The sequence below is a fragment of the Shinella pollutisoli genome (assembly GCF_024609765.1).
Lineage (GTDB): Bacteria > Pseudomonadota > Alphaproteobacteria > Rhizobiales > Rhizobiaceae > Shinella > Shinella pollutisoli.
This window is the reverse complement of record NZ_JANFDG010000004.1, coordinates 223,957-271,725: the sequence shown is the minus strand read 5'-3', so window position 1 is coordinate 271,725 and position 47,769 is coordinate 223,957. Positions and strand designations below refer to the sequence as shown.

Annotated in this window: 43 protein-coding genes (1 of these 43 only partly in view); 26 read left to right on the top strand and 17 right to left on the bottom strand. The window is 69.4% G+C overall.

Annotation, left to right across the window (positions count from 1 at the left end; translation table 11 throughout):
- The first annotated feature begins 153 nt into the window (after positions 1-153).
- Both NNZ72_RS05370 and NNZ72_RS05365 read left to right on the top strand, forming a co-directional pair.
- Positions 154-1,962 carry a TRAP transporter large permease subunit gene (locus tag NNZ72_RS05370; protein WP_257313710.1) on the top strand — a complete coding sequence of 603 codons (1,809 nt, stop codon included), beginning with the start codon at positions 154-156 and terminating at the stop codon, positions 1,960-1,962.
- A 16-nt stretch (positions 1,963-1,978) separates the two neighbouring features.
- Positions 1,979-2,953 carry a TRAP transporter substrate-binding protein gene (locus tag NNZ72_RS05365; RefSeq protein ID WP_257313707.1) on the top strand — a complete coding sequence of 325 codons (975 nt, stop codon included), beginning with the start codon at positions 1,979-1,981 and terminating at the stop codon, positions 2,951-2,953.
- 6 nt (positions 2,954-2,959) lie between these two features.
- On the opposite strand, the gene aguB is transcribed toward NNZ72_RS05365, so the two are convergent.
- Entirely contained in the window at positions 2,960-3,829 is an 870-nt protein-coding gene (gene aguB / locus NNZ72_RS05360; RefSeq protein WP_257313704.1) for an N-carbamoylputrescine amidase, read from the bottom strand.
- Positions 3,830-3,916: 87 nt separating this feature from the next.
- Between aguB and alr the strand changes: the two genes are divergently transcribed.
- Positions 3,917-5,038: an alanine racemase gene (gene alr / locus NNZ72_RS05355; RefSeq protein ID WP_257313700.1), complete on the top strand. Its 1,122-nt coding sequence runs from the start codon at positions 3,917-3,919 to the stop codon at positions 5,036-5,038.
- Positions 5,039-5,059: 21 nt separating this feature from the next.
- On the opposite strand, the gene NNZ72_RS05350 is transcribed toward alr, so the two are convergent.
- Positions 5,060-5,446, bottom strand: a complete 387-nt coding sequence (locus NNZ72_RS05350; protein WP_257313698.1) for a hypothetical protein — start codon at positions 5,444-5,446, stop codon at positions 5,060-5,062.
- Between the two features lie 158 nt (positions 5,447-5,604).
- Here NNZ72_RS05350 and NNZ72_RS05345 point away from each other — a divergent pair, with 158 nt between their 5' ends.
- Complete coding sequence (locus NNZ72_RS05345; protein ID WP_257313695.1) at positions 5,605-6,420, top strand: hypothetical protein; 816 nt, start codon at positions 5,605-5,607, stop codon at positions 6,418-6,420.
- A gap of 91 nt (positions 6,421-6,511) precedes the next feature.
- Complete coding sequence (locus tag NNZ72_RS05340; RefSeq protein ID WP_371747719.1) at positions 6,512-7,972, top strand: NAD-dependent succinate-semialdehyde dehydrogenase; 1,461 nt, start codon at positions 6,512-6,514, stop codon at positions 7,970-7,972.
- Between the two features lie 189 nt (positions 7,973-8,161).
- Here the strand turns inward: NNZ72_RS05340 and NNZ72_RS05335 are convergent, their stop codons facing one another.
- The 12 genes from NNZ72_RS05335 to NNZ72_RS05280 form a co-directional block, all read right to left on the bottom strand.
- The gene (locus tag NNZ72_RS05335; protein WP_257313692.1) at positions 8,162-8,998 is read right to left on the bottom strand and encodes a bifunctional allantoicase/(S)-ureidoglycine aminohydrolase; all 837 of its coding nucleotides are present in this window, start codon (positions 8,996-8,998) and stop codon (positions 8,162-8,164) included.
- A gap of 105 nt (positions 8,999-9,103) precedes the next feature.
- On the bottom strand, positions 9,104-9,403 hold the full coding sequence (locus NNZ72_RS05330; RefSeq protein ID WP_257313689.1) for a HigA family addiction module antitoxin: 300 nt from the start codon (positions 9,401-9,403) through the stop codon (positions 9,104-9,106).
- An 11-nt stretch (positions 9,404-9,414) separates the two neighbouring features.
- Entirely contained in the window at positions 9,415-9,696 is a 282-nt protein-coding gene (locus NNZ72_RS05325) for a type II toxin-antitoxin system RelE/ParE family toxin (protein WP_257313686.1), read from the bottom strand.
- An 85-nt stretch (positions 9,697-9,781) separates the two neighbouring features.
- Positions 9,782-9,892 (bottom strand): DUF2474 domain-containing protein, encoded by a 111-nt coding sequence (locus NNZ72_RS05320; protein ID WP_257313683.1) that lies wholly within the window; start codon positions 9,890-9,892, stop codon positions 9,782-9,784.
- Complete coding sequence (gene cydB / locus NNZ72_RS05315; protein WP_257313681.1) at positions 9,892-10,896, bottom strand: cytochrome d ubiquinol oxidase subunit II; 1,005 nt, start codon at positions 10,894-10,896, stop codon at positions 9,892-9,894. Before cydB ends, NNZ72_RS05320 begins: the two co-directional genes overlap by 1 nt.
- A 4-nt stretch (positions 10,897-10,900) precedes the next feature.
- Positions 10,901-12,310: a cytochrome ubiquinol oxidase subunit I gene (locus NNZ72_RS05310; RefSeq protein WP_306766190.1), complete on the bottom strand. Its 1,410-nt coding sequence runs from the start codon at positions 12,308-12,310 to the stop codon at positions 10,901-10,903.
- A 267-nt stretch (positions 12,311-12,577) separates the two neighbouring features.
- Entirely contained in the window at positions 12,578-14,443 is a 1,866-nt protein-coding gene (locus tag NNZ72_RS05305) for a diguanylate cyclase (RefSeq protein ID WP_257313740.1), read from the bottom strand.
- 82 nt (positions 14,444-14,525) lie between these two features.
- Positions 14,526-15,320: an ABC transporter permease gene (locus NNZ72_RS05300; RefSeq protein WP_257313675.1), complete on the bottom strand. Its 795-nt coding sequence runs from the start codon at positions 15,318-15,320 to the stop codon at positions 14,526-14,528.
- 3 nt (positions 15,321-15,323) lie between these two features.
- Positions 15,324-16,502 carry an ABC transporter permease gene (locus tag NNZ72_RS05295; protein WP_257313673.1) on the bottom strand — a complete coding sequence of 393 codons (1,179 nt, stop codon included), beginning with the start codon at positions 16,500-16,502 and terminating at the stop codon, positions 15,324-15,326.
- The gene (locus NNZ72_RS05290; RefSeq protein WP_371747722.1) at positions 16,499-17,644 is read right to left on the bottom strand and encodes an ABC transporter ATP-binding protein; all 1,146 of its coding nucleotides are present in this window, start codon (positions 17,642-17,644) and stop codon (positions 16,499-16,501) included. Before NNZ72_RS05290 ends, NNZ72_RS05295 begins: the two co-directional genes overlap by 4 nt.
- 142 nt (positions 17,645-17,786) lie before the next feature.
- Complete coding sequence (locus NNZ72_RS05285) at positions 17,787-18,827, bottom strand: ABC transporter substrate-binding protein (RefSeq protein WP_371747721.1); 1,041 nt, start codon at positions 18,825-18,827, stop codon at positions 17,787-17,789.
- A gap of 214 nt (positions 18,828-19,041) precedes the next feature.
- The gene (locus tag NNZ72_RS05280; protein WP_257313661.1) at positions 19,042-19,782 is read right to left on the bottom strand and encodes an SDR family NAD(P)-dependent oxidoreductase; all 741 of its coding nucleotides are present in this window, start codon (positions 19,780-19,782) and stop codon (positions 19,042-19,044) included.
- Positions 19,783-19,928: 146 nt separating this feature from the next.
- Between NNZ72_RS05280 and NNZ72_RS05275 the strand changes: the two genes are divergently transcribed.
- Positions 19,929-20,978, top strand: coding sequence for a CatB-related O-acetyltransferase (locus tag NNZ72_RS05275; RefSeq protein ID WP_257313658.1), 1,050 nt, complete (start codon positions 19,929-19,931; stop codon positions 20,976-20,978).
- Between the two features lie 42 nt (positions 20,979-21,020).
- On the opposite strand, the gene NNZ72_RS05270 is transcribed toward NNZ72_RS05275, so the two are convergent.
- Complete coding sequence (locus NNZ72_RS05270) at positions 21,021-21,710, bottom strand: GntR family transcriptional regulator (protein WP_257313655.1); 690 nt, start codon at positions 21,708-21,710, stop codon at positions 21,021-21,023.
- A gap of 260 nt (positions 21,711-21,970) precedes the next feature.
- On the opposite strand from NNZ72_RS05270, the gene NNZ72_RS05265 reads away from it, so the two are divergent.
- The 5 genes from NNZ72_RS05265 (at position 21,971) to NNZ72_RS05245 (ending at position 27,082) form a co-directional block, all read left to right on the top strand.
- Positions 21,971-23,014: a phosphotransferase gene (locus tag NNZ72_RS05265; RefSeq protein ID WP_257313652.1), complete on the top strand. Its 1,044-nt coding sequence runs from the start codon at positions 21,971-21,973 to the stop codon at positions 23,012-23,014.
- A gap of 4 nt (positions 23,015-23,018) precedes the next feature.
- Positions 23,019-24,335 (top strand): aspartate aminotransferase family protein, encoded by a 1,317-nt coding sequence (locus NNZ72_RS05260; RefSeq protein ID WP_257313651.1) that lies wholly within the window; start codon positions 23,019-23,021, stop codon positions 24,333-24,335.
- Positions 24,336-24,571: 236 nt separating this feature from the next.
- Complete coding sequence (locus tag NNZ72_RS05255) at positions 24,572-25,420, top strand: TIGR02587 family membrane protein (protein ID WP_257313648.1); 849 nt, start codon at positions 24,572-24,574, stop codon at positions 25,418-25,420.
- A gap of 11 nt (positions 25,421-25,431) precedes the next feature.
- Positions 25,432-25,830: a TIGR02588 family protein gene (locus NNZ72_RS05250; RefSeq protein ID WP_257313646.1), complete on the top strand. Its 399-nt coding sequence runs from the start codon at positions 25,432-25,434 to the stop codon at positions 25,828-25,830.
- Between the two features lie 25 nt (positions 25,831-25,855).
- Positions 25,856-27,082, top strand: coding sequence for an NAD(P)/FAD-dependent oxidoreductase (locus NNZ72_RS05245; RefSeq protein ID WP_257313644.1), 1,227 nt, complete (start codon positions 25,856-25,858; stop codon positions 27,080-27,082).
- Between the two features lie 215 nt (positions 27,083-27,297).
- Here the strand turns inward: NNZ72_RS05245 and NNZ72_RS05240 are convergent, their stop codons facing one another.
- Positions 27,298-27,966: a GntR family transcriptional regulator gene (locus NNZ72_RS05240; RefSeq protein ID WP_257313639.1), complete on the bottom strand. Its 669-nt coding sequence runs from the start codon at positions 27,964-27,966 to the stop codon at positions 27,298-27,300.
- A gap of 300 nt (positions 27,967-28,266) precedes the next feature.
- Between NNZ72_RS05240 and NNZ72_RS05235 the strand changes: the two genes are divergently transcribed.
- The 10 genes from NNZ72_RS05235 to NNZ72_RS05190 all read left to right on the top strand — a co-directional run bounded on the left by NNZ72_RS05235 (position 28,267) and on the right by NNZ72_RS05190 (position 41,430).
- Positions 28,267-29,031 (top strand): LamB/YcsF family protein, encoded by a 765-nt coding sequence (locus tag NNZ72_RS05235; protein ID WP_257313636.1) that lies wholly within the window; start codon positions 28,267-28,269, stop codon positions 29,029-29,031.
- On the top strand, positions 29,024-30,667 hold the full coding sequence (locus NNZ72_RS05230) for a 5-oxoprolinase subunit B/C family protein (protein WP_257313633.1): 1,644 nt from the start codon (positions 29,024-29,026) through the stop codon (positions 30,665-30,667). Before NNZ72_RS05235 ends, NNZ72_RS05230 begins: the two co-directional genes overlap by 8 nt.
- Positions 30,664-32,367, top strand: a complete 1,704-nt coding sequence (locus tag NNZ72_RS05225; protein ID WP_257313629.1) for an acetyl/propionyl/methylcrotonyl-CoA carboxylase subunit alpha — start codon at positions 30,664-30,666, stop codon at positions 32,365-32,367. Before NNZ72_RS05230 ends, NNZ72_RS05225 begins: the two co-directional genes overlap by 4 nt.
- A 249-nt stretch (positions 32,368-32,616) precedes the next feature.
- Positions 32,617-33,477: an urea carboxylase-associated family protein gene (locus NNZ72_RS05220; protein ID WP_257313626.1), complete on the top strand. Its 861-nt coding sequence runs from the start codon at positions 32,617-32,619 to the stop codon at positions 33,475-33,477.
- A 254-nt stretch (positions 33,478-33,731) separates the two neighbouring features.
- Positions 33,732-34,829, top strand: coding sequence for a PLP-dependent cysteine synthase family protein (locus NNZ72_RS05215; RefSeq protein ID WP_257313624.1), 1,098 nt, complete (start codon positions 33,732-33,734; stop codon positions 34,827-34,829).
- A gap of 116 nt (positions 34,830-34,945) precedes the next feature.
- Positions 34,946-36,121 (top strand): nucleotide sugar dehydrogenase, encoded by a 1,176-nt coding sequence (locus tag NNZ72_RS05210; protein WP_257313620.1) that lies wholly within the window; start codon positions 34,946-34,948, stop codon positions 36,119-36,121.
- A 120-nt stretch (positions 36,122-36,241) separates the two neighbouring features.
- Entirely contained in the window at positions 36,242-38,032 is a 1,791-nt protein-coding gene (locus tag NNZ72_RS05205; RefSeq protein WP_257313617.1) for an ABC transporter ATP-binding protein, read from the top strand.
- Positions 38,033-38,040: 8 nt separating this feature from the next.
- The gene (locus tag NNZ72_RS05200) at positions 38,041-39,213 is read left to right on the top strand and encodes a hypothetical protein (RefSeq protein WP_257313615.1); all 1,173 of its coding nucleotides are present in this window, start codon (positions 38,041-38,043) and stop codon (positions 39,211-39,213) included.
- 37 nt (positions 39,214-39,250) lie between these two features.
- Positions 39,251-40,369, top strand: a complete 1,119-nt coding sequence (locus tag NNZ72_RS05195) for a glycosyltransferase (protein WP_257313612.1) — start codon at positions 39,251-39,253, stop codon at positions 40,367-40,369.
- Between the two features lie 20 nt (positions 40,370-40,389).
- Positions 40,390-41,430, top strand: a complete 1,041-nt coding sequence (locus NNZ72_RS05190; protein ID WP_257313609.1) for a glycosyltransferase family 2 protein — start codon at positions 40,390-40,392, stop codon at positions 41,428-41,430.
- Positions 41,431-41,459: 29 nt separating this feature from the next.
- On the opposite strand, the gene NNZ72_RS05185 is transcribed toward NNZ72_RS05190, so the two are convergent.
- Positions 41,460-42,551 carry a DUF2793 domain-containing protein gene (locus tag NNZ72_RS05185; protein ID WP_257313606.1) on the bottom strand — a complete coding sequence of 364 codons (1,092 nt, stop codon included), beginning with the start codon at positions 42,549-42,551 and terminating at the stop codon, positions 41,460-41,462.
- Positions 42,552-42,637: 86 nt separating this feature from the next.
- Here NNZ72_RS05185 and NNZ72_RS05180 point away from each other — a divergent pair, with 86 nt between their 5' ends.
- The 5 genes in view from NNZ72_RS05180 to wecB are tightly spaced (at most 14 nt apart) and all read left to right on the top strand, a layout consistent with a single transcriptional unit that may run on beyond the window.
- The gene (locus tag NNZ72_RS05180; RefSeq protein WP_257313603.1) at positions 42,638-44,074 is read left to right on the top strand and encodes an O-antigen ligase family protein; all 1,437 of its coding nucleotides are present in this window, start codon (positions 42,638-42,640) and stop codon (positions 44,072-44,074) included.
- A gap of 14 nt (positions 44,075-44,088) precedes the next feature.
- Positions 44,089-45,279 carry a glycosyltransferase family 4 protein gene (locus NNZ72_RS05175; protein WP_257313600.1) on the top strand — a complete coding sequence of 397 codons (1,191 nt, stop codon included), beginning with the start codon at positions 44,089-44,091 and terminating at the stop codon, positions 45,277-45,279.
- A gap of 10 nt (positions 45,280-45,289) precedes the next feature.
- Positions 45,290-46,321 (top strand): SDR family NAD(P)-dependent oxidoreductase, encoded by a 1,032-nt coding sequence (locus NNZ72_RS05170; RefSeq protein ID WP_257313598.1) that lies wholly within the window; start codon positions 45,290-45,292, stop codon positions 46,319-46,321.
- Positions 46,318-47,442 (top strand): polysaccharide biosynthesis C-terminal domain-containing protein, encoded by a 1,125-nt coding sequence (locus tag NNZ72_RS05165; RefSeq protein ID WP_257313593.1) that lies wholly within the window; start codon positions 46,318-46,320, stop codon positions 47,440-47,442. Before NNZ72_RS05170 ends, NNZ72_RS05165 begins: the two co-directional genes overlap by 4 nt.
- Position 47,443: 1 nt before the next feature.
- Positions 47,444-47,769, top strand: the 5' end (the start) of a protein-coding gene (wecB, locus tag NNZ72_RS05160) for a non-hydrolyzing UDP-N-acetylglucosamine 2-epimerase (RefSeq protein WP_257313591.1). Its footprint extends 829 nt past the window's final position; 326 of the gene's 1,155 nt are visible here — the first part of the coding sequence; it begins with the start codon at positions 47,444-47,446; the stop codon falls past the right edge of the window.

The window sequence follows — 47,769 nt, the reverse complement described above, 5'->3', positions numbered from 1 at the left end:
GCCGGACACTTTCTCCTCGGTTACGGGGAGAAGGGGATATGCCGCGCCTTTTTCCCGAACCATCGTCGTCTCGCGGCGCAGGTCCCGTCTCCCCGCTTGCGCGGAGAGCGTGAGGGGCAAGGCCGCATATGCGGCCATCCTCCGGAGGCGGCGATGAGCGCCGTCTTCGCCGCATCGCCCGGCCGCGCCCTGCGGCTGGCGGCAACCATCGAGGCGGCGCTCGGCACCGTCTGCGGCGGGCTGCTGGCGGCGCTGCTCGCCCTCGTGCTCGCTACCGTCCTGCTGCGCTACGGCTTTTCGGCGGGCTTTGCCGGGGCGGAGGAGCTGGGGATCTGGCTGCATGTGGCGCTGGTCTTCCTCGGCGCGCCGCTGTCGCTTGCCGGCGCGCTTGCCATGCGCTTCGACGGGATCGTCCAGCGGCTGCCGCGGGGCGGGGAGCGGGCGGCGGCGGTCGTCGCCGATGCCCTGACGGTGGCGGCGGCGCTGGTGCTGGCGCTCGGCGGCGGGCGCGTCGTCGGCATGCTCGGCGGCGTCTCGCCGGCGCTCGGCCTGCCGGAAGGCCTGCGCTTCGTCGCGCCGGCGCTGGGCGGCGGGCTGATGCTCGCGGTGCTGGCGCTCCGGCGGATCGGCGAGGGCAGGGGGGCGGGGCTTTCGCTGTCGCTCGCCGCTGGCCTCCTCCTGTACGCGGCCTCGAATGCGCTGGCCTTGCCGGCGGGCCTGCCGCCGAGCGCCGCACTCGGGCTGTTCGCCCTCCTCGGGCTTGCGGCCGGGGCGCCGCTACCGCATGCCTTCCTCGCGGCGGCGCAGCTCGCCGTCCCCTTCGGCAGCCCGCTGCCGGGCGAGGCAATCGTCTCGGCGACGGTCGGCGGCCTGTCGAAGTTCCTGCTCACCGCCATTCCCTTCTTCCTGCTCGCCGGCGGGCTGCTCACGGTCTCGGGCGCGGCGGCGCGGATCGTCTGCCTCGCCGCCAGCCTGGTCGGCCACCGCCGGGCGGGGCTGGCGCAGACGGCGCTGCTCACCAGCGTGCTGTTCTCCGGCGCCTCCGGCTCCTCCGTCGCCAACGCCGCCTTCGGGGCCGCGACCTTCCAGCCGGAGCTGGTCAGGAACGGCTACCCGCCCGCCAGGGCCGGCGCCGTCGTCGCGGCGGCTTCCGTGCTCGACAACGTCATCCCGCCGTCGATCGCCTTCCTCATCCTCGCGGTCGCGACCGAGCTGCCGGTCGGCCCGCTGCTCGCCTGGGGCTTTGCCGCGGGCGGCGTCATGGCGCTCTGCCTTGCCGCCGCCATCCACCTGACGGCCGGCGACGAGACCGCGCTGCCGCGCGCGGAAGCCGCCGAACGCCGGCGCGCGGCGGGCCGGGCGCTTCCCGCCCTCGGCCTCGGCGCGGTCGTCGTCCTCGGCATCCGCCTCGGCATCGTCACCACCACGGAGGCGGCGGCCCTCGCCGCGCTCTACACGCTTCTTCTCTGCCTAGCCGCCAAAAGCGGCGGCATGCCCGTCGCCGCCGCCTTCCGGCAGGCGGGGGCGGAGGCGGCGGCGATCGGCCTCCTGATCGGCTCGGCCGCGCCCTTCGCCTTCCTGCTTGCCGTCGACGGCGTGGCGGGCCTCGTCTCGTCGTTCGCGGGCGGGCTCGGGCTCGGGGCGGCGGGCGTGCTGCTTGCCGTCAACCTGATGCTGCTCGCCGTCGGGCTGGTGCTCGACATCGGCGCGGCGATCCTGCTCTTCGCGCCGATCGTTCTGCCGCTTGCGGTGGCCGCCGGCATCGACCCGGTGCATTTCGGCGTCGTCCTCGTCGTCAACCTGATGATCGGCGGGCTGACGCCGCCCGTCGGCATCCTCGTCCTCGTCGTCTCCGGCGTCACCCGCGTGCCGGCCGCCGCCCTCTTTGCGGCGGTCCTGCCTTTTCTCGCCGCCCTCCTCGTCGCGCTGGCGCTCCTCAGCGCCGGCGCGCTCCTCCTCTAGCCAAGGGATCTTCGCCATGCTCACCCGCCGCCGCTTCGCCGCAACGCTTCTCTTCACCCCCGCCCTCGTCGGCCGCGTGAATGCGGCGACGCGCCTCACCGTCGCCTCGCTGCTCGGCGAGGACAAGCCGGAGACACTGGTCTGGCACCATATCCGCGACCAGGTCGAGGCGGCGCTGCCCGGCCGCTTCGCCTTCGCGATCGTCGCCAATGCCGCGCTCGGCGGCGAAAAGGAGGTGGCGGAAGCCATGCGGCTCGGCGCCGTGCAGGCGAGCCTCTTCACCGTCTCGGCGCTCGCCGGCTGGGCGCCGGAGGTGCAGCTCCTCGACCTGCCCTTCCTGTTCCGCGACGCCGACCATGTCCGTGCCGTCGTCTCCGGGCCGGAGGGCGGGCGGCTGAAGGACCTGCTCGTCGCGCAGGGCTTCGTCGCCCCCGACTTCATCGACTACGGCGCGCGCCATCTGCTGACGAAGACGCCGGTCACGCGCCCGGAAGAGATCGCCGGAAAACGCATCCGCGTGCTGCAGAGCCCGCTGCACACGCGGCTGTGGAGCGCCTTCGGCGCCACGCCGGTCGGCATCCCGATCCCCGAGACCTACAATGCGTTGCAGACCGGCGTCGCCGACGCCATGGACCTCACCAAGTCGGCCTATGCCGGCTTCCGCCTCTACGAGGTCGTGCCCTTCCTGACGGAGACCGGCCATATCCGCGCCTCCGGCGTCGTCGCCTTCTCCGCCGCCTTCTGGAACGGGCTGTCGGAGGAGGAGCGGGCCGTCTTCCGCGCCGCGAGCCGCGCGGGCGCCGCCCGTTTCAACGCGCTGATGGTCGCCGACGAGGAGCGCTCGATTGCGCTTGCGCAAGAGAACGGCGCCACGGTGCTGCAGCCCGAGGACCGCGCCGCTTGGGAGGCGGGCGCGCGCGGCGTCTGGCAGGATTTCGCCGAGACGGTCGGCGGCCTCGAGCGGATCGAGGCGGTGCGCAGCCTCGGTTGACCGCTGTCAACGGCCGTCGAGGGTCGCAAGCGCCCCGTAGAGCTCCGGCCGGCGGTCGCGGAACACTCCCCAGGAGCGGCGCTGGTGGTCGATCGCGTCGAGGTCGAAGGTGGCGGTCAGCACCGTCTCGCCCGTCCGGTCGGCCTCCGCCACGATGGCGCCGGTCGGGCCGGCGATGAAGGAGGCGCCGTAGAAGGTGATCTCGGTGCCGTTGCGCCCCTTCTCCGTGCCGATCCGGTTCGAGGCGACGAGCGGCATCAGGTTCGCCCCGGCATGGCCCTGCATGACGCGCTGCCAGTGGCCGGCCGAATCGAGCGTCGGGTCGTGCGGCTCCGTGCCGATGGCGGTCGGGTAGAGCAGGATCTCCGCGCCCTTGAGCGCCATGGCGCGGGCGGCCTCCGGGAACCACTGGTCCCAGCAGATGCCGACGCCGATGCGGCCGGCGCGGGTGTCCCACACCCTGAAGCCGGTATCGCCGGGCGAGAAGTAGAATTTCTCCGTATAGCCCGGCCCGTCCGGCAGGTGGCTCTTGCGGTAGTTGCCGAGCACCGTGCCGTCGGCGTCGATGACGGCGACGGAATTGAAATGCGCCTGTCCCGCCCGCTCGAAATAGCTGATGGGCAGCACCACGCCGAGCTCGGCGGCAAGCGCCGCGAACCGGGCGATCAGCGGATTGCCCTCGAAGGGACGCGCCAGCGCGAAGAAGTCGTGCACCTGGTCCTGGCAGAAATAGGGGGCGGCGAAGAGCTCCTGGATCAGCACCAGGTCGGCGCCCTTCTCCCTCGCCTCGCGCACGAGCCGCTCGGCCCGCGCGATATTGGCCTCCTCGTCCCAGATGCAGGCCATCTGCGTGGCGGCGACGGTGACGTTGCGCATGTCTCTTGCTCCTTGGCTCCCGCTGGCGCATTGATGGGCAAATCGCCGGCCGTTTCAATAGGCTTGCGAAGACAGGAGCCCCGCATCATGAACGACATGCCGCACCCGATCCCGTCCGAGACCCGCGAAGGGGAGGGCGCCTCGGGCATCCTCACCATCGACCTCGGCGCGCTCGGGCGCAACTACGACGCGCTCGCCGCGCGCCTCGCCCCCGCCCGCGCCGCCGCCGTCGTCAAGGCCGACGCCTACGGGCTCGGCGCGGCGAAGGTGGCGGAGACGCTGCAGGCGCGCGGCTGCCGCGACTTCTTCGTCGCGCTCTTCGTGGAGGCGGTGCGGCTGAAGCCGGCGCTCGCCGCCGATGCACGGCTCTTCGTGCTGAACGGCCTGCTGCCGGGCAACGAGGCGCAAGCGGCCGATCTCGGCCTCATCCCCGTCCTCAACTCGCTGGAGCAGGTGAAGCGCTGGTCGCAGACGGCCTCGGCGCGCGGAAGGCGGCTGCCGGCCGTCCTGCAGTTCGACACCGGCATGTCGCGGCTCGGCCTGCCGCCGGAGGAACGCGCCGCCGCCCGCGCCGCGGCGGAGAACCTCGACGTCCTCTTCGTCATGAGCCACCTCGCCGCCGCCGACGAGCCGGACAGCGTGCAGAACGCCGGCCAGCTCGCCGAGATGCGCCGCGTCGTCGAGGAGTTCCCGGGAATCGAGCTGTGCTTCGCCAATTCGGGCGGCATCTTCCTCGGCCGCGACTACCATGGCGTGCTCGCCCGGCCGGGCATCGCGCTCTACGGCGGCGCGCCGACGGGGGGCGTCGCCAACCCGATGGAGCCGGTCGTCCGGCTCGACGTCGCAGTGGTGCAGACGCGCACCGTGCCGGCCGGCGCGCGCGTCGGCTACAGCGGCACGCATGTGACCGGGGCCGAGACGCGGCTCGCCACCATCGCCGCCGGCTATGCCGACGGGCTGCTCCGCAGCCTCTCGGGCCGCGGCGCCGTCTATTGCGACGGCGTGCGGCTGCCGATCGCCGGGCGCGTGTCGATGGACAGCATCACCGTCGACGTCACCGCCCTGCCGGAGGGGCGTCTGACGCTCGGCAGCCTCGTCGAGGTGATCGGCCCCAACCAGACGCTCGACGACCTCGCCGCCGCCGCCGGCACGATCTCCTACGAGATCCTCACCAGCCTCGGCGGCCGCTACCTGCGGCGCTACCGCTGAGCCGCCCGGCGGCGAGGCGCCCTATCGCACCGTGATCGTGACGCAGCCGGAGAGCGTCTGGCCCTTCACCTTCGACGATTTGTTGCGGGTGCAGAACGCGTCCTTGCCCTTGTAGCCCGGGTTGGGCGTGTAGAGGATGCCCTTGCCCGCCACCACGGCGACCTTGCCGTTCTTCGGCCGCTTCGTGACGGTGACGTCCGTGGCGGGGATGCGGGTCTTGGCGGCGTCGTTGATGAAGCCCGGGAAGCTGATCCTGCAGACCTTGTCGGCGGCGGTCATCTGGAAGGCCCCGTTCCCCTTGCCGCTGCCCCAGCCCCGGCCATTGCTTCCGGTGCAGGCGGCATAGGCCATGGATGCCGTGGAGAGCCCGGCGACGGTCGCGACGACCAGCGTGATCAGAGTGCGCATATTTCTACCTTTCGTGGAATTGAAACGAGGCGCCTCATTCGGCACCGATGCGGTTGCCGGGACAATCGAAAAAGGGACCTATTGACGAAAAAGCGGAAACTCTGCAGGATTATGCATTATTACCAATGTGTTAGTTTGAATTTACGATGGGGCGCAAGATGGGGGACGGCAGCCGGGAAAATCGGCCGGAGCTCGACAGGTGGCATCTCCTGTTCGACGCACTCTGCAACCGCTCGGGCGACTACGACAATGCGCGGCTCGGCAGTGACTACTGCAGCCGGCTCGGCAGGCGCGGCGAGGCGCATTTCGAGACGGCGGTGCGCAACCTGCGCAACTGGCGGTCGGGCCGGCACATCCCGCGCCGGAGGAACTTCATGATCCTCACCGAGCTTCTGGACGTCGCCCGCGACCCCGAGCTGCTGGCGCGGTGGAACGCGCTCTACGCCCGCGCCCGCGAGATGGAGGAGGGCGGCAGCGGCGACGACCAGGACGGCGACCCGGCCGACGCCGTCTTCGTGCCGGCGGTGCTTCCGGCGGCCGCCGTTCCCACGCCCGTCCTGCGGAGATTCGACGGCAGAAGCGTCCTTGCCGGCCTCGCCCTGTTCTGCTGCGGCGTCGTGGCCGCCGAGCTCTACCGGGCGGCGCCATGGCACTGGTTCTACGCCGTGCAGAAGCCGCCGCTCATCGTCTGGCGTCCCCACGTCTCGCTGATGGTCGGCGAAAGCCTCGTCATCCACGGCGAGCGCGGCGACTGCGGCAAGCCGCCGCCGGACTGGGAATACGTGCTGACGCGGCTTCCCATCAGCCGGATCGGCACCTTCTCCGACGGCGGCATCGTCCGGCGCAACAGCAATTTCTGCAGGGGCGAGACGCCCGCGCGCGCCGTCACCTTCACGGCCGGCAAGCCGGGCGTCGAGGAGCTGCTGGTGCTCGGCGACGTCATGCGGGTGACGGTCGCCGAACCCGCCTCCTGAACCCCGCGGAGGTGCCGGGACGGGACCCGCGCAGGCCGCTGGTCCTTGCGCGGGAGACGCGATATACCCGGCGCAGCAGGAGGATACCGACGTGACCCTATCGCCCACGCTCACCCGGCGGCTGAAGGCCCCGAAGCTTTTCGAGACCATCGCGGCGGGGGCGGGCGGCGGGGGCACCTTTCCGGTCGTCAATCCCGCCACGGGCGAGGTGCTGGCGGCGCTTCCCGACATGGGCGCCGCCGAGGCCGCCGTGGCGATCGAGCGGGCGCAGGCCGCGCAGGCCGGCTGGGCGGGGCTGACCGCCCGCGCGCGCAGCGACCTCCTCTGGCGCTGGCACCGGCTGATCCTTGCGCATGCCGACGACCTTGCCGCGATCCTGACGGCGGAGATGGGCAAGCCGCTGGCGGAAGCCGCGTCCGAGGTCGCCCATGCCGCCGCCTATGTGCAATGGTATGCGGAGGAGGCGAACCGGGTCTACGGCGAGACGATCGCGCCGCCTTCCACCGACCGGCGCATGCTGGTGATCAAGCAGCCGGTCGGCGTCGTCGGCACGATCACGCCCTGGAACTTCCCCGCCTCGATGGTGGCGCGAAAGATCTCGCCGGCGCTCGCCGCCGGCTGCGCGGTGGTGCTGAAGCCCGCCGAGCAGACGCCGCTGGTCGCCGGCGCCATGGTGGCGCTCGCGGCAGAAGCCGGCTTTCCCGAAGGTGTCGTCAACATCGTCTACGCGGCGGAGGGCGATGCGGTCGGCCGCGAGCTCTGCTCCAATCCGCACGTGCGGAAAATCTCCTTCACCGGCTCGACGGAGGTGGGGCGGCTGCTGATGCGGCAATGCGCCGACCAGATCAAGAAGGTGAGCCTCGAGCTCGGCGGCAACGCGCCCTTCATCGTCTTCGACGACGCCGACGTGGACGCCGCCGTCGACGGGGCGATCCAGGCGAAGTTCCGCAACGCCGGCCAGACCTGCGTCTCCGCCAACCGGCTCTACGTGCAGGCGGGCGTGCATGCCGAGTTCACGGAGAAGTTCGCCGCGCGGGTGAAGACGCTTCCCGTCGGCGACGGCTTCACGCCGGGCGTCGCCATCGGTCCGCTGATCGACGTCCGGGCGCTGGAGAAGATCGAGGCGCATGTCGCCGACGCGGTCGCGAAGGGCGGCACGGTTCTGACCGGCGGCCGGCGCATCAGCGGGACGGGCACCTTCTACGAGCCGACCGTGCTCACCGGCATTTCCGGCGCCATGCGGGTGGCGCGCGAGGAGACCTTCGGCCCGCTCGCGCCGATCCTGCGCTTCGAGGACCCGGCCGAGGTGGTGCGCGAGGCGAACGACACGATCTACGGCCTTGCCGCCTATTTCTACGCCTCCAACCTCAGCCGCGTCTGGCGCGTCGCGGAGGCGCTCGAATACGGCATGGTCGGCATCAACACCGGCCGGATGTCGTCGGAGGCCGCGCCCTTCGGCGGCGTCAAGCAGTCCGGCATCGGCCGCGAGGGCTCGCGCCACGGGCTGGAGGAATACCTGGAGATGAAATATCTCTGCATGGGGGGGATTTGAGGGGGGCGATATCCCTCTGCTCGGCCGCTTTCCCCTTCTCCCCCGCGGGGAGAAGGTGGCCCGAAGGGCCGGATGAGGGGGCGGAGCCGATGGAATTCCCCGGTTCTGCGCCTTCGGCATCCCCCTCATCCCGCTGCCGCGACCTTCTCCCCGCTGGGGAGAAGGAGGTAAGAGGCAAGGTGATGCCTCTTACCGCCCCCCGAACGGCCTGAGCTTCATGTGCCGGTTCACGTCCTTGTAGAGCAGGTAGCGGAACGGGCCGGGGCCGCCGGCATAGCAGGCCTGCGGGCAGAAGGCGCGCAGCCACATGAAGTCGCCGGCCTCCACCTCCACCCAGTCCTGGTTGAGCCGGTAGACCGCCTTGCCCTCCAGCACGTAGAGCCCGTGCTCCATCACGTGGGTCTCGGCAAACGGGATCACCGCGCCCGGCTGGAGCGTGACGATGGTCACGTGCATGTCGTGGCGCACGTCGTCGGGATCGACGAAGCGGGTGGTCGCCCAGCGGCCCTCCGTGCCCGGCATCGGCGAGGGGGCGACGTCCGCGTCGCTGAGCACCAGCGGCTCGGGCGGGTCGATGCCCTCCACCGCCTCGTAGGCCTTGCGGATCCAGTGGAAGCGGACGTCGGCATCCGACGCGTTGCGCACCGACCAGGCGGCCCCCGGCGGGATGAAGGCGTAGCCGCCCGGCACCAGCCGGTGCCTGTTGCCGGCGAGCGACAGGTCGAGCGCGCCGTCGACGACGAAGAGCACGCCCTCGGCCTCAGGATCGAGCTCCGGCCGGTCGCTGCCGCCGCCCGGCGCCACTTCCATGATGTATTGCGAGAAGGTCTCGGAAAAGCCGGAGAGCGGGCGGGCGATCACCCAGGCGCGCGTCTTCTCCCAGAAGGGCAGCACGCTGGTGACGATGTCCTTCATCACCCCCCTGGGAATGACCGCATAGGCCTCCGTGAAGACCGCGCGGCCGGTGAGAAGATCGGATTGCGGGGGATGCCCGCCGAGGGCGGAATAGTAGCTTCTCTTCGACATGTCCTTGCCTTTGTCGTTGGTGCAGTGCCGGCCCGCGGGGGAGGCGCGCTTCGACAGAAGACACCTACCACCCCGCCCGCGCCGGCGTAAAGCGCACGGACGATGTCAGGCGGCGTCGGCGAGCGGCTCGATCGAGGCGAGCTCCTTCTCCAGCGCGGCCGCGCCCGTCTTGAGGTCGTGGCTCGCCTGGAGGCTCATCCAGAACTGCGGCGTCGTGCCGAAGAACCGGGCGAGCCGCAGCGCCGTGTCGGTGGTGACGGCCGTCTGCTCCGCCGCCAGCCGCTCGATGCGGGTGCGCGGCACATGCAGCCGGCGCGCCAGCGCGCCGGCGCTCATGCCGAGCGGCGCGAGATACTCCTCGCGCAGGATCTCGCCGGGATGGACGGGCGGAAGAATACCGGACATGGAGGTTCCCTTCAGTGATAGTCGACGATCTCGACTTCCTCGACGCCACCGTCTTCCCAGACGAAGCAGATGCGCCACTGGTCGTTGATGCGGATCGAATACCGCCCCTGCCGGTCGCCCTTCAGCGCCTCCAGCCGATTTCCCGGTGGGCTGCGCAGATCGTCCAGCACAGCGGCGCTGTCGATCATCGCCAGCTTGCGTACCGCCGGCCTCAGGAGCTCGGCCGGAAAGCCCTTCGGCGCCTTGCCGTGCGCCACGGCCTCAGTCCAGGCATCTCGATAGGAACGGATCACGGGTCGGCCTCGATCAAGCTTGTATCATGATACGATACGACGAGAGAGTCAAGCACGATGTATCACGCAACGATACATCGTGCCTTCACCCCACCAGCCAGAACCGCAGGACGGCCGCGACGACGCCGAGCGTCGCGACGCTCGCCGCCCAGATGGCGGCGAGCCAGAGCAGGCGTTGCCAGAGGGGAGCCTGCATCAGTGGTAGCCGTGGGTGCCGACCTTGCCGCGGAAGACCCAGTAGGACCAGGCGGTATAGGCGAGGATCAGGGGGATGATGACGAGCGCGCCGACGAGCATGAAGATCTGGCTCTCGTAGGGGGCGGCCGCGTCCCAGATGGTGACGGCCTGCGGCACGACATAGGGGTACATGCTGATGCCGAGGCCGACGAAGCCGAGCAGGAACAGGCCGAGCGCCATCAGGAAGGGCAGCCGTTCGCGGCCGCGTCTCAGGCTCCAGAAGAAGGTGGCCGCCGCGAGCACGACGAGCAGCGGCACCTGCGCGGTCAGGATCACGCCCGGCATCTCGAACCAGCGCCGCCAGTAGTCGTAGTCGAGGAAGGGCGTGGCGGCGCTGACGGCGGCGAGCGCTGCGAGCGTCGCGATGCCGAGCGGCAGCGCCAGGCGCCGGGCGTGGCGCTGGCCCGCACCCTCCGTCTTCCAGACCAGCCAGCAGGCGCCGAGCAGCGCATAGCCGATGGCGACGGCGACGCCCGTCAGCAGGCTGAACGGGCTCAGCCAGTCGAGCCAGCCGCCGGCATAGGCGTCGTTCTCGACGCGGACACCCTGCAGGATCGCCCCGAGCGTGATGCCCTGGGCGAGCGCCGCCACCACCGAGCCCGCCGCGAAGGAGACGTCCCACACCGCGCGGTGGCGCGGGTCGCGCCAGCGGAACTCGAAGGCGACGCCGCGGAAGACGAGGCCGAGCAGCATGGCGATCATCAGCGGATAGGTGGCGGGCAGGAGGATCGCATAGGCGAGCGGGAAGGCGGCGAGCAGCCCGCCGCCGCCCATCACCAGCCAGGTCTCGTTGCCGTCCCAGACGGGCGCGATGGCGTTCATCGCCTGGTCGCGCTCCTCGCCCACCTTGAAGGTCGGGAAGAGGATGCCGATGCCGAGGTCGAAGCCGTCCATCACCACATAGGCCATCACCGAGAAGCCGATGATCGCCGCCCAGACGACGGTGAGGTCGAGGCTTTCCATCGCGTCACTCCTTTCCGGCCGGCGCGCCCACGCCGGCGGCGGGCGTGATGCCGGCCGCCCGCTGCGGCACCTGCGGCGGCAGGCTCTCGCCGGGCTCGGGCGGCCTGCCCATCAGTTTCAGGATATACCAGGTGCCCGCCCCGAAGACGGCGAAATAGACGATGACGAAGGCGGTGAGCGAGGCGGCGATGGCGGGGGCGGCGATCGGCGAATGGGATTCGGCGGTGCGCAGGAGGCCGTAGACCGTCCAGGGCTGGCGGCCCACCTCCGTCGTCACCCAGCCGGCGATCACCGCGACGAAGCCGGACGGGCCCATCGCGATCGCCGCGCGGTGCAGCAGCGGCCAGTCGTAGAGGCGCCGGCGGTAGCGGGCGAGAAGGCTCCAGAGCCCGAGGCCGAGCATGGCGAAGCCGATCGCCACCATGATGCGGAAGGACCAGAAGACGACGGCGACCGGCGGCCAGTCCTCGCGCGGGTAATCGGTGAGGCCGGGAAGCGGCGCGTCCGGGTCGTGCTTGAGGATCAGCGAGCCGAGCTTGGGGATCGAGACCTCGTAGCGCACCTCCGCCGCCGCGTCGTCCGGCAGGCCGAACAGGATGAGCGGCGCGCCGTCCGGGCTCGGCGCGTAGTCGCCCTCCATGGCGAGCACCTTGACCGGCTGGTGCTCCAGCGTGTTGAGCCCGTGCGCATCGCCGGCGGCGATCTGGACCGGCGCGACGAGGGCCGCCATCCACATCGCCATCGAGAACATCTTTCGCGCACCGGGGTCGGCGCGGTCCTTCAGCAGGTGCCAGGCGCCCACCGCGCCGACGACGAAGGCGGTCGTCAGATACGCGGCGATCACGGTGTGGACGAGGCGGTAGGGGAAGGACGGGTTGAAGACGATCGGCCACCAGGAGCCCGCCGGCACGAACTGGCCCTTGTCGTTGACGGCGAAACCCACCGGCGTCTGCATCCAGCTGTTGACGGAGATGATCCACGTCGCCGAGATCAGCGTGCCGAGCGCCACCATGACGGTCGCGAAGAAGTGCAGGCCCTTGCCGACCTTGTTCATGCCGAACAGCATGACGCCGAGGAAGCCCGCCTCCAGGAAGAAGGCGGTCAGCACCTCGTAGGCCATCAGCGGGCCGATGACCGGCCCGGCCTTCTGCGAGAAGACCGACCAGTTGGTGCCGATCTGGTAGGACATGACGATGCCCGAGACCACGCCCATGCCGAAGGTGACGGCGAAGATCTTCAGCCAGTAGCGGAAGAGCCGGTGATAGACCTCCTCGCCGGTCTTCAGCCACAGGCCCTCCAGCACCATCAGGTAGCTCGCGAGCCCGATCGAGAAGGCCGGGAAGATGAAGTGGAAGGAGATGGTGAAGGCGAACTGGATGCGCGCCAGCATCACCGCATCGAGCTGTTCGAGCAACGGTCTTCCTCCGTGCGTCCTGTCGGCCTGCGAACGTTCGCCCATGGAATGCGGCGTCTCCGCTCCCCTTCTCCCCCACGGGGAGAAGGTGGTCCGAAGGGTCGGATGAAGGGGCGAACTTCGCCTCCGGCGCCCCCCTCATCCCGCTGCCGCGACCTTCTCCCCGCCGGGGAGAAGGGGCAGGAAGCACCCTGGTCATTCCATATGCGACGGCCCCATGTCGGCCTCCGCGGAAAGATAGGGCGGGAATCTTCCCCGTCGAGGGGTTCAGGCGACGGCGGGGAGGCTCGAGAGCACCGCCCGGTCGCGGCCGCCCGCCTTGGCGCGGTAGAGCGCGCGGTCGGCCTCCAGGACGAGGGCCGCCGGCGTCGTCGCGCCCGCCTCGGTGGCCGTGGCGACGCCGACGCTCGTCGTCACCGTGCCGAACTCGCTCGGCGCGTGGGGTATGGCGAGCGAGCGCACCGCCCGGCACAGCCGGCCGGCGATCGCCAGCGCCGTCTCGGCGTCGGTCTCCGGCAGGATCACCGCGAATTCCTCGCCGCCGTAGCGCGCGGCGAGGTCGCGCGGGCGGCGCGCGGCCTCCTTCAGGCAGGCGCCGACGCGCCGCAGGCATTCGTCGCCGGCGAGGTGCCCGTAGGTGTCGTTGAAGGCCTTGAAGCAATCGACGTCCATCAGCAGCAGCGAGAGCGGGCGGCCGCTCGCCGCGCTGCGGCCGAGCTCGGCGGCGAGCCGCTCGTCGAAGGAGCGGCGGTTGGCGACGCCGGTCAGCGCGTCGGTCTCGGCAAGCCCCTTCATCTTCTCGGCGAGCCGGCGCAGGCCGAGCTCGGATTCCTTGGCCGCCGTGATGTCGGTGACGACGACCAGCGCCGAGCCGCCGTCGCCGACGCGGGTGCGCAGATTGAGCCAGCGCCCGTCGAAGAGCGGGATGGTCTCGTCCTTGTTGCGGTGGAGCGTGCCGGCGGCGGCGCGGATGCGCTCCTCCGGCACGTCCGGGGGCACGTCCTTGCGCTCGCCGTTGCGCGTCACCGCGCGCACGATGTCGACGATATGCGCGCCCTCGACGCGGGCATAGGCCGAGAGCGGGAAAAGATCGCGGTACTGCTGGTTGCAGAAGAGGAGGTAGCCCTCGCGGTCGAACAGGGCAAGCCCGTCCGTCATCTCGGCCATCGCCTGGGCGACGACATCGCGGCTGGTCTTGAGCTCCTGCTCCAGCCGCTTGCGCTCGGTGATGTCGACCGAGACGCCGGCGATCCCGATCAGCGCGCCGTGCGGGTCGCGCAGCGGGAACTTCGAGGTCGAGTACCAGCGCGCCTCGCCGTCCTCGCCGCGGATCCTCTCCTCCTGGCGGATCAGCGGCTCGCCGGTCTCGATCACCCGCCGCTCGGCGGCGAGCGCCGCCTCCGCCCGCTCGCCCGGCTCCAGGTCGCGTTCGCTGAGGCCGGTCATGTCGGAGACGCGGCCGCGGCCGTAGCGGCGGGCGAGGTTCTGGTTGGTGACGACGAAGCGCTGGTCGAGGGTCTTGACGTAGTGGAAGTCGGGCGCCTGGGCGAGGGCGGCGCGCAGCACGTCGCGCTCCAGCGTGAAGCGCCTGAAATAGATCATCACCAGCGCGGCGAGCGCGGCGGCGGCGACGTTGAGCAGCGCGATCGGCAGGCCGAAGCCGGCGAGCACGGGGCGGAAGGCCTCCGGCGGCAGCGTGGCGAGGACGACGAGCGACAGGGCGCCGACGAGCGCGGCGAAGACGGGCACCGCGGCAAGGCCGATCGTCCGGCCGCGCCCGAGCCATCCCCGGACCGCAAGGCCCGCCGCCGCGGCGACGAGGATGCCGGCAAGGCCCGAAAGCAGGTCCGCGCCGCCGAGCACGACGCCGAAGGCCGCCGCGAGGCCCGCCGTGACGAGGAGCGAGAGCGGCCCGCCGAACAGCGCGGCGACCTCGATCAGCGCGACGCGCAGGTCGAAATGCACGCCCGGCCCGAGCTCCACGGCGAGCGACATGGAGGTCGCCGCAGCCGCGCCGAGCACGGCGCCGAAGCAGGCCTGCTGCTGGCGCGGCGTCAGCCGGCACCAGCGGTAGCTCGCGTGCATCCAGGCGGAGACGATGAGCGCCACGCAGGCGAAATTGCCCACCAGCATTTGCCAAGCATGATTCATACGGGATCGCGCGCCTTGCCGAGGATTTGCGCGATCCTAGCGCCGAGTGCTTAATCGATGATTTCTAATGCACCGGCGCGCGCCGCTTCGCCAGCACCGAGCGGGAGAGGACGACGATCAGGCCGATGGCGATCGTCGCGGCGATGAACAGGAAGGCGGCCGCCGCGATCGCCGGGCTGATGTTCTCGCGGATCGAGGAGAACATCTGCCGCGCCAGCGTGCGCTGGTTCGGCCCGGCGACGAAGAGCGTCAGCACCACCTCGTCGAGCGAGGTGGCGAAGGCGAGCACGGCGCCGGAGAGCACGCCCGGAAGCGCGAGCGGCAGCGTCACGCGGCGGAAGACGGTCGCCGGCGGCGCGCCGAGGCTCTCGGCGGCGAGCTCCACCCGCTCGTCGATGCCGGCGAGCGCCCCGGTGACGCTGACCACGACGAAGGGCACGGCGACGACGGTATGGGCGATGATCACCCCGGCATAGCTGTTGGTCAGCCCGAAGCGGGCGAGCAGCACCTGCATGCCGACGCCGAGCACGACCGCCGGCACCACCATCGGCAGCAGGAACAGCGTGCGGAAGGTGCCGCGGAAGAAGACGAGCCGGTTGCGAAGCCCGAGCGAGGCGGCCGTGCCGAGCACGGTGGCAAGCAGCGTCGTGCCCGTGCCGATGATCAGGCTGTTGACGATGGCCCGGCGCCAGGCATCCGCCGTGAACAGCTCCGTGAACCAGCGCATCGACCAGGAGGGGATCGGATAGGTGAGGATGACGCTGGACGTGAAGGCGAGCGGCAGGATGGCGATCAGCGGCGCGACCAGGAAGAGGATCGCGAGCACCGAGAAGGCGAGCTTGGAGAACCGGAGCGCCATGGCCTATCTCCTTCCCGGTTCGTCGGCCGACAGCCGCGCATAGACGGAGTAGAGGACGAGGGTGGCGGCGAGCAGCACGACGCCGAGCGCGCCGGCCATGCCCCAGTTGGCCGAGCCGATGGCGTAGAAGGCGATGATCGAGGAGATCATCTGGTCGCCCGGCCCGCCGATCAGCGCCGGCGTGATGTAGTAGCCGATCGCCGAGATGAAGACGAGCAGGCTGCCGGCGGCGACGCCGCGCAGCGACAGCGGCAGCAGCACGCGCAGGAAGGCGCGCAGCGGATGCGCGCCGAGCGAGGCGGCGGCCGGCATCAGGTTCTTCGGGATGGTGATCAGCACGGAATAGATCGGCAGGACCATGAAGGGCAGGAGCACGTGGGTCATGGCGATGACGACGCCGGTGCGGTTGAAGATGAGCTGCACCGGCCCGCTGGTCAGCCCCAGCATCTGCAGCACGTCGTTGATGAGCCCCTGTTCCTGCAGCAGGATGAACCAGGCGGCGGTGCGCACGAGGAGCGAGGTCCACAGCGGCAGCAGCACGGCGGCGAGCATCACGTCGCGCTTCCAGCCGGAAAGCGAGGCGGCGATGATGGCATAGGGATAGCCGATCGCGATGCAGGCGAAGGTGACGAGGGCGGAGATCCAGAAGGTGCGCACCAGGATCACGCGGTTGACGGACTGGTCGGCCGGCAGGTGCTCGATCTCGCCGTCGGCGTTGCGGCCGAGGTCGACGGCGGCGAGCAGGTTGCGGTCGGTGAGCGGCGAGAGCGCGTCGGCGATGGCGAGCCAGAATTCCGGCCTCTCCCAGCGCTTGTCGATCGAGACGAGGTCGGCGGGCGGGTCCGCCTCGTCGGAAAGCGCCGACGTCGTCTTCGACATCAGCGTGCGGAAGCCGGAGCGGGCGCTGTTCAGGCGCCGCACCATGTCGCCGAGCGCCTGCGTGTCCTCGACCGCCTTGAGGTCGGCGATCAGCGCCGTCTGCATCTCGGGCGTCGGCGGCGACTTGCGGTCCCAGCCGGCGAGCACCTCGGCGCTCTGCGGCAGGAGGCGGAGCACCGCGGTGTCGGAGACCGCCTGCGACATCATGGAGAAGAGCGGCCAGACGAAGAAGCCGGCGAGGAAGAGGAGGAGCGGCGCGAGGAGGAAAAGCGAGCGCCCGGTGCGGGAGGCGCGCGCGCTCATGACGCGGCCGCCTGCCGTTGTCCGTCCGGCGGCGCGATGACCCGGCAGTCGCCGGCCGAGAAGGCGGCGAAGACCTTCGTGCCCGGCTCGAACTCGCGCGAGCGGCGGCCGAGCTTGGCGATCAGCGGGTGGCTGCCGGCGGCGAGCTCCACGCGCAGGTGGTCGCCCTGGTAGACGGAATCGGTGACCTCCGTCTCCAGGCAGTTGTGCGCCGCGTTCCTCGCCTCGGCGAGCTCGATGCGCTCGGGGCGGACGGAGAGGTAGACGGTCGCGCCCTCGGCCACGCCGCCGGAGACGGCCGAGACGATCTCGGCGCCGGAGGCGAGCCGCACGGCCGCCTCGCCGCCCGAGATGCGCGCGACCACGCCCTCGATCAGGTTGGTCTCGCCGATGAACTCGGCGACGAAGCGGGTGGCCGGCTCGTCGTAGACCTGGCGCGGCGTGCCGATCTGCTCGATCTTCCCCTTGTTGAAGACGGCGACGCGGTCCGACATCGTCAGCGCCTCCGACTGGTCGTGGGTGACGAAGACGATGGTGAGGCCGAGGCGGCGGTGCAGGTCGCGGATGTCGAGCTGCATCTGCTCGCGCAGCTGCTTGTCGAGCGCGCCGAGCGGCTCGTCCATCAGCACCACGCGCGGCTCGAAGACGAGCGCGCGGGCGAGCGCCACGCGCTGCTGCTGGCCGCCGGACAGCTGCGCCGGGCGGCGCTCGCGCATGGCGGAAAGCTGCACCATGTCCAGCGCCCGCGTCACGCGGTCGGCGATCTCCGCCTTGCCGAGCCCGCGCATTTCCAGCGGGAAGGCGATGTTCTCGCCGACCGTCATGTGCGGGAAGAGCGCGTAGCTCTGGAAGACGACGCCCATGTCGCGCTTGTGGGTGGGCACGTCGTTGACGGCCTGGCCGTCGACGAGGATCGTGCCCGAGGTCGGCTGCTCGAAGCCCGCGAGCATCATGAGCAGCGTCGTCTTGCCGGAACCCGAGGGTCCGAGCAGGCTGACGAACTCGCCCTTTCCGATGCCGAGGTCGAGGTTCTCGACCACGCAGAGCGGGCCGTAGAATTTGGTGATGCGGTCAAACCGGATGAATTCGGCCAAGAGAGGCTCCCTCGCTCTTGCGGTCGGGCAGAGGGCAGGCCCCCTCATCCGGCCTTCGGCCACCTTCTCCCCGCCGGGGAGAAGGAAGGACCGTCGGCGCCGCATCGCCCTTCTCCCCCTCGGGAGAAGGTGCCGGCAGGCGGATGAGGGGGCGCTTCCCGCCACGCCCCGCTCGCTCGTTACGCTCTCGTTACTGCGCGAGCCAGGCGTTGAAGCGCTGCGTCAGCGTTTCCGAATTGTCGATCCAGAAGTCCGTGTTGAGCGAGATCGCCTCCGGCATGTTGGCGGGCTCGGTCGGCAGGTCCTTGGCGAGATCGGCCGGGACCTTGGCGGCGGCTTCCTTCACCGGCAGGCCGTAGGCGACGTATTCCGGCAGCTTCGCCTGGTTCTCCGGCTGGCTGGCGAAGGCGATGAAGTCCTGCGCGGCGTCCTTGTTCTCGGCGTCCTTCAGCACGACCCAGCTGTCGACGGCGTAGATGCTGCCCGGCCAGACGACCTTGAAGTTCTTGCCTTCCGTGCGGTTGATGCCGGTGATGCGGCCGTTGTAGGCGGACGTCATGGCGACTTCGCCGGAGGCGAGGAACTGCAGCGGCTGGGCGCCGGATTCCCACCAGACGATGTGCGGCTTCAGCTCGTCGAGCTTCTTGAAGGCGCGCTCGACGCCCTCGTCGGTCGACAGCACGTCGTAGACCTCGTCCTTGGAGACGCCGTCGGCCATCAGCGCGAATTCGAGCGTGTATTTCGGCCCCTTGCGCAGGCCGCGCTTGCCGGGGAACTTCTCGACGTTCCAGAAGTCGGCCCAGGAGTTCGGGCCCTCGGCGATCTTGTCGCCGTCATAGGCGATCGCCGTCGACCAGACGATCGCGCCGACGCCGCAGTCGTTGACGGCCGAGTCGAGGAAGCGGTCCTTGCCGCCCATCTTGTCCCAGTCGATCTTCTCGAACAGGCCGTCGGAGCAGCCGAGCGCCAGTTCCTCGGCCTCGACCTGCACGGCGTCCCAGTTCGGCGCGCCGGCCTTGACCTTCGACTGCAGGACGCCGATGCCGCCGTCCCAGGATTCGTCGAGCACCGGCTTGCCGGTCTTCTCGGCGTAGGGCTTGAAATAGATCTCCCGCTGGCCGTCCTGATAGTTGCCGCCCCACGACACGACGGTGAGGTCGCGCGCCAGCGCCGGCGCGGCAAGGCCCGCGGCAAGCACGGCGGCCGCCGCGGCAAGGACACCTGTCTTGATGATGGTCTTCATGCTGTACTCCCCTTTTCTTCATTGTGAGGGGCCGGCCTCTGGCCGCCGGTCCCGATGACGATCCCCAAAGAACTTCAAAGAGCCGGAGCGTCGCTCCCGCCGCGCCGCCCTCTTGCGGGGCGGTTTTGTCTTCATGATGCATCCTATCGACGTGCGGTCAACGGGATTCTTCGGCGGGCGCATCCTGTCGCACCCGGCCGGTTCACACGTGCTGGCCTCCGTTGATGTGGATCTCGGCGCCGTTGATGTAGGACGACTGCTCGGTGCAGAGGAAATGGATGGTCTCGGCCACCTCGCGCGGCTCGCCGAGCCGGCCCATCGGCACCTCGGCGGCGACGAGCGCGTCGGTTCCGGGCGAGAGGATCGAGGTCTCGATCTCGCCCGGCGCGATGGCGTTCGCCCTCACCCCGCGCCGGCCGAACTCGTGCGCCATCTCCCGCGTCAGCGCCGCGAGCCCCGCCTTGGACGCGGCATAGGCGACGCCGGCGAAGGGATGGACGCGGGAGCCCGCGATCGAGGTGACGTTGACGATCGATCCCTTCGCCGCCGTGAGCTCCGGCAGCAGCGCGCGGGCGATCAGGGCGGTGGAGACGAGGTTGACGTTGAGGACGTGCGTCCAGACCTCCGCCGTCGTGTCGGCGACGCCGAGGCGGCTGCGGCCCGGCCCCTTCGGCGAGATGCCGGCATTGTTGACGAGCGCATGCAGCCTGCCGTCGGGCAGGCGCTCGCGCACCGTGGCGGCGAGGCGGTCGATCTGGGTGAGGTCGGCGAGGTCGGCCTGGATGTGGCTCTCGCGCGCGGACGGCCAGCGGCATTCCTCGGAGAACGGCTGGCGCGAGACGGTGAGGATGCGCCAGCCCTTCGACTGGAACAGCTTGACGGTCGCATGCCCGATGCCCCGGCTCGCCCCCGTCAGCAGCATGGTGCGGCGTTCTTCGGTCATGCGGGGTCACTCCGTTGATGCGTGATACATCGTAATTGCCGGCGAGCGAAATGCAAGTCTCGACGAAAGGCGGGGGCCGGCGGTTGAGTCCCCGCCGTCTTTCGGGTTAGTGCGGGACGTCGCCGCGCCGGAAAGGAAGACGAATCGTGAACCCTGCCGACATCACCTCCCGGATCTGGCGCTACGGCCTTGCCGAGGGCGGCGCGCTCGGAAGCCTGGTCTTCCGCGAGGACGGCCGCATCGGCGGATATATCCACCCGAATGAGGCGTTCTGGCGGCTTGCCGAGGGCACGCTGGAGATTCTCGACGCCGGCGGGACGCCATCGCGCCGCTTCCCGCTTTCCGGACGCACCGCGACGCGCTGGCCGGGCGAGGCCGTGGCGACGCCGCACCGCTTCTGGCTGGAGCCGAACACCTGCCATCCGGTGGCCGTGGCCTTCGGCGACGACATCCTTCAGGCCGCGAAGCGCGGGAAATTCTACCTCGCCCACCTCGGGCTGCGGGACGGGGTCTATGCGGCCGGCGAGCCGCTGGTGCTCTATCCCGGCGCCGAGATCGAGCCGGGCGCGACGCTGCCGGCCGGCTCGCTGTTCAGGATCGGCGCCTTCTCCTATGTCGTCGGCCGGGCGAGCCTCAACCTCTCGGTCGGCCGCTATTGCAGCATCGGCGCCGGCCTGTCGGTGTTCGGCAGCGCCCATCCGGTCGAATGGCTCTCCTCCAGCCCGATGGCCTATGCGCCGCACCACCAGCGCTTCTACGGCGACGCCGGCGTGCAGTCGCCGCCGCCGATCGGCGACTGGGAGGAGCACAACGGCCACATCACCACGCATGTCGGCCACGACGTCTGGATCGGCGCGGGCACGCTGCTCAAGCCCGGCATCAGCATCGGCAACGGCGCCGTCGTCGCCACCCGCTCCATCGTCACGAAGGACGTGCCCGCCTATGCCGTCGTCGCCGGATCTCCGGCGCGGATCGTCAGGTACCGCTTCGAGCAGCCGCTGCGCGACAGGCTGGAGGCGGTCGAATGGTGGCGCTACGACCTCGGCGGCGTGCGGCTCGACTGGCGCGACGCGGCCGGGGCGGCGGCGATGATCGAGGGCCTTGCCGCGCGCGGGGAAATCCGCCCGCTCGCCTTCCCGCGCCACGACTACGCGCACGAGATCCTCGCCGGCCGGGTGCTGACGGCGCGCGGCTAGAGCGTTTCCGATACGCACTCCTGCTGGAATCGCCGGTAAGATTCAGCGCAGCCGCACCACCATGCCGGCCGTCTCCGCCCCCCGCTCGATCTTCTCCAGGATCGGCCGGCCGCCGAGCAGGATGTCGTCGACGATGGCCATCGAGGCGGCGGCCGAATCGTGGCGCTTCAGCGCCTCGACCACCGGATAGTGGTGGTCGATCATGGCGCGGCCGCCGGCGAGGTAGGAATCCGAGATCAGCGGGCCCATCTGCAGCCAGAGCCGGCGCAGGATGCCGGTGAGCACCGGCAGGCCGGCGATCTGCGGCAGCATGAAATGGAAGGTCTGGTTGAGGGCGGCGCCCTTCAGCCGGTCGCCGCCGGAAATCGCCGCCTCGTTCTCGCGCAGGATCGTCTCCAGCGCCTCGATGTCGGCGGAGGTGGCGACCTGCGCGGCCGTCTCGGCGGCAAGCCCCTCCAGCTTGATGCGGATGGCGCGGATCTCGCGGTAGCGCGCCTCGCTCATCGCCGGGATGCGGATGTCGCGCGGCGAGCGGAAGGTGATCGCCTCGTCGTTGGCGAGCTTGAGGATAGCGTCGCGGATCGGCGTGACGGAGGTGCCGAACTGCTCGGCGAGGTCGCGGATCTTCAGCCGGTCGCCGGGCTGGAAACGGCCCTGGATCAGCGCGTCGCACAGCGCGCCGTAGACGGCGCTGCTGAGGCTTTCGTGATCCAGGGTTGCAAATTCGGGCATGGTGCCGGGCTCTAACAATTGTCAACAACATACTTGATGCATCTTTTTTCGCTTGTTTCAAGCCGGAGGCCGGGCCAAATATAGGTGAGGGCCGGAGCCGCCGTGCATACCCCCTCATCCGGCCCTTCGGGCCACCTTCTCCCCGGCGGGGAGAAGGGAGGAGGACGCGCCGGCGGTTTTCCCTTCTCCCCTCGGGAAGAAGGTGCCGGCAGGCGGATGAGGGGGCCTTGTCGCCAGGCCACGCGGGCAACGGAGACACCATGACGGAAGAGACGGCGGGACGCGGCGACGCCATGTCGGCGTCCTGGAGCGAGACGTCGCTTGCGGGAGCGGCGGCGGCCGTCGCCGCGGTCTACGGCATCGAGGGAACGGCGAAGCGCCTGTCGAGCGAGCGCGACGAGACCTTCCTGTTTTCCGCCGCCGACGGCGCGCGGTACACGCTGAAGATCGCCAATCCGGCGGAGGACCCGGCCGCGCTCGACTTCCAGGACGGCGCGCTCCTCCACCTCGAACGCCACGCGCCGGCCGTGCCGGTGCCGCGCATCGTGCCGACGCGGGGCGGCGGGCACAGCCATGCGCTTGCGACCGTCGACGGGCCGCGCATCGTGCGCCTGCTCACCTTCCTGCCGGGCGAGCTGCAATACCGCACGCCGCCCGCGCTCGCGCAGAGCCGCGCCGTCGGCCGGGCGCTCGCCGCCCTCGGCCTCGGCCTGTCCGGCTATGACGGGCAGCCGCCCGCCGGCAAGCTGATGTGGGACATCTCGCACACGCTCGACCTCGTCGCGGTGGTGGACCACGTCGCGCCCGAGCGGCGCGGGCAGGCCGAGGCGGTCCTCGCCGAATTCGAGCGGACCCTGCCGGCGATTGCGGCGCTGGAGCGGCGCCAGATCATCCACAACGACTTCAACCCGCACAACATCCTCGTCGATCCCGCAGCCCCCGACAGCGTCGTCGGCATCATCGACTTCGGCGACATGGTGCGCGCGCCGATGGTCAACGACCTCGCCGTCGGCCTCTCCTATCACCTGGCGACGGAGGACTGGGCGGCGCGCGCGGGCGCCTATCTCGAGGGCTTCCTGTCCGCCCGCCCGCTGCTCGAGCCGGAGCTCGCCGTGCTGCCGGTGCTCGTCCGGGCGCGGCTCGCCATGTCGATCATCGTCGCGGAATGGCGCTCGGCGCGCTTTCCGGAGAACCGCGCCTACATCATGCGCAACCACGCCGCCGCCTGGGCGGGCCTGCGCAACATCGCCGACCTGACGGCGGCGGGCCTGAAGCGGCTCGCGCCCAACCCCGCGGAGGCCTGATCCCATGTCGATGGTGAATGCGTTCACGAGCGAGGATTTCGAGCGGCTCGACGCCGCCGACCGGGCGCTGATCGCCCGGCGCGAGAAGGTGCTCGGCCCCGCCTACCGGCTGTTCTACGAGCGGCCGCTGCATCTGGTGCGCGGCGAGGGCGTCTTCCTCTACGACGCGGCGGGCGAGAGGTATCTCGACGCCTACAACAACGTCGCCTCGCTCGGCCATTGCCATCCGCGCGTGGTCGAGGCGATCACGCGGCAGACGGCGATCCTCAACACCCACACGCGCTACCTGCACGAGGGCATCGTCGACTATGCCGAGGCGCTGACGGCGACCTTCCCCGCGGGCCTCGCCCAGGCGATGTTCACCTGCACCGGCAGCGAGGCGAACGACCTCGCCGTCCGCATCGCCCGCTACGTCACCGGCGGCACGGGCATCATCGCCACCGAGCTCGCCTATCACGGGCTGACGGGCGCGGTCGCCGAGTTCTCGCCCTCGCTCGGCGACGCGGTGACGCTGGGGCCGCACGTGCGCACCGTGCCCGCGCCCGACAGCTACCGCGGCGCGCCCGGCGAGGCGATGGAGCGGTTCGGCCGCGACGTCGCCGCCGCCATCGCCGACCTGAAGCGCCACGGCATCCGGCCGGCCATGCTGATCGCCGACTCGATCTTCTCCAGCGACGGCATCTTCGCCGGGCCCGAAGGCTTCCTGAAGCCGGCGGTCGAGGCGATCCATGCGGCGGGCGGCCTCTTCGTCGCCGACGAGGTGCAGCCGGGCTTCGGCCGCACCGGCGAGGCGATGTGGGGCTTCGAGCGCCACGGCGTCTCGCCCGACATGGTCACGCTCGGCAAGCCGATGGGCAACGGCTATCCGATGGCGGGCCTCGTGCTCAGGCCCGAGGTGATCGCCGGTTTCGGCCCGAACGCCCGCTACTTCAACACCTTCGGCGGCAACCCCGTCGCCGCCGCCGCCGGCCGAGCCGTGCTCGACACGATCCGCGAGGAAGGGCTGCAGGAAAACGCGCTGCAGGTCGGCCGCCATCTCGCGGACGGGCTGAAAGACCTCGCCGGCCGGCATGCCGCCATCGGCGACGTGCGCGGCGCGGGCCTCTTCGTCGGCGTCGAGATCGTCTCCGACCGGGCCGAGAAGCGCGCCGACGCGGCACTGACCACCCGCATCGTCAACGGCCTGCGCGACCGCCGGGTGCTGATCAGCGCGGCGGGCCCACGCGCCAACGTGCTGAAGATCCGCCCTCCCCTCGTCTTCTCCCGCGAGAATGCCGACACGCTGGTCGCGGCGCTGGACGACGTGCTGCGGGCGCGCTGACGCCGCGGAACCCTTTGGCGGATGCCGCGTTTCCCCGGCGAATGCGAGGGTGATCGCAATGAAATGACAAGGGTGCTGCTTTCCCCTTTTCCCGGCGGGGAGAAGGGGAAAGCAGGCGGACGAGGGGGCCGAAGGCAAGGCGTGCCGTCCCCCTCATCCGGCCCTCCGGGCCACCTTCTCCCCGCCGGGGAGAAGGAAAGCCACCGTCATGCGTATCCCCGCCATCCGGAGGGGTCATGGGCGAGACATGGACAGGGGACGACGAGACGCGGCATTTCCTCGTCGGGCTTGCGCGCGGGCTCGCCGGCGCGCTGCTCTTCGCGCTGCCGATGCTGATGACCATGGAGATGTGGTCGCTCGGCCTCTATGTCGAGCGCAGCCGGCTGTTCCTCCTCTGCCTCCTCGCCCTGCCGCTCCTCGTCGTGCTCGCCCGGCTGATCGGCTTCGAGAACGTCACCTCCTGGCCGGCGGCGGTGCGCGACGCGCTGATCGCCTACGGGCTCGGCATCCTGCTCGGCGCGGCCGTCCTCCTCCTCTTCGGCATCCTCGACGACCAGCCGACGGCCGACACGATCGCCGCCAAGGTGGCGCTGCAATCGGTGCCCGCCGGCATCGGCGCGCTGCTCGGCCGCAGCCAGCTCGGCCGCCATTCGGAGGAGCGCGACGCGGAGGACGGCGACGACGGCGGCGAGACCGGCTATGTGCACGAGCTCTTCATGATGATGACGGGCGCGCTGTTCTTCAGCCTCAACATGGCGCCGACGGAGGAGATGGTGCTGATCGCCTACAAGATCACCCCCTTCCACACGCTTCTCGCGGTGATCGTCTCCGTCGCGCTGATGCACGGCTTCGTCTATGCGTTGCATTTCCGCGGCAGCCACCGCCCGGCGGAGGGTCGCGCCTGGTGGGATCCGTTCCTGCGCTTCACGCTGCCGGGCTACGTCATCGCGCTTTCCGTCAGCCTCTATGCGCTGTGGACCTTCGGCCGGCTCGACCATACCGGCTTCTCGCCCGCCGTCACCGCCGCCGTCGTGCTCGGGCTGCCCGCCGCCGTCGGCGCGGCCTCGGCGCGGCTGGTTCTGTAGAGGAGGGCACCATGACGAGATCGTCCCGCAGCGGCTCCGTCGAGAGCGCGGAGGCCCACTGGGTGGAATGGCTGGCGGGCGGGGTCTCCGCCCTGCTGGTGGCGGCCCTCCTCGGCTGGCTCGCCTGGGACGCGCTCCAGTACCGGCAGGACCCGCCCGCCTTCACCGTCGACGTCGTCTCCGTCACGCCCGAGTCCGGCGGCTGGCGCGTCGCCTTCGAGGTGCGCAACACCGCGTCCACGGCGGCGGCCGGCGTCGAGGTGCGCGGCACGCTTTCGGGCGGGGAGAGCGCCGACGTCACCTTCGACTACGTCGCCGCGCGATCCGGGGAGAAGGGCGCCCTCTTCTTCCGCGGCGACCCGCGCGCGGGCGGCCTCGCGCTCGCCGTCGCCGGCTATGCCGACCCGTGAAAGGCTCACCCGTGAAAGGACAGCGATGAACCAACCGTCCCTGACGCACGAGCGGGAGCTGCGCCGGTCCCGCCCCCTCTGGCTCGACAGCCCCCGCATCTCCGTGCGCACCCGCACGCATCCCTCGCTGTCGCGCTACGACGCGGTCGTGGTGGGGGCCGGCATCAGCGGCGCGCTCGTCGCCCATGCGCTCGCCGGCGTCGGGCGCTCGGTGCTGATCGTCGACCGCCGGCCGCCGGTGCGCGGCAGCTCGATCGCCAGCACGGCGATGATCCAGCACGAGATCGACGTGCCGCTGACGCGGCTCGGCCGGATGATCGGCCGGGAGCGGGCGGCGCGGGCCTGGCAGCGCTCGGCCGGCGCCGTGCTGCGGCTGGAGGAGACGGTGAACACGCTCGGCCTCTCCTGCGGCTTCCGCCGCAAGGGCGCGCTCTACCTCGCCGGCGACGAGATGGGCGCGCGGGCGCTGAAGGCCGAGGCGAAGGCGCGGGAAGCGGCCGGCATCGGCGCGCGCTTCCTCGATGCGGCGACGCTGCGCGAGACCTACGGACTGGACCGGACGGGCGCGATCGAAAGCGGGATATCGGCCTCGGCCAATCCCGGCCAGCTCACCGCCGGCCTGCTGCGCGACCTGCAGAGGCGCGGGGTGGAGATCGTCGCCGGCACGGAGATCACCGACCTTCGCAGCCTGTCGGAGGAGGTGGTGATGGCGACCGGCGAGGGCCGGCTGATCGGCGCGGGGCACGCCATCTTCTGCACCGGCTACGAGTTCCTCAAGCGCCTCGCCGACAAGCGCCACCGCATCATCTCCACCTGGGCGCTCGCAAGCCGCCCCGGCCTCGCCGTACCCGGCTGGCTGAAGGACCGCCTCGTCTGGGAGGCCTCCGACCCCTATCTCTACCTCCGCGTCGACGCGGCCGGCCGGCTGGTGGCCGGCGGCGAGGACGAGGAGGACGAGGAGGCCTTCCGCTCCGCCGGGAAACTCGTCACGCATACCGACGCGATCCGCCGCAAGGTCGAGGCGCTGATCGGCGTGAAGCTCGGCGCGCCGGCCTATCGCTGGGCCGCCGCCTTCGGCGCGACGGCGACCGGCCTGCCGCTGATCGGCCCCGTGCCCGGCCTCGCCAACGTCCACGCCGTGATGGGCTTCGGCGGCAACGGCATCACCTTCAGCCAGATCGCCGCCGAGATCGTCTCCGCCGCGGTCAACGGCACCCGCGACCCCGACGCCGACCTCTTTGCCTTCGACTAGGAGCGGTCCCCCCTTCTCCCCGCCGGCAGGGCAGTCGCATATGGAACCATGAGGGCGCCTTCTGCCCCTTCTCCCCGCCGGGGAGAGGTCGCGGCAGCGGGATGAGGGGGGACGCGCGCCAGGCGAAAGCAGGGTCGCCAGCGCCTGTCTACCCCCTCATCCGACCCTTCGGGCCACCTTCTCCCCGCCGGGGAGAAGGGGACGCCCTCGTCATCTCAGGAGCGCTCCGCCGCCTTCCCGCGCTGGAGGGCGGCGAGCACGGAGCGCTCGGAGCGGGTGAGATAGGCGTCGAGGCCGGCGAGCGCGGCGGCACGGTCGCCGGCCTGCAGGCGGACGAGCAGGGCGGCGTTGAGCGCGACATAGGGCGCGTGCAGGTGGGCGGTGTCCTCCAGCCGGCCGAAGACGAGGCGCAGCTCGGCGAGGATGAGGTCGAAGCAGGCGGAGAGGCGCGGGCTGTCGCAGAGCTCCACCATGGCGCGGTGGAACGCCATGTTGGCCGTGCCGACCCGCTGCCAGTCGCCGCGCGCCTGCCCCTCCTCGCCGTCCGCGACCAGCGCCGCCATGCGCGAGAAGGCCGGGTGGCCGGGCACGGCGGCCTCCACCGCGCCCCGCTGGATAACGCGGCGGGCGCGGTAGATGTCGAGCACGGCCGCCGCATCCGGCGAGGCGACGAAGACGCCGCGGTTGGGGATATGGGCAAGTAGGCCCTGGCTCGTCAGCAGGCGGAAGACCTCGCGCAGCGTGTTGCGCGAGATGCCGTAGCGGGCGGCCACCTCGTGCTCCGACAGCCGCTCGCCCGGCGCGAACCGCCCGGCGATCAGCCCGTCGCGGATCTCGCCCGCCACGCGCTCGGAGAGCGGCCGGCCGCCGTCGCGCGCGGTCATGCGGCGGCGGCCGGGGCCGGCATGCCCCCCTCTGCCCTGCCGGGCATCTCCCCCTCAAGGGGGCAGACCGGCAAGAAGCGGAAACCGTGCTCAAGCCGCACCCCCGGCGACGGGCAAGGCAGTGCCCCGATCGATCTCCCGGCCTGAGGGGGAGATGCCCGGCAGGGCAGAGGGGCGTGCGGCGGCGCATGCATCATCATATCCGGTCCCTTCGGTATTTTTCACCCGGCCATATTGTTGAACAATCATATCCGTGTTATCCAACAATTCCAAGCGGAATCCATCACGAAGGACGCGGCCATGGCAAGCATCGACCTCAACAGCGATCTCGGCGAGAGTTTCGGCCCCTGGCCGATGGGCGACGACGTGTCGATGCTGTCGATCGTCACCAGCGCCAACATCGCCTGCGGCTTCCACGCCGGCGACCCGGCGGGCATCCTCTCCGTGCTGAAGGCGGCGGCGGAGCGCGGTGTGGCGGTCGGCGCCCATGTCGGCTACCGCGACCTCGTCGGCTTCGGCCGGCGCGACATGGACCCGTCGAGCGCCGAGCTTGTCGCCGACACGATCTACCAGATCGGCGCGCTCCAGGGCCTGGCGACGGCGGCCGGCACGCGGGTCCGCTACGTCAAGCCGCACGGCGCGCTCTACAACACCATCGCGAACGACGCCCGCCAGGCCGCCGACGTGATCGCCGGCATCAGGGCGGTCGACCCCGCGCTCGTGCTGATGGCGCTTTCCGGCGCGCCGATCGTCGCGCAGGCGCGCGCGGCGGGGCTCACCGTCGTCTGCGAGGCCTTCGCCGACCGCGCCTACAATGCCGACGGCTCGCTCGTCAGCCGCAGGCTGCCGGGCGCCGTCATCCACGATCCGCAGGCGGTCGCGGACCGCATGCTGCGCCTCGTCACGGAGGGCCGCATCACGGCGATCGACGGCAGCGAGATCGCGCTCGAGGCGCAGTCGATCTGCATCCACGGCGACACGCCGGCCGCCGTCGCCATCGCGAGGACGCTGCGCGAGGCGCTTTCCGCGGAGGGCGTCGCGCTGCAACCCTTCGTCCATGGCTGAGCGGCTGCGCTTCCTGCCGGCCGGCAGCGACGCCGTCCTGGTCGAGCTCGACGATCTCGAGGCGACGCTGGCGCTGTTCGACGCGCTTTCCGCCGCCCGGCCGGAGGGCGTCGCCGAGCTGGTGCCGGCCGCGCGCACGCTGATGGTGCGCTTCGACCCGCGCGTCACCGGCCCCGCCCGGCTCGCGGACGGGATCGCCGCCCTCGACCTCTCCGAGCGGCGCGCGCGCGTCGGCGAGACCTTCGACATCCCCGTCGTCTACGACGGCGAGGACCTCGCCGACGTCGCGGAAATCCTCGGCTGGACGGTGGAGGAGGTGATCCGCCGCCACACCGCGGCGACCCATACCGTCGCCTTCACCGGCTTCGCGCCGGGCTTCGCCTACATGACCTCCGACGATCCCGGCTTCGACGTGCCGCGCCGCAAGAGCCCGCGCGTGCGCATCCCGGCGGGCTCCGTCGCCATCGCCGGGCCATTCTCCGGCATCTATCCCTCCGACAGCCCCGGCGGCTGGCAGCTCCTCGGCCGCACGCCGCTTGCGATGTGGGACACGAGCCGCTTCCGCCCCGCCCTGCTCGCCCCCGGCGACCGGGTGCGGTTCCGCGATATGGCGGCATTGGAGAAAAGCACCTCCCTCCGGCCCACCCCGCCCCGCCCCCGGCCGATCTCCCCCGTTCAGGAGGAGGCGGCAGGCAGGCCGGAGGGGGATGGCCGGCCCGCCGGCGGCCTCCGCGTCACCCGCACCGACCGCCCGGCCCTGTTCCAGGACCGCGGCCGCCCCGGCCGGGCCGACCAGGGCGTGGCGGAATCCGGCGCGCTCGACCGCGACAGCCTCGCCGAGGCCAATCTCGCCGTCGGCAACCCGCCCGGGACGGCGGCGCTGGAGATCGCCTTCGGCGGCTTCGCGCTGAGGGCGGACCGGCCGGTCACGCTCGCCGTCGCCGGCGCCCCCTGCCCGCTCGCGATCCGCACCGCCGGCGGCCGCACCGTCGCCGTCCCCTCCGGCCGGCCCTTCGCGCTCGACGCGGGCGACGAGCTGACGCTCGGCCTGCCGCCGGAGGGCATGCGCAGCTACCTGGCGCTGCGCGGCGGCTTCGCGGTCGCGCCGGTGCTGGGCTCGGCGTCGACGGATACGCTGGCGAAGATCGGCCCCGCGCCGGTTACCGCGGGCGACGTGCTCATGCCGGCGGAGGGCCGCGCCGTCGCCGTCGATCCCTTCCGCCCGGCGCCCGCAAGGCTGCCGAAGGCGGGCGAGACGGTGACGCTCGACATCGTGCCCGGCCCGCGCACCGACTGGTTCACCGACAGGGGCGTGGAGACGCTCGCCGCGCAGGACTGGGAGGTGACGGCCGAATCGAGCCGCGTCGGCATGCGCCTTGCCGGCAGCCGGCCGCTCGAGCGGCACGACGCCGCCGAGCTGCCCTCCGAGGGCACGCCGCGCGGGGCGATCCAGGTGCCGCACAGCGGCCAGCCGGTGCTCTTCCTCGCCGACCATCCGCTGACCGGCGGCTATCCGGTGATCGGCGTCGTCGCGAGCCACCATCTCGGCCTCGCCGGCCAGATCCCGATCGGCGCGCGGATCCGCTTCAACGCGCTCACCGCCTTCCGTCCTCTCATCCGGGAAACCGACCGATGAAGAAACTGCTCATCGCCAACCGCGGCGAGATCGCCGTGCGCATCGCCCGCGCCGCGCGCGACTACGGCGTCGCCTCCGTGGCGGTCTATTCCGACGACGATGCCGGCGCGCTCCATGCGGAGGCCGCCGACGAGGCCTACGGGCTCGGCCCCGGCCGCCCGGCCGACACCTATCTGGACATCGGCAGGATCCTCGACATCGCCCGCCGCGCCGGGGCCGACGCCGTCCATCCCGGCTACGGCTTCCTGTCGGAGCGGGCGGAATTCGCGAAGGCCGTGATCGATGCCGGCCTCACCTGGGTCGGGCCGCCGCCCGCCGTCATCGCCGCGCTCGGCGACAAGGTCGAGGCGCGGCGCATCGCGGCCGGCGTCGGCGCACCGCTGGTCAGGGGCTCGGACGGGCCGCTCGCCACGGCGGCGGACGCCGTCGCCTTCGCGAAGGAGGCCGGCCTGCCGCTCGCCATCAAGGCCGCCTTCGGCGGCGGCGGGCGCGGCATGAAGGTGGCGCGGAGGCTGGAGGAGGTCGGCGAGCTCTTCGATTCGGCCGTGCGCGAGGCGACGGAGGCCTTCGGCCGCGGCGAATGCTATGCCGAGCAGTTCCTCGACCGGCCGCGCCACATCGAGGCGCAGGTGCTGGCCGACGGGCACGGCAACACCCTCGTCCTCGGCACCCGCGACTGCTCGCTGCAGCGGCGCAACCAGAAGCTCGTCGAGGAGGCCCCCGCCCCCTTCCTCGACGGCACGACCCGCACCCGCATCCACGAGGCCGCCCGCGCCATCTGCGCGGCCGCCGGCTATGTCGGGGCGGGCACGGTGGAGTTCCTGCTGTCGGAGGGGGGCGTCCTCTCCTTCCTGGAGGTGAACACGCGCCTGCAGGTCGAGCATCCCGTCACGGAGGAGACGACCGGCCTCGACATCGTCGTCGAGCAGCTGCGCATCGCCGACGGCCTGCCGCTGGCGCTCACGGAGACGCCGGAGCCGCGCGGCCACGCCTTCGAATTCCGCATCAATGCCGAGGACCCCGGCCGCGGCTTCCTGCCGACGCCCGGCCGCATCACCCGCTTCCGTCCGCCGTCGGGGCCGGGCGTGCGGCTCGACAGCGGCGTGGAGGCGGGTTCGGAGATCCCCGGCCTCTACGATTCGCTGATGGCGAAGCTGATCGTCAGCGGGCCGACGCGGGAGGTGGCGCTCGCCCGCGCCCGGCGCGCGCTCGGCGAATTCGTCATCGAGGGCATCGCCTCGGTGCTGCCCTTCCACCGCGCGGTGCTCGCGGAACCGGCCTTCACCGGCGAGGACGGCTTTTCCGTCTACACGAACTGGATCGAGACGGAATTTGCGGGCGTCCCCCCTGCCCCGCGCGTCGATCCGGCCGAGGGCGGGCTTCTTTCTACCTTCGTCGAGATCGACGGCCGCCGCCACCGGCTCGGCCTGCCCGCCGCGCTCTTCTCCGGCCTCTCCGCCGCGCAGCCGTCGCAAGGCCCCGCCGAGCGGCCGGGCGCGGTGACGGCGCCGATCCCCGGCACGCTGCAGCAATGGCTGGTCGCGGACGGGGCGGAGGTCGCCAAAGGCGAGGCCGTGGCGCTGATCGAGGCGATGAAGATGGAGACCCGCGTGCTCGCGCCGAAGGCCGGCCGCCTGCGCATCGCCGCCGAGGCCGGCAGGACCGTGGCGCTCGGGGCAGAGCTGGCGGTGGTTGAGTGAGGCGGCCCCTCCCCTTGATCCAGGGTAATCGCACCGGAAACGACGAGGGCGCTTCTTGCCCCTTCTCCCCGTCGGGAAGAAGGTCGCGGCAGCGGGATGAGGGGGCGCCGCAGGCGAAATCATGATCGCCAAGCCGTGTTTCACACCCTCATCCGCCCTTCGGGCCCCTTCTCCCCGACGGGGAGAAGGGAAACGGCAACCTCGCAGCGGCATACGCACGACAACAGGAACCGACACGGAGACCACGCCATGAAACCAGCCCCCATCACCGAGGCCCCGGCCGATGCCGCCGCGCGCAAGGCGGTGAAGCCCGTCGTCTGCTATCCGGTGGAAAGCCTGCCGCGCCCGGACCTTTCCGCCTACCGGGCGCTGCGCGACGACCTGGAGCTCGTCGAGACCGTCACCGTGCCGCCGCGCGAGGCGGCCGCCTGGCAGGTGCCGGCCGGCCATTTCTGCCGCCTCGTCTGCAGCGAGGGCCCGCAGGTGGGCGACCTCAACCTGTTCAACCTGCACGACCTTTCGGAACGCTTCTACAGCGGCAAGACGCGCGCGCTCTCCGGCACCCATGTCGGCCTCGGCGACCAGCTCTTCTCCTCCTTCCCCTACATGCGGCCGATCGCCACCATCACCCACGACACGCTCGACTGGTACGGCTTCGACGAATTCGGCGGCTCGGTGCACGACGTCATCGGCACGCGCTGCGACCCCTACACGCACAACCTGCTCAGCCATGGCGGCCAGTACCACCATTGCTGCCATTCCAACCTCACCCGGGCGCTGGCGAACCACACCGGCATGCCGAGGGAGGCGGCCGCCGCCCATGTCCACGACGTGCTCAACGTCTTCATGTGCACAGGCTTCACCCGCGACACGGGCCAGTATTTCATGAAGGCGAGCCCGGTGCGCCCCGGCGACTATCTCGAATTCTTCGCCGAGATCGACCTCCTCGCCTGCATGTCCGCCTGCCCCGGCGGCGACTGCTCGTCGGAGCATTCCTCCGACGCCGCCGTCTGCCATCCGATGCTGGTGGAGGTCTACAGGGCCCCGCGCCGGCCGGAAGGCTGGACCCCGCCGCCCGTCAACGGCTATGACGGGTCGCATGGGATGTGATCCCCAACCTCTCAAGGGCGGGGCCGTCGCATATGGAATGACGAGGATGCCTTCTGCCCCTTCTCCCCGCCGGGGAGAAGGTCGCGGCAGCGGGATGAGGGGGCCACAGGCAGGATGCGGCGAACTTGCCCCCTCATCCGGCCCTTCGGGCCACCTTCTCCCCGGCGGGGAGAAGGGAAAAGCGGCAAGGCCGCATCTCCATGCGATGGGCCTGCCCTTGAGGGGGTGATCGCAACGCACCAGGGACGGGACCGATGACCGACGACAGGCAATGGGCGAACCGGGCGGTGGCGCTGATCGAGGCGGACCAGCGCCGTTCGGCCGACACGCATCTCCTCAGGCTCGAGACCGGCTTTGCCGGCGTCGACATCTACCTCAAGGACGAATCCACCCACCCGACCGGCAGCCTGAAGCACCGGCTCGCCCGCTCGCTCTTCCTCTATGCGCTGGTCAACCGCAAGATCCGCGAGGGCGTGCCGGTGGTGGAGGCGTCGTCGGGCTCGACGGCCGTGTCGGAGGCCTATTTCGCCCGCATGATCGGCGTGCCCTTCTACGCCGTCGTGCCGGAGGCGACCTCGGCGGAGAAGATCGCGGCGATCGGGCATTACGGCGGACGCTGCCATTTCGTGGCGCCGGGCGTCTCGCTCTACGAGGCGGCCGCCCGCCTCGCGCAGGAGCTCGGCGGCCACTACATCGACCAGTTCACCCATGCCGAGCGGGCGACCGACTGGCGCGGCAACAACAACATCGCCGAGAGCATCTTCGACCAGCTCGCCCGCGAGGAGCACCCCGTGCCGCGCTGGATCGTCATGAGCGCCGGCACGGGCGGCACGACGGCGACGATCGGCCGCTACATCCGCTACAAGCGGCTGGAGACGCGCCTCCTCGGCGTCGACCCGGAATTCTCCGCCTTCTTCGAGAGCTACCGCACGGGCAGCCGCGCCGTCACCTGCGAGCGGCCCTCGCGCATCGAGGGCATCGGCCGGCCGCGCGTCGAGCCTTCCTTCATCCCGGAGATCATCGACGAGATGGTGCGCGTGCCGGACGAGGCGGCACTCGGCGCCATGCGCGCGCTGTCGGCCCATCTCGGCCGCGGCGTCGGCGGCTCGACGGGCAGCAATTTCGCCGCCCTCTGCTGGAAGGCCGCCGCCATGATCCGCCGCGGCGAGCGGGGCTCGCTCGTCTCGCTCATCTGCGATCCCGGCGAACGCTACTCGCGCACCTACTATGCCGAGGACTGGCTCGCCGCCTGCGGGCTCGACTGCCGCAAGGCCGAGGACGAGGTCGCCGCCTTCCTCGCCACCGGCCGCTTCGCGCGCGAATTCGAGGCCGCCGCCTCCCCCGCCGCTTAACGTTAACGCGAGGCGCGACGCCGCAGGGCCTGTCTATCCGCCCGCAAAGCTGCTAGAAAATCGCCGGGAAGTTGCGGTGCGGCTTTCCGTCGGCAATCGCTTTGGAACGGGTGGTCATGTCGGGGAAGATCGTCGCCGTCGCTGGGATCGGTTATGTCGGACTGTCGAATGCCGTGCTCCTCGCGCAGCGCAACCGCGTCCGGGCGCTCGACGTCGACGCCGCCCGCGTCGCCCGGCTGAGGGCCGGCGAGAGCCCGATCATCGATCCCGACATCTCCCGCTACCTCGCCGAGGCGCCGCTCGACCTCACGGCGACGACCGATCCGGCGGAAGCCTATGCGGATGCCGATTTCGTGGTCGTGGCGACACCCACGAACTACCATCCCGTCTCCAACTACTTCGACACGTCGAGCGTCGAGGCGGTCGCGCGCGATGTCCTCCGGCTCGCCCCGCAGGCCACCATCGTCATCAAGTCCACCGTGCCGGTCGGCTTCACCCGCGACATCTCGCAGCGGCTCGGCACGGACCGGATCCTCTTCAGCCCGGAATTCCTGCGCGAGGGCAAGGCGCTCCACGACAACCTCCATCCCTCGCGCATCGTCGTCGGCGGGCGCGGCGAGCGGGCGCAGGTCTTCGCCGGCCTGCTGCGCGAGGCCGCGCTCGACGCCGACGTGCCGGTGCTCTTCACCGACCCGACCGAGGCGGAGGCGATCAAGCTCTTCGCCAACACCTATCTCGCCTTGCGCGTCGCCTATTTCAACGAGCTCGACAGCTATGCGCTCGCCCACGGCCTCGACGCGCGACAGATCATCGAGGGCGTCGGGCTCGATCCGCGCATCGGCGGCCACTACAACAATCCCTCCTTCGGCTACGGCGGCTATTGCCTGCCGAAGGACAGCAAGCAGCTGCTCGCCAACTATGCCGACGTGCCGCAGAACCTCATCCGCGCCGTGGTCGACGCCAACCGCACGCGCAAGGATTTCATCGCCGAGGCGATCCTCGCGCGCAATCCGCGCTGCGTGGGCATCCACCGGCTGGCGATGAAGACCGATTCCGACAATTTCCGGCAGAGCTCCGTGCAGGGCATCATGCGCCGCCTCCAGGCGAAGGGCGTCGAGGTCATCGTCCACGAGCCCGCGCTTGCCGTCCCGGTCTTTTCCGGCGCGCGCGTCGTCAACGACCTCGCGGCCTTCAAGGCCGAGGCGGACCTGATCGCGGCCAACCGGATGGCCCCGGAGATCGCCGACGCGGCGGAAAAGATCTTCACCCGCGACATCTTCGGCATGGACTGAACCCCGCCGCGGGGGCGGCGGGGAGGAATGCAGGACGTCACTCAAGCGATCGCCTTCCCGAATGCGCACAAGGGCGCGTATCCGCCCGAAAGCACGGCAGGGGCGCCGGCACGGAACGACATGACCAGGATGCTCGCCGATATCGCGCACAGGGCCGCCGAGGGGGAGACGGCGTCGATCCCGGCGGCGCTGCGCGCGCTGCTGCGCCATCTTTCCGCGAAACGGCGGCGCATGCTCGCGCCGCTCCTGGCGCTGATGCTCGTCGGCGCGCTGGCGGAGCTCTTCACCATCGGCGCGCTGCTGCCCTTCCTCGCCGCCATCGCCGCGCCGGACGACACGCCGGTGCTGCAGGCGCTGCGGCCGCTGTTCGACCTCCTCGGCGCCAGCGGGCACCGGCAGGTCCTCTACGCGCTGACGGGCCTGTTCGCCGGCGCCGCGCTGCTCGCCGCGGTGCTGCGGCTCCTGCTGCTGTGGGCGAGCCAGAAATTCGTCTACGGCGTGTCCTGCGAACTCGGCGTGAAGCTCTATGCCGACACGCTCGGCCAGCCCTATTCCTACCACACCCTGCGCAACAGCAGCGAGATCATCGCCTCGATCAACAAGGTGGAGATGGTCACGAACCACGTGCTGTCGCCGCTGATGACGGCCGCCGTCGCCGCCGTCATCGCCGTCTTCATCGTCGCCGGGCTGATCGTCATCGACCCGGTGGTGGCGCTCACCGCCGGCGGCGGCTTCGTCGCCATCTATCTGGCGGTCTCCTTCGCCACGCGCCGCCGCCTGCAGGCGAACGGCGTCGCCATCGCCCGCGCGCAGGGGGATCGCGTGCGGGCGATGCAGGAGGGCCTCGGCGGCATCCGCGACGTGCTGATCGACCGGTCGCAGCCGGTCTTCGTCGAGGCCTACGAGCGCGCCGAGAGGGCCTTCCGCGACGCGCGGGCGAGGAACGCGCTCTTCGCCCACGCGCCGCGCTTCCTGGTGGAGGGCGCCGGCACGGTGCTGATCGCGCTGGTGGCCGTCGGCGTCGCCGGGCGGCCGGGCGGCATCCTCGCGGCGATCCCCGTGCTGGGCGCGCTGGCGCTCGGCGCCCAGCGCCTCCTGCCGCTCATCCAGCAGGTCTACAACGGCTGGGCCTCCGCGATGGGCAACCGGCAGAACCTCGCCGACGTCGTCGCCCTGCTCGCGCGCGGGGCGCCGGAGGCGGGCGAGCCGGCGGCCCCCCTCCCCTTCCGCGAGGCGATCGCGCTTTCCGGCGTCGGCTACGCCTATGCGGGCGGGCGGGGCCGCGCGCTGTCCGGCATCGATCTCGTGATCGAGCGGGGCGCGCGCATCGGCATCGCCGGGCGCACCGGCAGCGGCAAGTCGACGCTGATGGACATCCTGATCGGCCTGCTGGAGCCGACGGAGGGCGAGATCCGCGTCGACGGCGTGCGCCTTTTCGCCGAAAACCGCGCGGCCTGGCAGAGGAACATCGCCCATGTGCCGCAGGCGATCTTCCTCGCCGACGCGAGCATCGCCGAGAACATCGCCTTCGGCGTCAAGCGCGAGGCGATCGACCGCGAGCGCGTGCGCCGGGCCGCCGAGCAGGCCGAGCTCGCCGACGTCGTCGCCGCGCTGCCCGAGGGCTACGACACCTACGTGGGCGAGCGCGGCATCCGGCTCTCCGGCGGCCAGCGCCAGCGCATCGGGATCGCCCGCGCGCTCTACAAGCAGGCGAGCGTGCTCATCTTCGACGAGGCGACAAGCGCGCTCGACACCGAGACCGAGAGCGCCGTGATGACGGCGATCGACCGGCTCGACCGCAACCTGACCATCCTCATCATCGCCCACCGGCTGAGCACGCTGGAGGGATGCGACCGGGTGGTGCGGCTGGATGGAGGCGTTCTCCAGCATCCGCAGAAGGCCGCGCCATGATCCTTTATATGATCAGCTACAGCAGGGAGATCGACGGACGTGGCGTCGGAGGCCACTTCAACGATCTTCGATCGATCCTTCTCAGCCTGACGAGCGAATATTTCGTCGTGGTCATCGGAGACCGAATCCCAAGCGCCCTGAGGGATGTAGAGAACATTATCTGTATCAAACACAGCATTTTAAATATATATAATATAATTAAATGTAAATACTTTGACTACAACAGCGTGAGTGTCATTCATTCATTCGATCAAAGATCGGGGATGTTCGGCAGCCTCCTGGCAGCCCGCACACGCCTGCCGCTGATCGTGACCAAGGCCGGCGGGCCCAAGCCCGCGCTTCTGTATCCGGCGTTTAGAAACGTCGTCGTCACGCATGTGGCAGATTACGAGCATTTCTCGAACAAGAAATTATTCCCGCCGAAAAGTGTCAATCTAATTCCAAACAGGATATTTTACAGGGGCCAAAGAAACGTTGCCCGAGAAAATCCCTTCTCGGGATTTCCGACGGACTCATTCAAGGTCATGCGGATATCCAGGATTGGCGCCGATTATTACAACGATATCCTGAAGACGATAAACTTTGTACATGAACTGAATTCCTGGGGACTTAAATCCTGCCTCGCGGTTATTGGCGAGGTGGAGGACAAGAACGTCCATGATTCGATAGTAAGCTCGATGTCGCCCGATTGCATGGTTTGCCATGTCGCGCCCGAATATACGGAAGATGCGTTCGAGCTGATGCATCACGCCGACTGTGTCGTCGGCGCCGGGCGAACGGTCATGGAGGCGATGCCCCTTCGAAAGTTCATTTTCTTCGTGACACGGAAGCTGGATACCCCGTGTCTTTTACATGAGCAGACGTATAAAGTCGCATTCGCGGAAAATTTCTCGAACAGGGTTGATATCGACGACTGCACTGTTCGAAGGGCATTAGAGACGTTCTTTCACATGAAGAACGACGAGGTTTCCAAGGAATCATATTATGATTTCCTGGAAACAAGCTTCCATAGAGACTTCAGCACCTCGCCGGATGGCAATAAATACGAAGAATTATACGGAAGAGATTTGGAATATGAGAGAAATTTTGATACGATCATATTCTTCATACAAAGAGTAATATCTTTAATTGCCAGAAAATATGTAAAATTTCAGTATAAATATCTACGTAGCAAGGCTTAGAATTCATATCATTTTAAGGCCGCCGAGAGATCATCCGATGCGCATAACCCTCTATTTTACGGCACTTGGCCGCGGAGGCACGGAGCGGGTACTGGTTCGGCTCGCAAGCGAGTTCGCACGCGCGGGCCACGAGGTCGATCTCGTTCTGATGCGGCTCGGCGAAAATGCCTATGCGGATGAGAGAGACAGCCGTGTGCGGATCGTCGATCTCGGTGCACGGCATCTAAAGAGCAGCTTTCCGCTTTTCGCTCGCTATCTCCGTGGGGAGCGCCCGGACGTGGTGATTTCCGCAGGTGATCTCGCCAATGTCTTCGCCGGGTGGGCTGTCCGGCTTGTCCGGCCACGCCCTGTGCTGATCTTCACTCATCATGGCTATGTTACTCGGGCGTTCGAGAACACCAGCAACGCCAGGTCGAGGCCGCTGACGTCGATCTTGCGGCATTCACACCGGTTGGCGGATGCTGTTGTAGGGGTGAGCGATGGGGTCGCGGACAACATCAAGCGCCTGCCGGGGGTGGCACCTCGGAATGTTCACCGTATCTACAACCCTTCTTGGCACGCGTCGATGGACGTTTGCGCACGCGAGTTCGTAAGGTGCGAATGGCTGGAGCTGCGGTCGGAGCCCCTCGTCGTGGCCGTGGGCCGGCTTGATCCGGCCAAGGATTTCGCCACTTTGCTGAACGCGTTCGAAATCCTGCGAAAGAGCCGGAAGATCCGGCTTCTTGTCCTTGGCGAAGGGCCTGAACGACCCGCCCTGGAACGCCTCGTGCACGAGTTGGATCTGCAGGAGCATGTCCTCCTGCCGGGCTTCGTCGAGAACCCGTTCGCCTACATGGCGCGAGCATCCATCTTGGTCCTTTCGTCCCGGGATGAAGGTTTCGGCAATGTGCTGGTGGAGGCGATGGCGTGCGGCACGCCGGTCGTCAGCACGGACTGCCCAGGCGGCCCGGCTGAAATCCTCGACCGCGGTCGCTATGGCGCACTTGTGCCCGTCGATCGGCCTGAAGACATGGCGCAAGCCATCGAGAGTATGCTGGACAATCCGACGGACCCCGATCTGCTGCGCGAGCGCGCGCGCAAATTTTCCATCGAGGCGGCGGCGGATAATTATCTGCGACTGATCGAAACTCTGATGCCGTCGAGGCCAGCCGCGTAGGAATCGGAAGGATATCGCCCTTGAGCTATTTGCTGAGCCTTATCGTTCCCGTGTTCAACGGCAGCGACTATATCGCGCGGGCCGTCGAGAACCTGTCGCGGATTCATGCGATTTCCAACCGCATCGAAATCATCGTCGTGGATGATGGATCGACGGACGGCACCGATGACATCGTCCGGAAAACGATGCCGCAAACGGAGCGTTTCAAGCTCATCGTGGAGCCGAAAAACGATGGTCCGGGAACGGCGCGAAACACCGGGATAAGAAACGCAACGGGCGAATATATCTGGTGCGTCGATGCGGACGATATCGTGCGGCACGAAAAGATCGAGGCGATATTGTCCTCTCTCGATCGTGATCATGCCGATGTGATGGTCGCAGGATCGCGAGCGATAGGATCGACGCCCGATTCTCCGGAGCGTTTTTCCGTAATATCGAACGGACCAAGGAACTCTCTGTTGTCAGGAGAAGATTACTATGAGAAAAACTATATACAATGCTTTTTCTGGAAATTTATTATAAAAAGAGAAATTCTTATTGAAAATAAAATTATGTTTGCCGAAAAACTTTTCATGGAAGACGTGGAAATTCTCCCTAGAATTATGATGTTCACCAAAAGGTTACTCATTTCCGACATCGTCGCCTATGATTATATCCTGAGGCCATCCTCCCTCACTGCCAGCATGAACCCGACGGTTTCCACGTTCAGGATGACGTCGATGCTCAATGTCCGCGAGCAGCTTGCCCGGACGCGGCAGCATCCCCGCTGCGGCCGCCGGATAGCGGCGGCGATCGACGCGCGGATCCGGTTGCTCGATGCGGCGATCATGCAGGCCTATGCCTGCCATCCGCTCGAGGCGGGAATGGTGCGGCCCGTTCTCGCCCGGATGAAAGATGCCGGGCTTTTCCCGTTCCGGCATGTCAACAGGGCGGGCGGCATGGCGACGGTGGCGCGCTACGGGCTGATGGCGGCGATCAATCTCTCGCCGATCCGGCTGCGACGGCTGATACAATGGTTCTATGTCCGCTACTATGCCTCGCTCATACGGCGCGCGGCATGAGCGCTTCCCGTCTCAGCGCCAGGTCCGGTTCACGCGGCCATGCTCCTCCACTGGCTCCCGTCCCAGAATTGCGGCTCGTGGTCGGTGCTGTTGTAGACCATCAGGCCCTCGGCGGGCGCGGCGATGGCATCGCGCTGCGTCGTGGTCATCCGCGGCGGCAGGAAGCCGCGGGCCGTGCCGGCCACGTCGAGCAGGGCGGAGGCATGCGGCACGGTCGTGCCGATGCCGATCTGGCCGCTCGCCGCGATCCGCATCGCCTCGACGCTGTTGTTGACGCGGATCACGAACGGATGGTTGCTCATCGACGCCAGAAGGACATAGCCGCTGGTCGAGGTTCCCATCAGGAAGCGGATGTTGTTGACGGTATCCTCGCCCCGGAAATAGGCGGCGCCGGCCCCCGAGATGCCGATCGACTTGTCGAAATGCGGCGTTCCGTCCGGCGTGCCCGGCTGGCCGACGGTCAGGAGATAACGGGCTTCCGTCGTGCCGATCCCGACGAAGCCATCGGCGGCGCGCACGCGCAGCGCCGTCTTCCAGGCCGCGCCGTCCGGCGAGACCTTGACGGAGAAATCGTCGTTGCCGGCAAGGCCCATCTCGGCCCGGCCCGACCAGTCGGTCTGGAACAGGAGCGAGGCGGTATCCCCGGCCGCCGCCTTGTTGACCTTGAGCTGGTGACCGGCGCCCGCATGGGTGAGAAGCGTGGCATGGGCGGCGACGGCGAGGCGGTTCACCCCGTCCGCATCCGTGGCGATGCCGAGCTGCTGCAGACGGTCGGGCGCGGGCACGGCTTCCACCCAGTTGCCTTCATGGAAGACGTGCAAGGCCTCACCCGCCGCATCCCACAGCAACCATCCCTCCCGCGGCGGGAAAAACGCCCATGCGCCATCCTGAAAGGCGGCGATCTCGCCGGCATGGCCGGCAAAGGCACCGGCCGGCGCATCACCCACCGCATGCCGCTCCCCCTCCTCCGGACTTTCCGGCGGCGCGTCGCGGCCGATCCCGTCAACGCGGAGATGCAGCACGGCATCGAGCATGCGCAACGCCTCGTTGTGGGTGACATGCTTCTGCGCCTGCGAGGGCAGGATGTAGGGCATGTTGAGAAGATTGGTCTGTTCGCTCATGGTCAAGCTTCCTTGCGGTTCGTTTCCGTCATTATGGACGAAGCCAACCGGGCGGGGACAAGACGTCATGTAATCCGGGGGGTAGCATGACGTACCGTCCGATAATACCGCGCAGCAAGAGACGGACGCGTGCGTCTGCCGCCGGTATCTGGCCCTACCTCGTGCTTGCATTTGTCGTCGCCTTGCGGCTTGCCTCCGCGAGCACCGCGACGCTTGCCTATTTCGGCCTGGGGGCCTTTGCATTGCTGGGCCAAGGGCATGCAATCCGCGCACTCGCGCTTTCATGCCTGCTCACCATGATCAATCCCGGCATAGCGCAGGACGGAGGCGGGACGTCCATAGGCCGATATGCGGTATTACTTGCGGCCGCCGTGTCGGTTTTCTTCCACGGAACCGTTTTGCCGGGCGATATGAGACTGCGCCCGTTCATCCTCTACACCTTGCTGATCGGTCTTTTCATCATCGGGCATTCCATATTGGTCAGTCCGATCGCAGACGTCTCAATCCTCAAGGCCATATCCTGGTCCCTGACCATGGCGGCACTCATTTCGGCCTGGTGCAGCATGCCCAAACGGGAAAGGGACAACGTATCGCGAGACCTCTTCTGGGGATTGGTGATCCTGCTCGCTGCAAGTTTTCCTCTGGCTGCCATGCCGACTGGATACCTTACCAACGGAAGCGGCTTTCAAGGTGTCTTGAACCAGCCGCAGGTCTTCGGATCAGCAATGGCTATCTTGTGCGCCTGGTCAACAGCGCGGTTGTTCGGCGAGGCGCATCCACCCTGGTGGTTGCTGGGTGTGGCCGGCGCCTCCCTTGCCGCCATTCTGATGTCGGAAGCCCGAACCGCCGGCGTTGCAGCTATCCTGGGTGTGGGAGGTTCGTTGCTGGCGGGCCCCGGCCTCGCAGGCCGCTCGATTATCCGTATGGCACCCGGCTTGATAAGCAAACGTGTCTGGATCGCCTTCTTCATTTTACTCGCAGGTGGACTGATGATGGCGCCCATGGTTGCCGACAGGGCGCAAACCTTCATCACGAAATCCGGCCGCGCGGAGGTCAACGGCCTCCTGGCTGCCTATGAACTGTCGCGAGGGGGGCTGATGGACCGGATGCTGGACAATATCGAGAAACACCCGCTGGAAGGCATTGGATTCGGCATCGCATCCAGTCCACGCTCCATGGCCATCGAACGCGATGCTCTTTTTGGTTTACCGACCGGTGCGGCGGCCGAGAAGGGCGTTACCCCTCTCGTGGTTCTCGAAGAACTTGGCTTTATCGGCGCCATGCTGATCGCGCCGTGGATATGGCTTCTTCTACGCGGCAGTGCTCGCGGCGACTTTACCTCATTCGCGGTGTGCCTCACGGCGCTGCTGCTCAATTTGGGAGAAGCGACGCTCTTTTCCCCAGGAGGATTCGGCATGCTGTCACTGATCCTGCTTGGCTGGGCCTACGCGAACAGGCGTTCTCGCGTGGGAGACCAGGACCTGGCTGATACGAGGCGGCGGACGCTTCCCGCTTATAAATAGGAAAGCAGGCTCTCATGTATCGCCCCGTCATTCTTGCTCCGCTCGATCACTATCTCCCCGGCTTCAAGGCCGGTGGCGCACTGCGAAGCATCACTAATCTCGTGGACAGGCTCAGTGACGAGTTCGATTTTCGCATCATCTGCGCGGACCGCGATCTGGGAGACGCCGCGCCCTACCCGGATATCGCCGGCCGCCGCTGGGTTCACGTCGGGCCTGCACAAGTTTATTACACCGCACCACAAGAACGGACGCTTGTCAGTCTTTCTCGCATCCTGCGCGAGGTGCCGCACCACCTGCTCTATCTCAACAGCTTCTTTTCACCCCGCTTCACCATCCTGCCCCTCCTGGCGCGGCGGTTGGGATTGATCCCCCGTCGGCCCACGATTCTTGCTCCGAGAGGGGAGTTCTCTCCGGGCGCTCTGGCGCTCAAACGGCGGAAGAAGCAAATCCATCTCACGGCTAGCAAGACAACGGGGCTGCTTACCGCCGTCGCGTGGCAGGCGTCTACGGAACAGGAGAGCGCCGACATCCGCAGTGCCCTCGGCCCCTGCGCCGCCGATGTCCGTGTGGCGGCGGATCTGTCCTCGCCGCTCGGGCCGCGGCCGCCGCCGCATGGGCCGCGCGCGCCGGGCGCGCCGCTGCGCGTGCTCTTCCTGGGCCGCATCTCGCCCATGAAGAACCTCGACTATGCGCTGCGCGTGCTCGCGTCCGTCCGGGTGCCGGTCGTCTTCTCCGTCGTCGGGCCGCCGGAGGATGCCGCCTACCGGGCGGACTGCGAGAGGCTTGCCGCGCGGCTTCCCGCGCATGTCGCGGTCGACTGGCGGGGTCCGGTCGATCCGTCGCACGTGGCGCGCGTCATGGCGGCGCACGACCTGTTCTTCCTGCCGACGCGGGGCGAGAATTTCGGCCATGTCGTCGCCGAGGCGCTCGGCGCGGGCACGCCCGTGCTGCTGTCGGACACGACGCCCTGGCGCGGCCTGGCGGCGGCCGGCGTCGGCGACGACCTGCCGCTTGCCGATCCGTCCGCCTTCGCCGCCGCAATCGAGCGCGCCGCCGCCGCGACGCCCGGCGAGGCCGCCGCGCGGCGCACCCGCGTCTTCGCCCATGCCCGCGAGCGCCAGAGGACGTCCGCCGACGTCGAGGCGAACCGGATGCTTTTCACCGCGGCGCTGGGCGGTCGGCAGGCCGCCGCCGCACTCACCTGAAGAGGCCCCCATGAAGAATGAATGCGTTCTCATCACAGGCGGGACCGGATCCTTCGGCAAGACGATGCTGCGGGACCTCCTCGACAAGGGCTGCGCGGAGATACGGGTGCTGAGCCGCGACGAGGAGAAGCAGGACATGCTGCGCAACGCGCTGCGCAGCAACAGCGTCCGCTTCTACGTCGGCGACATCCGCGACCGCGAGAGCGTCAACCGGGCGATGGCCGGCGCCACGCGCGTGTTCCATGCTGCGGCGCTGAAGCAGGTGCCCTCCTGCGAGTTCTTCCCGCTGGAGGCCGTGCGCACCAACATCCTCGGCTCCGACAACGTCATCCAGGCGGCCGTGGCCGCCGGCGTGCGCTCGGTCGTGTGCCTGTCCACCGACAAGGCGGTGCTGCCGATCAATGCCATGGGCATCTCCAAGTCGATGATGGAGAAGGTCGCCGCCGCCATCGCCCGCTCGATCGGCACGGCGGCGGCCACCACCGTCTCGATCGTGCGCTACGGCAACGTCATGTATTCGCGCGGCTCGGTGATCCCCCTCTTCATCGGCCAGATCAAGGCCGGCCGGCCGATCACGCTGACGGAGCCGGGCATGACCCGCTTCCTGATGCCGCTCAGCGATTCCGTGGCGCTGGTGCACCACGCCTTCACCCATGCACGGCAGGGCGACCTGTTCATCCGCAAGGCGCCCGCCTCCACCATCGCCGACCTCGTCGCGGCGCTCGCCGACCTCTTCGGCGCGCCGGAGCATCCGGTCGAGCAGATCGGCTGGCGCCACGGCGAGAAGCTCTACGAGACGCTGGCGACCGCCCAGGAGCTCAGCCGCAGCGAGGACATGGGCGCCTATTACCGCATCCGCATGGACGACCGCGACCTCAACTACAAGGCCTATTTCAGCGAGGGCGACGAGGCGACCGCCCGGCATGAGGACTACCATTCCCACAACACCGAACGGCTCGACGTCGAAGGCGTCAAGCGGCTGCTCGTCAGCCTGCCGGAGGTGCGCGCCGAGCTCGACGCCTGGCGGGGGAGGGCGGCATGAGGATCGTCGTCACCGGTGCGGCGGGCCTCCTCGGCCGGCACGCCGCCGTGCGCCTCCATGCGCAAAACCGCGCCGCCCTCTTCCGCGGCGAGGCGCCGCCCTTCGCGCTCGTCCGGCTCGACCATGCCGGCTTCTCGGATCCGGCCGGGCTCCGCCGGGCGGTCGAGGGGGCGGACGCGGTGCTGCATTTCGCCGGCGTCAACCGCGGGCCGGACGAGGCCGTGGAGGCAGCCAACCCGGCGATCGCCGAGGCGCTCGTCTCCGCCTGCCGCGCTGCCGGCGCCGCCCCGCACATCGTCTACGCCAACTCCGTCCATGCCGTCGCGGACACGCCCTACGGCCGCGGCAAGCGGCGGGCGGGCGAGATCCTCGCCGCGGCGGGCCTTGCCCATACCGACCTCGTCCTGCCGCATGTCTTCGGCGAGGGCGCGCGGCCCGACTACAACAACGTCACCGCCACCTTCATCGACCGGGTGATCCGCGGCGAGACGCCGAAGGTGAACCGCGACGGCCGGGTCGACCTCCTGCATGCCGGCGCGGCCGCGCAGGCGGCGATCGACGCGGCAACGGAGAAAAGGACCGGCACGCTCCGCCCGCCCGCGCGCCCGACGGCGGTGCCCGAGCTCCTGGAGACGCTGCGCGCCTTCCATGCCGCCTATGCAGCGAACGTCTTTCCCGATCTTGCCGATCCCTTCGCGCTTTCCCTCTTCAACAGCTACCGCGCGGCCCTCCATCCGCACGGCTTCCCCCGGCCGCTGGCGCTCAACAGCGACCGGCGCGGCACCCTGTTCGAGGCGGTCAAGGGCGGCGGCGGGGGCCAGACCTTCCTGAGCTGGACCGAGCCGGGCGTAACGCGCGGCAACCATTTCCACCTGTCCAAGGTCGAGCGCTTCCTGGTGCTGGAGGGCGAGGCGGCGATCCGCATCCGCCCGGCGCTCGGCCGGACGGTGACGGAATACCGGGTCGAGGGCGGAACGCCCGCGGCCGTCGACATGCCGACGCTCCACACCCACAGCATCGAGAACACCGGCACGCGGCCGCTCCTGACGCTGTTCTGGACGCACGACCTGTTCGACCCCGCCCGGCCCGACACCTATGCCGATCCCGTCCTGGAGCCGTAAGATGCAGAAACTCAAGGTCATGACCATCCTCGGCACGCGGCCGGAGATCATCCGCCTCTCCCGCGTGATGGCTCGGCTCGACGACCATTGCGACCATCGCATCGTCCATACCGGGCAGAACTACGACCACGAGCTCAACGAGATCTTCTTCGAGGACCTCGGCGTGCGCCGGCCCGATCATTTCCTCGGCGCCGGCGGCGGCACGCTGGGCGAGACGCTGGGCCGCATCCTCGCCGGCAGCGAGCGCGTGATCGCCGCCGAGCGGCCGGACGCCGTGCTGATCCTCGGCGACACGAACTCGGCGATCTCCGCCGTCATGGCGCGGCG

Excerpts from the sequence above, each read along its gene's own strand:
- NNZ72_RS05370 (WP_257313710.1), top strand. The coding sequence starts at position 154 with ATGAGCGCCGTCTTCGCCGCATCGCCCGGCCGCGCCCTGCGGCTGGCG.
- NNZ72_RS05365 (WP_257313707.1), top strand. The coding sequence starts at position 1,979 with ATGCTCACCCGCCGCCGCTTCGCCGCAACGCTTCTCTTCACCCCCGCC.
- aguB (WP_257313704.1), bottom strand. The coding sequence starts at position 3,829 with ATGCGCAACGTCACCGTCGCCGCCACGCAGATGGCCTGCATCTGGGAC.
- alr (WP_257313700.1), top strand. The coding sequence starts at position 3,917 with ATGAACGACATGCCGCACCCGATCCCGTCCGAGACCCGCGAAGGGGAG.
- NNZ72_RS05350 (WP_257313698.1), bottom strand. The coding sequence starts at position 5,446 with ATGCGCACTCTGATCACGCTGGTCGTCGCGACCGTCGCCGGGCTCTCC.
- NNZ72_RS05345 (WP_257313695.1), top strand. The coding sequence starts at position 5,605 with ATGGGGGACGGCAGCCGGGAAAATCGGCCGGAGCTCGACAGGTGGCAT.
- NNZ72_RS05335 (WP_257313692.1), bottom strand. The coding sequence starts at position 8,998 with ATGTCGAAGAGAAGCTACTATTCCGCCCTCGGCGGGCATCCCCCGCAA.
- NNZ72_RS05330 (WP_257313689.1), bottom strand. The coding sequence starts at position 9,403 with ATGTCCGGTATTCTTCCGCCCGTCCATCCCGGCGAGATCCTGCGCGAG.
- NNZ72_RS05320 (WP_257313683.1), bottom strand. The coding sequence starts at position 9,892 with ATGCAGGCTCCCCTCTGGCAACGCCTGCTCTGGCTCGCCGCCATCTGG.
- cydB (WP_257313681.1), bottom strand. The coding sequence starts at position 10,896 with ATGGAAAGCCTCGACCTCACCGTCGTCTGGGCGGCGATCATCGGCTTC.
- NNZ72_RS05305 (WP_257313740.1), bottom strand. The coding sequence starts at position 14,443 with ATGCTGGTGGGCAATTTCGCCTGCGTGGCGCTCATCGTCTCCGCCTGG.
- NNZ72_RS05300 (WP_257313675.1), bottom strand. The coding sequence starts at position 15,320 with ATGGCGCTCCGGTTCTCCAAGCTCGCCTTCTCGGTGCTCGCGATCCTC.
- NNZ72_RS05295 (WP_257313673.1), bottom strand. The coding sequence starts at position 16,502 with ATGAGCGCGCGCGCCTCCCGCACCGGGCGCTCGCTTTTCCTCCTCGCG.
- NNZ72_RS05290 (WP_371747722.1), bottom strand. The coding sequence starts at position 17,644 with ATGAGGGGGCCTGCCCTCTGCCCGACCGCAAGAGCGAGGGAGCCTCTC.
- NNZ72_RS05280 (WP_257313661.1), bottom strand. The coding sequence starts at position 19,782 with ATGACCGAAGAACGCCGCACCATGCTGCTGACGGGGGCGAGCCGGGGC.
- NNZ72_RS05270 (WP_257313655.1), bottom strand. The coding sequence starts at position 21,710 with ATGCCCGAATTTGCAACCCTGGATCACGAAAGCCTCAGCAGCGCCGTC.
- NNZ72_RS05265 (WP_257313652.1), top strand. The coding sequence starts at position 21,971 with ATGACGGAAGAGACGGCGGGACGCGGCGACGCCATGTCGGCGTCCTGG.
- NNZ72_RS05260 (WP_257313651.1), top strand. The coding sequence starts at position 23,019 with ATGTCGATGGTGAATGCGTTCACGAGCGAGGATTTCGAGCGGCTCGAC.
- NNZ72_RS05255 (WP_257313648.1), top strand. The coding sequence starts at position 24,572 with ATGGGCGAGACATGGACAGGGGACGACGAGACGCGGCATTTCCTCGTC.
- NNZ72_RS05250 (WP_257313646.1), top strand. The coding sequence starts at position 25,432 with ATGACGAGATCGTCCCGCAGCGGCTCCGTCGAGAGCGCGGAGGCCCAC.
- NNZ72_RS05245 (WP_257313644.1), top strand. The coding sequence starts at position 25,856 with ATGAACCAACCGTCCCTGACGCACGAGCGGGAGCTGCGCCGGTCCCGC.
- NNZ72_RS05240 (WP_257313639.1), bottom strand. The coding sequence starts at position 27,966 with ATGACCGCGCGCGACGGCGGCCGGCCGCTCTCCGAGCGCGTGGCGGGC.
- NNZ72_RS05235 (WP_257313636.1), top strand. The coding sequence starts at position 28,267 with ATGGCAAGCATCGACCTCAACAGCGATCTCGGCGAGAGTTTCGGCCCC.
- NNZ72_RS05230 (WP_257313633.1), top strand. The coding sequence starts at position 29,024 with ATGGCTGAGCGGCTGCGCTTCCTGCCGGCCGGCAGCGACGCCGTCCTG.
- NNZ72_RS05225 (WP_257313629.1), top strand. The coding sequence starts at position 30,664 with ATGAAGAAACTGCTCATCGCCAACCGCGGCGAGATCGCCGTGCGCATC.
- NNZ72_RS05220 (WP_257313626.1), top strand. The coding sequence starts at position 32,617 with ATGAAACCAGCCCCCATCACCGAGGCCCCGGCCGATGCCGCCGCGCGC.
- NNZ72_RS05215 (WP_257313624.1), top strand. The coding sequence starts at position 33,732 with ATGACCGACGACAGGCAATGGGCGAACCGGGCGGTGGCGCTGATCGAG.
- NNZ72_RS05210 (WP_257313620.1), top strand. The coding sequence starts at position 34,946 with ATGTCGGGGAAGATCGTCGCCGTCGCTGGGATCGGTTATGTCGGACTG.
- NNZ72_RS05205 (WP_257313617.1), top strand. The coding sequence starts at position 36,242 with ATGACCAGGATGCTCGCCGATATCGCGCACAGGGCCGCCGAGGGGGAG.
- NNZ72_RS05200 (WP_257313615.1), top strand. The coding sequence starts at position 38,041 with ATGATCAGCTACAGCAGGGAGATCGACGGACGTGGCGTCGGAGGCCAC.
- NNZ72_RS05195 (WP_257313612.1), top strand. The coding sequence starts at position 39,251 with ATGCGCATAACCCTCTATTTTACGGCACTTGGCCGCGGAGGCACGGAG.
- NNZ72_RS05185 (WP_257313606.1), bottom strand. The coding sequence starts at position 42,551 with ATGAGCGAACAGACCAATCTTCTCAACATGCCCTACATCCTGCCCTCG.
- NNZ72_RS05180 (WP_257313603.1), top strand. The coding sequence starts at position 42,638 with ATGACGTACCGTCCGATAATACCGCGCAGCAAGAGACGGACGCGTGCG.
- NNZ72_RS05175 (WP_257313600.1), top strand. The coding sequence starts at position 44,089 with ATGTATCGCCCCGTCATTCTTGCTCCGCTCGATCACTATCTCCCCGGC.
- NNZ72_RS05170 (WP_257313598.1), top strand. The coding sequence starts at position 45,290 with ATGAAGAATGAATGCGTTCTCATCACAGGCGGGACCGGATCCTTCGGC.
- NNZ72_RS05165 (WP_257313593.1), top strand. The coding sequence starts at position 46,318 with ATGAGGATCGTCGTCACCGGTGCGGCGGGCCTCCTCGGCCGGCACGCC.